The organism is Acidovorax sp. LjRoot74 (assembly GCF_964254355.1).
GTDB lineage: Bacteria > Pseudomonadota > Gammaproteobacteria > Burkholderiales > Burkholderiaceae_C > Acidovorax.
Genome location: NZ_CAXUTI020000001.1, coordinates 5,056,464 through 5,109,910 on the forward strand (window position 1 = coordinate 5,056,464; position 53,447 = coordinate 5,109,910).

Sequence of the window (53,447 nt, forward strand, 5' to 3'; positions counted from 1 at the left end):
GTGATCGGGCCCAACCCCAAGCTCTTTCCCAAGACGCTGTTCAGCGAGCTGGGCGAAGGCGAGCCGGTGCGTGTGATCGACGCCGACAACGAAGAGCACGAGGCAGAGCGCGCCGTGGCCCGCATCCAGAGCCTGCGCGCAGCCAGCAACCCGCCGCCGGACTGGAAGGGGTTTGCCATCCTGTACCGCGCCAACCACCAGGCCAAGCCTTTTGAAAAAGCGCTGCGCAAGGCCAACGTGCCCTACAAGGTGTCGGGTGGAACGAGCTTTTTTGACCGCGCCGAAATCAAGGACCTGTGCGCCTGGTTCCGCCTGTGGATCAACAACGACGATGACCCGGCGTTCCTGCGCGCCATCACCACGCCCAAGCGCGGCATCGGCCACACCACGCTGGCATCGCTGGGCGCGTTTGCCACGCAGCACAAGCAAAGCATGTTTGGCGCGCTGTTCAACGGCATGCTGCCTGCGGCCGTGCCCAAGCGCGCCATGGACGGCCTGCACGAATTTGGCCGCTACATCAATTACCTGGAGTACAGCGCCCGCCGTGTGCATGGGGCGGAGGATGCCCGCACGTTCCTGAACGACTGGCTCAAGGAAATCGGCTACGAGCAGCACCTGTACGACAACGAAGACAGCGAGAAGGTGGCCGCCGCGCGCTGGAGCAACGTGATGGAGTTCTGCGACTGGATGGCCCAGCGCGCGGGCGGACAGATTGACGACACGGCAGGCGCCGTGGTGGCCAAGGAGACCAAGAGCCTGCTGGAGGTGTCGCAGACCATCGCCCTGCTCTCTACCATCAGCGAGCGCGAGAAGGACCAGGACATGGTCACGCTCTCGACCCTGCACGCGAGCAAGGGGCTGGAGTGGCCCCATGTGGTGCTGGTGGGCGTGACCGAGGGCATGCTGCCCTTCAAGCTCGACGACGACGAAGGCCGCCAGCAAAAGGTGAGCGACGACACGCTGCAGCGCCTGCAGGAAGAGCGCCGCCTGATGTACGTGGGCATCACCCGCGCCCAGCGCACCCTGGCCGTGAGCTGGACCAAAAAACGCAAGAAGGGCCGCGAGATGGTGGCGGCCCAGCCCAGCCGCTTCATTGCCGAGATGGGCCTGGACAAGACCACCGCCCGCGAAGATCCGCGCGAAAAGCTCAAGGCCCTGCGCGCCGAATTTGCCGCAAAGAAGGCGCTGGCCGCTGGCGCACCCCCTGCCGCCTGAAGGCCACGCACTGACCTGAACGCCCACTTGCCCCGCACATGCCCCGAACACGCCCCGCCCGCCTGCCCCAGCTGGGACTGCCAATAGCTATTATTTTGATAGCTATTGGCGCTTATCCAGCGCGCGCAGACGGCCAAAAAAACTCAAAAACTAGCACCGCCTGCCCGGCAGCCGCCGACATGGACCACCAGCACCTGCAAGGCCGCTGGCTGGCCGAGCTGCGGGCCCCGGCCGCAGAGGGCGGTACCCCGCCGCCCCCCACCACCGCCGTGCTGCAGCTGGGCCCCCACCCCGAGCTGGCACACAGTGTGCGTGGCACCACGCAGCGCGGCAGCGCCACCGCCCAGGTCAGCGGCGATGTGGACGACGGCGACCTGACTCTGGAAGAATCGATCAACGGCACGAACATCAGCGCCACCTGGACAGGCCGGGTGGTGGATGGAAGTTGCGGCAAGGAAATACGCGGAACATGGAACAACGCCCACCCCACGCCCCCGGCTCCCGCAGCCATTCCGTTTGTGATGCGCCGGCAGGCGGGATGGCAGTGATGTCCGCCCCCACGCCCGCCACCGTGGCCACGCCCTTCGGCCCCCTGCACCGCGCGGCAGCCTTGGTGCTGGCCACCCTGGCCCCGGCAGGCGCCGTGTGGGCACAGGCAACGCCCGCCGCAGCCCCCGGAGCAGACAGCGCCTGGCGCCGCTGCACCGCGCTGCCGGGCGACAACCAGGCGCGCCTGGCCTGCTTTGACCAGTGGGCCGCCGAGCAGAGCTGGAAGGCCCCCGGCGCCTCGGCAGCCGATGCCGCCAGCACCGCCACCGCCGTGCCTGCGCCTGTGGACACCACGCTGCCCGCCACCCGCATCATCGAGGTGGCGCGCACCGAGGGCTGCCGCGACCCGCAGTACAGCGACCTCTCGCGCTTCTGGGAACTGGAGTCGGGCAGCGACTGCGGCACCTTCAGCTTCCGGGGCTACCGGCCCATCACGGTGTCGGTGGTGGCGTCGAGCAATGTGAACCGCCAGCCCACATCGGACGCGGCGGACCATTCGGCCCTCACCTCCACGCCCTACCGCCGCACCGAGAACCGCATCCAGCTGTCGGTGCGCACCAAGATCGCCCAGGGCCTGCTGACCCAGGGGCATCCGACGCTCAAGGATTCGGTGTGGTTCGGCTATTCGCAGCAGTCGTACTGGCAGCTGTTCAGCCCCCAGATCTCGCGCCCCTTCCGCACCACCGACCACGAACCCGAGGTGATGTATGTCTACCCCACCACGGCGCAGCTGCCGCTGGGCTGGAAGTGGCGCTACAGCGGCGTCGGACTGGTGCACCAGTCCAACGGCCAGAGCAACCCGCTGTCGCGCAGCTGGAACCGCGTCTACCTGATGACCGGCATGGAGCTGGACAACCGCTGGAGCGTGAACGCCAAGGTCTGGAAGCGCCTGTCCGAAAGCGCCGACAGCGACGACAACCCCGGCATCAGCGACTATGTCGGCCGGGGCGAGCTGGCGGTGTTCTGGAACGCCAACAAGGACAACACCCTGGGCGCCACCTTCCGCAGCGCCCTGGCCCGCAGTGACCGGGGCTCGGTGCGGCTCGAATGGATGCAGACACTGGGCAGCGGCCTGTGGGGCAGCAAGAGCAACCTGCGCCTGCACACCGCGCTGTTCAGCGGCTATGGCGACAGCATGATCGACTACAACCGCAAGCGCACGGTGTTCAGCGTGGGGTTGAGTCTGGTGGATTTTTAGCAGAGACATCCCCCTGAGGCGCTGCGCGCCTTCCCCCTTCTCTCCAATGGCTGCGCCATTCGGGAAGGGGGACGCAGCCCTCGCTGCGGGGCGGCCCTTGCTCGGCTGCCCTCGCTTGGTGCGTGCCGGTTTCGATGGCCGCGTGCATTGCCAGGCACGGCCAAGAGTGGGCACCCGAATTCGCTCACAACTCGTTACGACATCATTCTCAAGTTTCCGGGAATGGCGCCGACGCGCCGCCACAATGGCACGCGCACCAACACCGGCACGGCGATCCCGCCACACCTCCGATAAGCGCGGCTTTTTGGCCGCAATACCAGCCATTGCCTTGTGCGTGCACCCTCGAAAATGCGCCCAGAGAGGAACACACCCATGGACATGCAATACCAGCTCAAGGCAGGCAGCTACTACCTGTATGACATGCGCGAGGCGCCCAGCGCCGTCACGGGTGAACGCCGCTTCAAGCTCAAGACCGACACCGTCGCCATTGCGTTCGACAAACACACGGGCGAGGTGCACCAGCATGGCAGCCCCACGCGCATCCAGTCGTGGGCCAACAACACGCGCCGCCGCCTGCGCGCGGCCGGGGCGCAGGACGTGGCCAACGACATCGTGGTGGTGTCGGGCCCGCTGCCCGTGGACGAACTCAACAAATGCTTGTGGGTGCGCGGCTATGTGCGCCGCATGTTCTCGCGCCTGGCCACCCTGCCCCATGGCAAGCTGCAGCGCCCTGCGGCCGAGCCGTTCCGCAAGGCAGCCTGAGCCCACAATCCCTTTCTCTTCCGCCTCTCCTCAGGGCCGCGCACAGCGGCCCTGATCGTTTTGGGCCTCCGAGAAGCACCTCAGGCTTCGGCATCCTCTGCCACATCGCCCTCCACACCCTCCAGCACCTCGGCATGCTTGACGATGGTCACGGGCACCGGGCTGGCGTGGGCCACCTCCTGCGATACCGAGCCCAGCAGTGCGCTGCTGAGCGCGCCCTGGCCCTTGGCGCCGATCACCATCATGTCGCAGCCCGAGCGCTCGATCATGTCCACCAGCGTGTGCGCCACATCGCCCACCCCCACATCGGTTTCGTAGGAAATGCCAGCCGCCTCCAGCAGCGCACGCGCCGGGGCCATCAGGTGTTCGCCCGCCTCCAGGCTGGCGGCGGCGATCAGGTCGGGGTCGCGCGTGGTGACCAGCTCGTAGAGCGTGGCGGGTTCCTGCACGTTGGCCAGCACCATGGTGGCCTGGAGCCCCTGGCGCACCAGGGCCAGCGCGTGGTGTACGCCGTCCAGGGAGAGTTCCGAACCATCCACGGCGATGAGGATCTTGAGCATGGTGTTCTCCTTGAGTGAGTCAGTGCAGACCAGTGTAGCGACGGCCTGCGCAAACACCAGCCCATACCCTTGAAGCAGATCAGGCAAGCCCGTCTGGGACAATGCGCCCCATCATGCTGCAGTTCGACCTTCTCAAAACCGACCCCTCCAGCCACGCCCGCCGTGGCCAGCTCACGCTCAACCATGGCGTGGTGCAGACCCCCATCTTCATGCCCGTGGGCACCTATGGCACCGTCAAGGGCGTGATGCCGCGCAGCCTGCACGACATGGGCGCGCAGATCATCCTGGGCAACACCTTCCACCTGTGGATGCGCCCGGGCCTCGACGTGATGCAGAGCTTTGGTGGCCTGCACGGCTTTGAAAAGTGGGACAAGCCCATCCTCACCGACTCGGGCGGTTTCCAGGTCTGGAGCCTGGGCGCCATGCGCAAGATCACCGAAGAAGGCGTGACCTTTGCCAGCCCCGTGAACGGCGACAAGCTCTTCATGTCGCCCGAGGTGAGCATGCAGATCCAGACCACGCTCAACAGCGACATCGTGATGCAGCTCGACGAGTGCACGCCGTACGAGACCAAGGGCCACAAGACCACCGAGGCCGAGGCACGCAAGAGCATGGAAATGAGCCTGCGCTGGGCCAGGCGCAGCCAGGACGAGTTCCACCGCCTGAACAACCCCAACGCGCTGTTCGGCATCGTGCAGGGCGGCATGTTCAAGCACCTGCGCCAGGAGTCGCTGGAGCGCCTGGTGGAGATGGATTTCCCCGGCTACGCCGTGGGCGGCGTGAGCGTGGGCGAGCCCAAGGATGAGATGCTGGACATCATGGCCCACACGCCGCACCGCTTGCCCGCGCACAAGCCGCGCTACCTGATGGGCGTGGGCACGCCCGAGGACCTGGTGCAGGGCGTGGCCGATGGCGTGGACATGTTCGACTGCGTGATGCCCACCCGCAACGCGCGCAACGGCACCATGTTCACGCGTTTTGGCGACCTGAAGATCCGCAACGCCCGCCACAAGGCCGACCACAAGCCGATGGACACCAGCTGCACCTGCTACGCGTGTGCGGGCAGCTCGGGCGTGCCGTGGGACGACGGCGGGCGCGAAGGCTTCAGTCGTGCCTACCTGCACCACCTGGACCGCTGCGGCGAGATGCTGGGCCCCATGCTCACCACCGTGCACAACCTGCACTACTACCTGAACCTGATGCGCGAGGTGCGCGAATCGCTGGAGGCGGGCACCTTTGCCCAGTTCCGTGTGCAGTTCAAGGCCGACCGGGCGCGGGGTGTGTAAGGGCGTAACCCCGGCTGCATTAGCTATATATTTGATAGCTTAAAAGGCTTATCCATCAGTCGGAAAAGGCCAAAATCATTCCAAAAATCCTGCACTCCCTGCTGCGCTGGCCTGGCCGGATGGCGGCGGGCCTGGCCAGCGGTGTGCTGGCCCTGGTCATCCTGTTCGAGGAGTGGGGCTGGGTGCCGCTGCAGCAGCTGCTGGCGCGCATCGGCCGCTGGCCCGGGCTGCGCTGGATCGAGGGCTGGGTGCGCAGCCTGCCGCCGTGGGCGGCCGTGGCGCTGTTTTTGCTGCCCACGGTCCTGCTGCTGCCCGTCAAGCTGCTGGCCCTGTGGGCCATCGGGCGCGGGCATGTGGTGCTGGGCATGCTAGTGATCGTGCTGGCCAAGGTGGTGGGCACGGCGGTGGTGGCGCGGCTGTTCACCCTCACCCAGCCTGCGCTCATGCAGCTGCGCTGGTTTGCCTGGGCCTATGCACAGTTGACACGCGCCAAGCACGCCGTGCTGGCACGCGCCCGCGCCACCTGGGCCTGGCGTGTGGCGCGTGTGGTCCAGCGCCAGTGGCGGCAGCGCTGGCAGCGGCGCTGAGCGGGGCCAGGCCGCCCCGCTGCGCCGAAAGGTGCGCCCACACCATGCAAATTTGATAGCAACAGAGTCAACACCATCAGGCGCAAGCTGCCATAAATGCGCCATAGACGCGCCATAGACGCGCCATAGACGCGCAGTAAAACCACGGGACACGTCCCTCGGGCTGTTGGCAATTGTCAACAAATGTTTCAACATACTGTGGCACCCCACGGCCTGCCCACCGGCTGCGGAGACAATCCACCACCGCCCGCTGCCCACCTCCATGCTCCGCACCCTTGCTCTCCCCCGGCCGATGCCGCCCGCGCTGGCCTGGCTGGCCTTGGGGCTGCTGATTTTTGGCGCCTGCCTGGTGGGCATCTTTGCGCGGCCCATCGGGTTCCTGTCGGCGTTCTGGCCCGCCAATGCGCTGCTGCTGGGCCTGCTGGTGCGCTACCCCCACCTCGCCCGGCCACCGGCCTGGGCGGCGGCGGCGGTGGGCTATGTGGCGGCCGACCTGGTCACGGGCAGCGCCTGGGGCATGGCCCTGTGGCTCAACGCGGCCAACCTGCTGGGCGCCACGGCGGGCTGGCTGGTGCTGCGCCGGCTGGACGAAAGCATTCGGCGCCTGCAGCGCACGGCCTCGGCGCTGTATCTGCTGCTGGCGGCGCTGGTGGCCAGCACCGTGGGCGCGCTGGCGGGCTGCGGCGCCGCGCCGGTGTACTTCAACGCCCCCTGGACGGACCTGCTCTCGCTGTGGTTCAGCACCGACCTGATGAACTACATGCTCATCGTGCCCGTGGTGCTGGCCGCGCCGCGCGCCGACGACCCGCCGCATGCCCCGCAGGGTGGCCTGCAGGGCATGCCGCTGTTCTGGCGCGTGGCGCCCATCAGCTCGCTGCTGCTGGCCGAAGGCATCCGCACCGTGATCGGCGGGCCGGGCATGCTGGCCTTTGTGGTGCCAGGGCTGCTGTGGTGCGCGCTCAGCTACAGCGCCTTCACCGCCAGCCTGCTGTCGCTGGTGGTGTGCCTGTGGACCATGGCAGGCGTGGCCACGGGCGTGCTCAACTTCACGCCCGCCCATGCGGGCGATGTGTTCTCGCTGCGGGTGGGCGTCACGCTGCTGGCGCTGGGGCCGCTGGCGGTGGCCTGCGCCAGCGCCGCGCGCGCCGAGGCCCTGCGCCGCCTGGACCACGCCGTGCGCCACGACGACCTGACCGGCGTGCTCGCGCGCCGGGCCCTGCTCAAGCAGGGCGCGCGGCTCGTGGCCAGCCACCAGCGCGGGTCCGCCGGAGCGGCGGTGCTGATGCTGGACGTGGACTTCTTCAAACAGGTCAACGACCAGCACGGGCATGGCGCGGGCGACCAGCTGCTCATCGGCATTGCCGAGGCCCTGGCGCGCACGCTGCGCCCCCAGGACCTGCTGGGCCGCCTGGGCGGCGAAGAATTTGCGGCGGTGCTGCCCGGGGTGTCGCCCGCCGAGGCCCACGCCATGGCCGAGCGCCTGCGCAGCGCGGTGGAGCAGCAGCCCTTTGCCACTGCCCCCGGCGGCCACGGGCCCACCCAGCACGCCACCGTGAGCATTGGCCTGGTGCACAGCGCCACCATGGGCGGCAATGCCGACATGGACATGCTGCTGCTGGCGGCCGATGCCGCGCTCTACCGCGCCAAGGCCGAAGGGCGCAACCGGGTGGCGCTGGCCTGACTGCCTGCATCGCACCCCACAACCGGCGTCCGCCGCCCTACAAATACTGCGCCCAGAGCATGTTGCGCATGCGCCCTGCCGGGTCCCACACGGCCTTGGTGGTGCGAAACCGGTCGGCCTGCGGGTAGGCCGCCGCAAACTGCGCCTGCGTGGCATGGCGCTGGTACGGCAGGTAGTAGGTGCCGCCGTGCTCCAGGGCCAGGCCGATCAGCGCACGCGTCCACAGGCCCACCGCTGCGCAGGCCTCGGCGCTGGTGCCTTGCTTGTAATACAGCACCCACGAAAACACCTCCTCGCGCGCCCAGGCCATCACAGCGTCGGCGTCGGGCGGTGCGTGGCGCACCGAGATGTTGAGCACCTGCGCCCCATGCTGCTGCAGGATGCGGGCCAGGCCCCGCGTGAAAACGGCGAACCGGGGCATGGGCACAAAATATTCCTGCAGCACATAGGTGGACTGCGCGCGGCTGGCGGGCTCCAGCGAGGCCACATCCAGGCTGGCCTCGTGGTTGCGCCACGCCACCGGCTGGCCGCGCAGCAGCGCCGGGCGCACCACCTTGTGCTGCAGCTGGTCGCCCCCTGGCAGCTCGGTCAGGGCCCAGATCACGGATTTCTCCAGGCCGTAGCGCTGGCCGCGGGGCACCAGGCGCTCGGGTACCGTCACGGGCTTGTCGGTGGTGGCCCAGGTCACGGCGGTGGCGCGGTCAAAGTGCGGGGGCAGCAGGTCGGCGTTGTGCATCACGGCCCGGGCGTTGGCGCGCACCTTGGCGGCAAAGAAGCCGGGGTAGTCGTCCAGCGCCACCTGGGCCACGCTGCGCTCGATGGCGGTGTTGGCGTCCAGGTCCAGCTCCACCTCGGTGATCACCCCCAGCCCGCCGTAACCCCCCAGAGCGGCGCGGAACAGGTCTGCATGCTGCTGGCGGCTGGACTCGCGCACCTCGCCGCTGGCCAGCACGATCTGCAGCGCCCGCACCGATGCGCTGATGGGACCATGCCCCACATAGCGGCCATGCACGTTGACCGACACCGACCCGCCCACGGTGAAGTTCGCATAGCTCTGCATGGTCCGCACCGCCAGGTCGTGCGGGTCCAGATGGTCCTGCAGGTCGCGCCAGCGCATGCCGGCCTGCACGCGCACCGTGCGGGCGGGGGCGTCCAGCCACACCAGGGCGTTCATGCTGCGCATGTCGATGTGCAGGCCGCCCTCCACGCCCACCTGCCCGCCCATGCTGTAGCGCCCGCCCCCCACGGCCACGGCGCCAGGCCAGTGCTGCACCGCCTGCACCACGTCCTGCACGCGAATGGGCACCACCACCCGCGATACCCGCACGGGGTACAGGCGGGTCACGTTCTCGATCAGCGCGCCGGGCGCGCTGTGGGCAGGCAGGGAAACGGCCCCCAGCACACCTGCGGCCGCCAATGCGCCCAGCAGCTCGCGGCGGCGCAGCCCGTGGGGTGCGGTGCTCACCCTTGCCTCAGTCTTCGCGCGCCAGCTTGATGCCGGCCCCGGTGCCACAGGCGTGGCAGAACCGTGCAAAGGCGCTTTTGCGCGTAGAGCAGCTGCCGCAGTGGTCAAACAGGCCAATACCGCAGTGCGGACAGAAGTCGATCTTCTCGTTCTTCAGGTCCACGGGCCGCTCGCAGCCGGGGCACACGCTTTTGGCTAGGCGGGCCAGGGCCACGTCGTAGCTCAGCTCCTTGCGGCGCTCCTGGTCGGGCAGGGCCTCGGCCAGCTTCTGGCGCTCCAGGTAGCGGTTGAGCGCCTGGATGGCATAGCGCCCCACGACGGCCGTGATGGCAATGCCCACCACATAGCGCACGTAGCCGCCGTAGCTGGGCAGGTAGGGCACCAGCTCCACAAAGAAGGCAAACAGCGCGAAGAAGATGAAGCCCCACACAAACGGCCAGTAGGTGCTTTTGCGCTGCTTGACGAACAGCCAGCCCGCGATAGCCAGCAGCGGGAGCGTGAGGGCCAGCCGGTAGAGGAACACGCGCAGCTCGACCTTGCGGCGCTCGGCGGCGAGCTTCTCGTAGCCGTCAGCCTCCATGCGGAGCAACTGCTCCTGCCGTGCGGCAGCGGCCTGGCGGGCGTCCAGGGCAGCCTGCTGCTGGGCCTCGACCGCTTGCTGGGTCTTGCGTTCGGCGAGCTTGAGCACATCCAGCGCCTGGGTGCGCGCCAGCACCTCGGGGTCCTGGTCGGCGCGCTGGGTGGCGCTGCGCGTGGACAGCCAGTTGTTGAAGCTGTCCCGCTCGGCCTGCACCTCGCTGCGCACCTTGCTGCGCTGCAGCTGGGCCTGCTCCAGCGCGGTCTGCGCGTCCTGCTCGGCCTGGCGTGCGGCCTTGACCTCGGTACGCAGCTTGTCGGCAGCGGGTTTGTCGAGGAAGTCGTCCACCCGCAGCGGCGTCTCGACCTTGGGCAGATCGCCCACGATGGTGCCACCCAGGCCGATGAGGAAGCTGGCAAACACCAGCGCCACCAGCCACAGGCCCCGGCGAAACCATTTTTCGGACAAGCGCAGTGATTTGCTCATGGTGACTTCTCTCCTCAGATACTACTGATTTGATAGCTACAACCGCTTACCAGACAGGCGCAAAGGCCGATTTTTGTTCAATTTTTCAGCACCAGCACCACCGAAGGCGCCGCCAGCTGGGTGCGCTGCAGCCACGCCAGCACCGAGTCCACCGTGACGGTCTCGATGCGGTCCGAAAAACGCTTCTCGCCGGGGTGATCGTCAAACGCAATATTGGCTGACCCGACCCGCCCGCCCATGCGCGTGAGCGGCCCGAGCTTGAGCGCCGTGGGTTCGTAGCCCTTGAACTGCAGCCAGGCCTGCGCCTGGTCGCGCGCACGCACCGTGCTGGGCTCCATGGCCATCGCCAGGGTCTCCAGCGCCCACTGGTTGGACTGCTGGTATTTGCGGCCCCACGCGTAGCTGACCATGCTGTAGGGCAGGTGCTGCAGCGCCTTGGTGCGGCCCTTGTCCTGCAGCACGGCCAGCAGGCGCTGCTGCACCTCGGGCGTGGGCACGGCATACACGGCCTCGTAGCGCCACAGGTCGTCAAGGAAGAATTCGCCCAGGCCCTGGCGGTACAGGTGCCCCACCGCCGTGCCACATTCGTTGAGCTTGTGCGCCACACGCCAGGGGCCTTCGGCGGTCTTGTAGGCCCAGCCCATGTGCGAGTAGCGCAGACCGTACTTGGAGAGGTCTTGCCCCGCGCGGGCCAGGGCCACCACCTGCGCGCCGGATTTGGCATGCTCGGCATCCAGCGCAGCCGAGGTCTGCTCGGCCAGCTTCATGCCGCGCTCGATCACCTGGGGCGGCACGGGCTTGCGGGATTCGCAGGAGCGGCCCGCGTGGGCCGGGGTGGCGGCCACCAGCGCGGCCCCGGCAAGGAACACCATGCCCACCACGGCGGGGATGTGCTGCACGGGATCGCGACCAAGGTTCAGGGCTTTCACCATCGTGCCGCTCCTCACAGGCGCTCGTTGTGCAGCAAAGCGCGGCCGATGGCATTGGGCACAAAGGCAATCGCCTCACCCGCCGCCGCCAAGATCACGCCCGTGCCGATCACGCTGCAGGTCACCACCGTGCCCACTGCATAGGCCGAGCCCGCCACACCACGGCCGACCACCTCCACACTCACCTGGGCGCCGTCCGAAGCACGCTCCAGCAGGTACACCGTGCCCACAGCCGAGGCCTCCACTGCCCGCACCGTCAGCACCGCACCGCCCACCGACAGTGCGGCCGGCACCGTCACCACCGCGCCTGCGGCGGCCGAGGCCACCGACGCCGTGCCCACCACCGAGGCCACAGGCAGCATCGACAGCGCGGCAGACGCTTCGCTCTGCGCCCGGGCCGGAGCGGCCGCTACCAGGGCCGCGCACACCACACCGACTGCCAGCAGGGCGCGGGGCAGTCGGGAGGGGTCCCACGAAGAAAACACGGTATTCATCATCATTCACTCCTCAAAATGCGGTCCCACCACGCACCCAGGGTGCGGGAGAAACCGGGTCGAAAACCAGAAAGAAAATTTGCCGGTACGGGCAGCAATGCGCCGCCTGCGTACATCCGAAGCGATCAGTTCGCGCTGTGGTTCTGGGCTGCCGCCTGGGCAGCTTCGCGGCGGCCTTGCAGGCGGGCGTCCATCAGGTCCGCCTCGTGGCGGTCGCGCAGCATCTTGGCCAGCGTGAAGGCCGTGGTGATCAGGTACAGCCAGCTCACCCCCAGAAACGCCTTGTAGGTCACGTTGATGTCCATGCTCAGCAGGCCCCAGCCCGTCAGACCCATGGCCACCGCAAAGCCACCCCACACCACCAGCTTCCACATAGGGGTGTCGCCACCACCACGGCGCGAGGCGCTTTCGTTGTCCCGCACAAACTTGGCCAGCACAAACGCGGCCGAGAGGCAAAACACATACCCCATCACCATGAACGCCTGTTCCAGCTGCTCGCCCGGCAGCCACGCCAGGCCCACTGCGCACAGAAAAACCGCGATGCCGAACGAGACCCACACCTGCAGCTGCCAGGCCTTGGTATCACGCTGAACCACGATGGGAGAGGAAGACATTGCTGTGGTGCCCCGGGGGGCGTTGGTTGAACACGGAGCGAATGGTGCGGGAAACCAGGCCATGACAAGCCACCAGAACGCCAAAGTACCCAGCACAAGCCCAAAAAGTACCGGAATCCGATACCTTTTGGCGCCTGATGGCGTCTCTCCAAGGCAGCCGCCCGCAGCAGATGGCGGGATCAGCGCATCAACAGGGGCTCCGGCAGGACTGCGGGCAGACGCCCAGCGCCCGCCCCGGACACACATTTCACAAACCGGTCGGTGTTCTGCTCGGACTCGGTCAGGTTCAACGGCTGGCGTATGGGGGCGACCGCGAGCTCGGGGCGGAACAAGGGCTCGTCCTCCAGATGGCATTGACCGCCCTGGTCCAGCCCACGCTGCCCGAACCATTGGCAGACCTCAGCCAGAGACATCCGGTCTTGCCGCACGGCGATCCGCGCTGCGTCGTAGAGCAAATCCTGGAGCTGGGCCTGGCTGCAGTTCGGCGCGCCGCTCAGGCGGTAGCTGGTAGCCACCTGGCTGATCAAGCGCCCCAGGCGGGAGCGGTAGGCAAACACTTCCTTGTCCGCTTCCGCGTTCAGGTCCAGGGGTTTGCCTTCTCCCGCCTGAACCCGCCAGGGCACGATGGCCTGGATGTCATCCAGCGCGATGTGCCACACCTGGCAATCGAACTGGCGCCGCTCCGGCACCCTGGCGGCCGACAGATCCAGTGCGTTGGTCTGGGTGAAGTACCGCGCCTCCGTGAAGGCCCGGCCGTCCAGGTGGTAGTAATCGACAGGGAACTGGCTGATGCGGCGATAGGGCCGGATCTTGTAGTCCCACAACCCAGGCGCCAGCTCCACGTTGAACTGCCCCTGGGGGGCATCCCGGCGGATGCCCATCTGCGACAGGGTCTGGTCGCGGCGGTTGGACAGCATCGCGTCGATGGCATCCAGGAAGTTCAGGTCGATCAGCACCGAGCCGAAATTGCGCCGGTCCGATTGCCGCATCTCCGTCACCCCGGCATTGGGCACGTGCGAGTCCACCATCATGATCATGCAGCCCTGCGAGGGCTGCCCGGCGTTCAGGCGGTTGACATGGTGTTCGCGGGCCAGGCGGATCAGGGTCTCGACGCCCAGGTTGTCGCTGGGCCCGCCATCGATCAGGTGCAGGTAGCGCTTGTCTCCGGGGTCGTCTCCGCCCTCCCGGCGTTTCACCGGGTCCAGGCTGTAGCGGCGCAAGGTCACCGAGTTGAACACCCCCGGAAACGCCCCCGAGGAAGCCATGGCCCAGGCGATGGGGAACTGGCTGAGATCGGACCCCGTGGCGCGCAGAAACTGCCGGTCGCTGAAAACAAAACGCACGCCGCCGTTGGTGGTGTCCGTGGCATTGAAATACACCGCAGGCCGGCGCGGCCCTCGCGGCCCCAGGTCGGCAAAGGTCACCCGCTTGCCATCAAAGAGCTTTTCTTCGAACAACTCAGCGAGATGGTCGCTGCGGTCCAGGTCCGAAAAAGTCGTCGCCAGCAGGTTCACGGGGTTGAGCAGCTTGCCGATGAGCGGCATGGCGAAGTCAGTCGATGCCATCTGGCGCCCTTGCTCTGCCCAATCCAGCTTCTCGCCATGGATCGCAAAGTAGGCAGCGGGAATCGAGCCGCCGCTGACCGCAGAAACCGCATCCACGTTCCCCAGAATGCCCAGCTTGTCCAGCTCTTCCAGGGCCGCCATGCCAAAGTTGGCCGAGCGGCTGCCCCCGCCGCTGAGGGCCAGGCCCACAAACTGGGGCCGGTCGGCCACCCATTCAGTGGCCGCACGTGGAACCGGCACCTGCGGGCGCACAAAGGAGCGCCCCATGTCCGGCTCATTGCGGTAGCTGAGCCCGGGGCGACTGCCCACCACGGTGCAACCCGCCAGGCATGCCGCCAAAAGCACCATACCCCCGACGTTGTGCCAGCCCCGCGCGCCCCTGCGCTCAATCATGGAAGAACGTCAGCATCACGGCATTGGTGCTGAGGTTGGTCACCACCACACGCACATCCGGGGCTTCGCCCGATACCCACTCGCACAGCAGCTCCCCGCCAGCCTGGGCGGGCTCGCACAGGGGTTCGTTCTTGGGGCCCTTGACGGACAACGCGATGTCCTGCATCCGGTCACTGGCGATCCCGAAGAAGGCCTTCTGCCCGGGTTTGTAGGACAGGAGAATGGGTTTGATGTCCCGCGCGCCCATGAGAACGGGCTGCACCTGCGGGCCGATCAGCGTGCCGCGGCTGCGGCGCGCCGCCGAGGCCTCGTCAATCAGCGCCAGCAGCTCCGGTTTGCCCTGGGCCAGCTTTTTGGCCTGGGCCAGCAGGCTGGCCGCATCCGTTTGGTCCACCACGCCCCCACGGTCCCCGTCCACGCGGGCCCGCGAAGGCTGCAGGCCGGAGGCGCGCTGCAGCCGGGCGGCTGTGAGCAGGGCCTGGGGATCGTTCTGGGCCAGACCATAGCGGCCCAGCTCCTGCCCCAGCCGCCACTGCTGCAGCATCAATGGAGTGACAGGCGCTGCAGTCTGTGCGGCCACTGGTGGCACCAGGCCACCCACCGCGATCGCCACCAGGGCGCCCGCAAGCAGGCGTTGGGGACGCAAGATCATGCAAAGGTTTCTCATCGCTCGGCTTCTCCAGAGTGAGTCAATCTGTCCAATCCAATCTACCGCCGCACATGCCGCCCACGGGTTCGGGCTTTTCCGCATGGCCTGGCTGGCCCGTTGCCGATGGTAGTTTGCCTCGGCTTCGGCCGCACAGAACTGTTCATCGCAATCCCATCGCCCATCGCCCGCAGGTTGAACATGGCCCACATGATCCGGCACGAAATCCTCGCCTCCCCGGCAAAGCCAGGGAGAACTGTCCAAAACCCTGCAGGGTATCGAATTTCTGTACTTTCGATACCTGCACTCATCGCCAAGTCTGCACTTGCGCGACACCGCGCCTTGCGCTAGGCGATCACAATGCGGGCCCGATCCTCCTCACCTGGCAACAAGCAACATGTCTCAGAAACCCTTTGACCTCGTCGTCCACGGCGCCACCGGCTTTACGGGCCGCCTGGTGGTCGAATACCTGCTGCAACGCTACCCCGCCGGCAGCGGCCTGCGCTGGGCCATGGGGGGGCGCAACGCCGAAAAGCTTGCCGCCGTGCGCGACGAACTGGGCGCCCCGGCCGACACCCCGCTGGTCGTGACCGATACCCACAACCCCGCCAGCCTGCAGGCGCTGATGGACGCCACGCGCCTAGTGCTGACCACCGTGGGCCCGTACCAGCTGTATGGCAACGAACTGGTGGCCGCCTGCGCCCAGGCCGGGGTGGACTATGTGGACCTGTGCGGCGAGCCCGCCTGGATGCGCCAGATGATCGATGCCCACGAAGCTGCGGCGAAGGCCAGCGGCGCGCGCATCGTGTTCTCGTGCGGGTTCGATTCGATCCCGTTCGACCTGGGCGTGTACCTGCTGCAAACCGAAATGAAGGCCCGCTTTGGCCACCCCGCCAGCCGCGTGCGTGGCCGGGTGCGCAAGATGAAGGGCACCTTCTCGGGCGGCACGGCTGCCAGCCTCAAGGCCACTATGGCCGCAGCCGCCACCAACCCCGGCGTGCTCGACCTGCTGAAGAACCCGTTTTCGCTCACGCCCGGGTTTGAAGGGCCGCGCCAGCCCTCGGGCAACAAGCCCATGGTGGACGAGGCCCTGGGCACCGTGGGTGGTGATGGCGTGTGGGTGGCGCCGTTCGTGATGGCCGCCATCAACACACGCAACGTGCACCGCTCCAACTTCCTGCTGCAGCACGCGTACGGCACTGACTTTGTGTACGACGAAATGCTCGTCACCGGCCCCGGCGAAAAGGGCGAGGCCATCGCCAATGCGGTGGCGGGTGACAAGTCGCTGGGTTCGGACAAAGGCCCCAAGCCTGGCGAAGGCCCATCGCGCGAAGAACGCGAAAACGGGTTCTACGACGTGCTGTTCCTGGGCACCGACGCCGCGGGCAACACCTTGCGCGTGGGCGTGAAGGGCGACCGCGACCCCGGCTACGGCTCCACCTCCAAGATGATCACCGAGGCCGCCGTGTGCCTGCTGCAGGATGCCAGCGGCACCCCAGGCGGCATCTGGACCACGGCACCGGCACTGGGCGCTCCACTGATCGCGCGGTTGCAGGCCAATGCGGGGCTGAGCTTCGCGGTCGAGCCCACCTGACTTTTCAAAGCCGCCCCCGGGTTTGTCCGTTTTCGTTCCAGGCCGGTCCTGAAACGCACGGCCACCTGCCCGGAGGCCGCTCACAATGCAGGGCATGAACACTGCTCTGCGCCCCCGCGACCTGGCCCTCGCCCTGCTTGTCATCGTTGTCTGGGGGCTGAACTTTGCCGTCATCAAGGTCGGGGTGGCCGATGTGCCGCCCCTGCTGCTGGGCGCGCTGCGCTACCTGCTGGCAGCCTTTCCGGCGCTGCTGTTCGTCAAGCCGCCCAAAGTACCGCTCAGGCTGTACCTGCTGTACGGCATGACCATGGCCGTGGGCCAGTTTGCGCTGCTGTTCACCGCCATCCACATCGGCATGCCGTCGGGCCTGGCCTCGCTGGTGCTGCAGGCGCAATCGTTCTTCACGCTGCTGCTGGCCGCCTGGTGGCTGCGCGAAAAATGGCAGGGCAACCAGGTCGCGGGCCTGGCGCTGGCGGGTGTCGGGCTGGTGCTGATTGGCAGCGCACATGGAGCCTCGATGCCGCTGGCGGGCTTTGCGCTGACCGTGGCGGCTGCTGCGCTGTGGGGCTGCGGCAATATCGTCACGCGCGCCGTGGGGCGCTATGGGCCGATGAACCAGTTTGCCTTCATCGTCTGGTCCAGCGTGGTGGCACCGCTGCCGTTTGTGGCGCTGTCCTTGTTGCTGGACGGGCCCGCCACGATGTGGGCAGCCTTGTCACACCTGTCGTTCCAATCCATGGCCGCTGTGGCCTACATCGCGTGGATTTCGACCCTGCTGGGCTTCGGGCTGTGGACGTACCTCATGTCGCGCTACCCCGTGAACCGCGTGGCGCCCTTCACGCTGCTCGTGCCCGTGGTGGGGCTGACCACAGGCTGGTGGGTGTTTGGCGAGCAGTTGCTGCCCGTGCACTTTGCGGGTGCCGGGCTCTTGATGGCGGGGCTGTTGGTCAACGTGTTTGGCGGCCCGGCCTGGGCGGCGGTGATGGGACGGCTGCGCGGGGCGCAGTGAACTCACCCACGGCGGCTACACCGCCATCGGCAGCTCGGTGGTGGACAGTACGTTGCGCAGCACCATGAACGAACGCACCTGGCGCACGCCCGGCAGATAGATCAGCTGCTCGGCATGCAGGCGGTTGAAGCTCTCGCTGTCGCGCGTGCGCACCAGCATGAAGTAGTCGAACTCGCCGGTGACCACATGGCACTCCATGCAGCCCGATATCTTGGCGGCGGCCTTTTCAAACTCGGCAAATGACTCGGGAGTGGAGCGGTCCAGCACCACACCAATCATCACCAGCATGCCCGCCCCCACGGCCTGGGGGTTGAGCAGCGCCACCACCTTGTCGATCAAGCCCAGGCGCTTGAGGCGCTCCACGCGGCGCAAGCAGGCGGGAGGACTCAGATGCACCTTCTCGGCCAGCGCAACGTTGGACAGCGACGCATCACGCTGCAACTGCCGCAGGATGGTTTTGTCGGTGCGGTCCAGCTCGGCTGAGACATCAGTCTGTGGCGCATTCTTGGCACGAACTTTTGTTGCGCACATAAATAATTTGAAGAAATATTTTTTGCTTTCATTTTCCTCCAGAAAACTAAAACACCGAAATTACAGCAATGTTTGCAACCACTTGATGCGCATGTTTTTCTACGATGAAGGCACTGCAAGCCTCCCGCTTGCGCCCCCTCTTCATCGACCGGAACACGCCATGAACCTGCAGAAATTTGCCCGCCACCCGCTCACCTTCGGCCCATCGCCCATCACCGCGCTGCCGCGCCTGTCGGCCCACCTGGGTGGCAAGGTGCACCTGTATGCCAAGCGCGAGGACTGCAACTCGGGCCTGGCCTTCGGCGGCAACAAGACACGCAAGCTCGAATACCTCATCCCCGAAGCCATCGCAGGCGGCTACGACACGCTGGTGTCCATCGGCGGCATCCAGTCCAACCAGACCCGCCAGGTGGCCGCCGTGGCTGCGCACCTGGGCATGAAGTGCGTGCTGGTGCAGGAGAACTGGGTCAACTACTCCGACGCGGTGTACGACCGCGTGGGCAACATCGAGATGAGCCGCATCATGGGCGCCGACGTGCGCCTGGACGCGGCGGGCTTCGACATCGGCATCCGCCCCAGCTGGGAGCAGGCCATGGACGATGTGAAGAAGGCGGGTGGCAAGCCCTTCCCCATTCCCGCAGGCTGCTCCGAGCACCCGTACGGCGGCCTGGGCTTTGTGGGCTTTGCCGAAGAGGTGCGCCAGCAGGAGAAAGAGCTGGGCTTCCAGTTCGACTACATCGTCGTGTGCTCGGTCACGGGCAGCACGCAGGCGGGCATGGTGGTGGGCTTTGCGGCCGACGGCCGGGCGCGCAAGGTGATCGGCATCGACGCATCCGCCAAGCCCGCGCAGACGCACGCGCAGATCCTGCGCATCGCGCAGGACACCGCCAAGCTCGTGGAGCTGGGCCAGGACATCACGGCCGAGGACGTGGTGCTGGACACCCGCTACGGCGGCCCCGAGTACGGCCTGCCCAGCGAGGGCACGCTCGAAGCCATCCGCCTTTGCGCGCGCCAGGAAGGCATGCTCACCGACCCGGTGTACGAAGGCAAGTCCATGCACGGAATGATCGACATGGTGCGCAAGGGTGAGTTCCCCGAAGGCTCCCGCGTGTTGTATGCGCACCTGGGAGGGGTGCCGGCGCTCAACGCCTACAGCTTTCTTTTTCGCAACGGCTGATGCGTCCAGCGAGCAGCAACGGCTGGCACAGCTGGCCGGGCTGTCGCTGATCTGAGCGCCTGTTCGAAGGGGCCCTGGCCACAAGGCGGGAGCCCGCCCGCTTTCCCGATTCCAAGGAGCCCCCATGAAGTGTTTGCAGCTTGCCAGACGTCGTAGCGTGATCCTCATGGCGGCAGCCGTCGCGGGGCTGGGACTCGGCGCGCAGGGGCTCGCGCATGCCCAAAGCTATCCCGCCAAGCCGGTCCAGATCGTCGTGCCCTTCCCGCCCGGGGGCGCCGTGGACATCGTGGGCCGCACCATCAGCAAGAAGCTGGGTGACCAGCTCGGCCAGCCCATCGTGGTGGAAAACAAGGCGGGTGCGGGCACCGTGGTGGGCGCGGCCTATGTGGCCAATGCGCCTGCCGATGGCTACACGCTGTTGATCAGCTCCGGCTCGACCTTCACCGTGAACCCTGCGTTGAACGCCAAGCTGCCCTACGACCCCATCAAAAGCTACGAACCCGTGGGCCTGGTTGCCCGTGTGCCGCTGATTCTGCTGGCCCACCGCGATGTGCCGGTGAACAACCTCCGGCAGCTGATCGCCGCCGTGCAGCGCACGCCCGACAAGTTCTCGTACGGCTCGTTCGGCAACGGCACCACAGGGCACTTTGCGGCCGAGCTGGCCTGGTCGGCGACCGGCATCAAGCTGATGCATGTGCCCTACCGGGGCAGCGCCCCTGCCATGGCCGACCTGATGGGCGGGCAGATCCCGTTCACCATCGACACCGTGGCGGCCGCCTTGCCGCAGCTCAAGGCAGGCAAGATCAAGGCCATTGCGGTCACGGGCGCCACGCGGGCCACGCAGCTGCCCGACGTGCCTACGGTGGCAGAAAGTGGCTTCCCCGGGTTCTCGGCCGATTCGTGGCTGGCCGTGGTCGCACCACGGGGCCTGCCCCCAGAGGCCAAGGCCAAGCTGCACAAGGCTCTGGCCGACACCCTGGCAGCCCCCGAGATCCGCAACAAGCTTATTGCCGCAGGGCTGGAGCCAGCGTATGCCAGCGGGGATGCCGTGCTCGCGCAGATCGAAGACGAGTTGCCACGCATGCGCGCCATTGCACAGCGCGCGCAGATCCGGGCGGACTGAGCCCTCCCGGGCCGGTTGCTCGCGCTCGCGGCCCTCAGGCCACCAGCAGCTTCTGCACCCGCTCGCGCAGCAGCGTGGGCTGCACCTCGGTCGGTGCCACGGCCGAGCCCACATTCAGCCCCACGCGGCTATAGAAGCCCCGGCGGAACGGCCGCACCATCGCGCCGCCTTTTTCAATGCGGCTGAAGTACGAGCCCCACAGGTTGGTCAGCGCCATGGGGATCACGGGCGCCTCGATGCCCTCGGCGCGGGCGCGCTCGATGATCTTCATGATGCCGCCCTTGAACTCCTGCAGCTGCCCGTCCTTGGTGATGCCGCCCTCGGGGAAGATGGCGAGCAGATCGCCCTCACGCAGCACCTGGGCTGCGCGCTCAAAGGCGGCTTCGTAGGTCTTCGGGTCTTCCTTGTAGGGCGCAATCGGGATGGCCTTGGCCAGGCGGAACAGCCAGCCCAGCACAGGCACGCGGAAGATGCGGTGGTCCATCACAAAGTAAATGGGGCGTGGGCTCGCGGCCATGAGCAGCACGGCATCCACAAAACTCACATGGTTGCAGGCCAGGATGGCCGCGCCCGCCGAAGGCAGATTCTCGTCGCCCTGCACCTTGAAGCGGTACACAAACCGCGACGACACCCAGGCCACAAAACGCAGCAGGTACTCAGGCACCAGCATGAAGATGTAGAACGCCACCACCGCATTGGCAATGCCGGTGAACAAAAAGATCTGCGGCACCGTGAAGCCCGCGCCCAGCAAGGCACCGGCAATGAGCGAGCTGCCGATCATGAACAGCGCGTTGAGGATGTTGTTGGCCGCGATGATGCGGGCGCGGTGCGTGGGCTGGCTGCGCATCTGGATCAGCGCGTACATGGGCACGCTGTACAGGCCCGCAAACAGGCTGAGCAGGGCCAGGTCCAGCATCACGCGCCAGTGGGCGCCCTGGGCCATGAAGGCGCCCAGGCCCATGATCTCGGACGCAGGCAGGCTGCGCGAGGCAAAGTACAGGTCGATGGAGAACACGCTCATGCCAATGGCGCCCAGCGGCACCAGCCCGATCTCGACATGGCGGCGCGACAGCACCTCGCACAGCAGCGAACCGATGCCGATGCCGATCGAGAACACCACCAGCAGCAGCGACGCCACCTGCTCGTTGCCATGCAGCACGTTCTTGGCGAGGCTGGGGAACTGGCTCAGAAACACCGCGCCAAAGAACCACATCCAGCTGATGCCCAGCAGCGAGCGGAACACCACGATGTTGCCGTGCGCCAGCTTGAGGTTGCGCCAGGTTTCGGTGAAGGGGTTCCAGTTGATGGTCAGGCCCGGGTCGGTGGCGGGCACCGAGGGGATGAAATGCGCCACCGCGCGCCCGACGAGTGCCGCCACCACGCAGGCCACCGCCACCGTGGTGTGGCCGATGCCGGGAATAGCCACCAGCAGCCCCCCCGCCACATTGCCCAGCAGGATGGCGACAAAGGTCCCCATCTCGACCATGCCGTTGCCGCCGGTGAGTTCGCGCTCGCTGAGCACCTGGGGCATGTAGGCAAACTTGACCGGGCCGAACAGCGTGGAGTGCACCCCCATGAGGAAGGTGCACAGCAGCAGGATGGGGATGTTGCCGCCGATGAAGCCCACGGCCGCCACCAGCATGATGGCGATCTCCATGTTCTTCACGAAGCGGATCATCTTCGTCTTGTCGTACTTGTCGGTGAGCTGGCCCGAGGTGGCCGAGAACAGCAGGAACGGCAGGATGAACAGCGCACCAATCACCAGCCCCGCCATCGCAGGCGGCAGCCAGTCCACACTGAGCTGGTAGGTCACCATCACGGTGAACGCAAACTTGAACAGGTTGTCGTTGGCCGCACCGGAGAACTGCGTCCAGAAGAACGGCGCAAACCGCCGCTGGCGCAGCAGGGCAAACTGGTTCGGGTCCTCGTGCGTGGGCGCTGGCGCCAGGCTGGTGGACGGGGTTTCGGGATGCATGCGTTTCTCCTCGTTTCCGATGGGTTGGCTTGTTGGAATTTTCCGCGCCCGCACTTCACACACGTGAACTGCGGGCGACACCCACGGCGTGGGCGCCATTCTGCACAAACAACGTGACCTGCGGCCCGCCCGGCGCCGTGGGGGAGTGCAGCGCCGCCAAGGCCGTCAGAACGGGCCAGGCTGCGCCTGCGGCAAACAGGTGCTTGAGGCTGTGGCCCGACACCGCCTGGTAGGTGGCGTCAAACACCGCGTGGTCCGCCGCCTCGAACAGCTTGGCCACGGCATACAAGCCAATGACCGCGCCCAGATGCACGGCCAGCGCGCCATCGCGCCGGGGCAGGCACGCCAGGGCCAGCACCACCAGCATGCCGCCCAGCTGCACCACGGCCCAGGGCATCAGATTGCCGGTGTGGGCCCACCAGCCCACGGCCAGCGTCCCGGCAACCAGCACCGTGCCAGCGGCGGCCCCACCGGCGCGTCCACTCACGCGGCTGGCCGCCGCCAGCCCCAGCAGGCCTGCAAACGGCAGCACCATGCCCAGCCGGTCCCACAGCAGGCCCGCGTCGCCGGGCTGTGCGTGGTACAGCATCGATCCTGCGGCCGTGCACAGCAGCCCCGCAAAAAACAGCCCGGCCAGCCACCGCGAGGCCACATCCAGGCCCACCGCCCGGCGCAACGCCACCAGCCCCCACACGCCCGCCAGGGCAAAGGGCAGATTGCTCAGCACATCGAGCGCACAGGGAATCCCCAGCCACGCACGCTGGTCGGCAAATGCATGCTGGTGCTCGCTGGCAGGCAGCACCGGGCCCCAGACGGCCAGGGCGAACAAGGCGGCGGCGCCCAGCAGCAGGCCTGTCTCGGCCCGGCGGAGAGGAGAAGCAGAAGAAAACAAGGACACGGCGGAAATCCTGCGGGGTTGGAATGCCGCGCAGTGTGGGCAGGCAATCGCATCCGGGCCCCATAAAAGTCGCACAAAGGGCTACCCAAGACACTTTGGGTATTGATAATTGATACCCAACGCCTGCCCCTGCCCACCACCACGCCCGCAGCCATGAGCACCACCGCCGACCTCGTTACCGCCCTGAAAAAAGAACTCAAGACCGCCCAGATGACCTACGCCGACCTGGCCCAGGCGCTGGGCATGGCCGAGTCCAGCGTCAAGCGCATGCTGGCCAAGGGCGACATGCCGCTGTCGCGCATCGACGCCATCTGCCGCGCGCTGGCGCTGGACTTTGCCGACCTGGCGCGGCGTGTGGCCGATGCGCAGCCGCTGCTCAAGGAGCTGAGTCAGGAGCAGGAAAAGGCCGTGGTGGGCGACAAGAAGCTGCTGCTGATGGCGATCTGCGTGCTCAGCCAGTGGACGCTGGAGCAGGTCGTGGCCACCTACCGGCTCACCGAGGCCGAGGGCATCAAGTACCTCGCGCAGCTCGACCGCATCGGCATCATCGAGCTGCGGCCGCTTAACCGCTACCGCCTCAAGCTGGCCAAGACCTTCCGCTGGCGCCCGCACGGCCCGGTGATGAACTACTTTCGCGAGCACGCGCTGCTCGACTACTTTGCGGGTGGCTTTGACGGCATGGGCGAAGGCGTGCTGCTGGTGCACGGCAACATCAGCCGCAGCCTGGCCCCCGCCTTCATGGAGCGCATGCAGCGCGTGGCCCAGGACTTCGCCCAGCAGCACTTGGCCGACCAGAAGCTGCCCGAACGCGAGCGCGAGGGCTACACGCTGCTTTTGGCCATGCGCAGCTGGGAGTTCGAGGCGTTCTCCAGCATGCGCAGATAGCCAAATGCTCACTTATTGATAGCATAAACCGCTTTACCAATGCGCGGAGAAGGCAAAAAAGTCTTGAACATTGGCCTCTCCAACTTGCAGCTCTCCTCCAAAAAGTAAAAGAAACTTGACATCGTCAGATCTCTCGGGCGAAAATTTTGTCAAGCAAACTTTACTTTCAGGACGGTGCGCATGAACGAACTTCCTTCTCCCGTAGAGCAGATCAGCTACCTGGCCAAGGTGCTGGCGGGGCTGCTGGTGATCATTCTGCTGGGCTTGGCCAGCCTGGAGCTGGCGCATCTGCCGGGCGCCTCCGGGCGTTGGGCGGCGGGGTTGCTGGCGGGGGCATGTGCGCTGCTGGCATGGCTCGGGTGGCGCAGATACCGGCGGCTTGATGAGCTGCAGCGGCAGATGCATGGCCGGGCCTGCCAATGGGCGGTGGGGCTGGTGCTGGCCAGTTTGCTCGTGGTGTCGGCGCTGCAGGCCCTGGGCCTGGCGCCGTCGGTGCATCCGCTGGCAGTCGCTGCGGGGCTGGTCGCCGCGTGGGGCCTGGGGCTGTGCATCACCCACCACCGGGTGAGCTGAGCATGGCGCGCGTTGCCGTGACCGGCGCAGCCGGGTATCTCGCATCGTGGGTAGTGAAGCTGCTGCTCGAACAAGGCCATACCGTGCACGGCACGGTGCGCAGCCTGCAGGACGGCCGCAAGCTGGCGCACCTGCAGCGGCTGTCGGCGGAGCATCCCGGCCGGCTCGTGCTCTTCGAGGCCGATCTGTTGAAGGCCCAGGGGTTCGACGCGGCCTTGGAAGGCTGTAGCGCCGTGGTGCACACCGCGTCGCCCTACCGGCTGGGCACCTCGGCCGACCCAGAGCGCGAGCTGATCGCCCCCGCCGTGGAGGGCACGCGCCATGTGCTGGAGGCCGTCAACCGCACGGCCAGCGTGCAGCGCGTGGTCGTCACCAGCAGCATCGTGGCGATGTACGGGGACAGCGTCGAGCTGCAGGCCCGGCCCGGACAAGCGCTGGCCGAAACAGACGTGAACCGCACGTCCACCGCGCAGAGCAATGCCTACGCGCTGTCCAAGACCCGCGCCGAGGCGCTGGCGTGGGACATGCAAGGACGGCAGCAGCGCTGGTCAATGGTGAGCGTGCACCCGGGCGCCATCTTCGGGCCATCGCTGTCGCAGCGCGACGATGCCACCAGCGTGCAGCTGCTGCGCCAGTTTTTGGACGGCTCCTTCCGCCAGGGCGTGCCAGAGCTGTGGCTGGGCACGGTGGACGTGCGCGACGTCGCCCAGGCCCACGTCAGTGCCGCGCTGCTGCCGGGCGCTTCGGGCCGCTACATCGTCGTGGGCGAGAGCCTGCGCCTGCTGGAAATCGCACAGCGCCTGCGCCAGAGCCACCCCGCCCGCAGCGCCAGGCTGCCCACCAAGGAAGTGCCCAAGTGGCTGATGTGGCTCATCGCGCCCGCAGCTGGCATGGCACGCCGGTATGTGCGCCACAACGTCGGGCACCCGATGCAGTTCGACACCACGCGCAGCCGCACCGAACTCGGGGTGGCGTACAGGCCCGCCCTCGACACGCTCGGCGAGCATGTGGAGCAGCTCGTGGCCGACGGCCTGGCACCCGCGTAAGGCCGCACCATGCGCAACCACCTCAAAGCCCTGCGGCAGGACCGCGGCATGACCCAGCAGGCGCTGGCCGATGCACTGGGCGTGAGCCGCCAGACGGTGCACTCCATCGAAGCGGGCAAGTACGACCCCAGTCTGCCCCTGGCCTTCAAGATCGCCCAGGTGCTGCAGCGGTCCATCGAACAGATCTTCGTGCCCGAGGACTGAGCCCAGCCCCCCTCGCATGCCGCGTGCGGCGCAGTGGGCGCACGCCGGGCCTGCACGCACCAGTTGACGCAACAAAAGAAATTTACTATTCTTTAAATAACAAATTTTGTTAATTTAAAGATAGTTAAATGAAAACCACCCGCCAGCAACAAGACGCCACGCGCCGCCAGATCGTGGCCAGCGCGGTGGACCTCATGACCCGCCAAGGCTTCGATGGCACGACGATGAAGGACATCGCGCGCGCTGCAGGCATTGGCGATGCGACGATCTACAAATACTTCCCCACCAAAGACCGCATCGTGGTCGGCTACCTGGACGACACCGTCCAACAGGCGCTGGCCGACACGCTGAAGACCCCGGGGTTTGGCGGCTACAGCCTGCAGGAAAAGCTGCAGCGCCTGACCGACGCGGTGCTGGAGCGCCTGCTGGCCGACCGCGAATTTGTGGCCCAGGTGCGCAGCCTGGCGCGGCGCTCGCCGCTGTCGATGCTGGCCGAACCCCTGGCGGCGCGCCAGGGCCTGCGCGACGCGGTGGCCGGTTTTCTGGAAGCCGCCGAGGCCAGCGGCGAGATCGAGCCCTGCGACTTCAAGGGCCTGGCGGGCAGCCTCTACACCGACTACCTCGCGGGCGTGGTGAGCTATTGGCTGGCCGACACCTCCGACGAATTCGCCGACACCACGCAGCTGGTGGACCTGTCGCTCGGTGTGCTGGTGCAGGCGCTGCGCGTGGGCCTGGTCAACCGCGTGGCGCAGCTGGGCGGCTTTGTGCTGCGCAGCCAGATGGCGCGCATGGCCCAGCACGGCAGCGGCCTGCTGGGCATGCTGCAACTGGCGCGGCAGACGCTGGGCAGTGCCCCGCCACACGCATCCCCCGCCCAGCGCAGCCCTGAGCCCCCGGCGGCGCCACCACGCCGCGCCAAACGCGCACCCAGCGCCCCGGCCGCAACGAAGCCCGCCACGCCCCGCAAGAAGAAGAGCGCCCCATGACCCCGCCCACTGCCACCGCCGCCCCCACCACCGTGCGCGCCACCCAGGTGCCGCCCGGCACGGCCATCCACGCCACCCTGCCCGGGGCCGATTTTTTTGACGCCTACGAAGTGGCCGACCGGCACCCCGCGCGCTCGGCCCTGCAGTCGTGGCTGGACGTGGCGGCCCGCACCCCGGCATGGACGCGCGCCCTCATGTTCGTGCGCAACAAGGCCGTGCGCCTGGTGGGCCTGAAAGACCTGGGCCAGCTGCACGACGGCCACCCGCCCGCCAGTGGCCGCCCGCTGCGCGACGCCCGCAGCTACCGCGTGGGCGACCGTGTCGGCATCTTCCGCATCCGCCACCTGAGCGACACCGAGGTGGTGATGGGCCAGGACGACAAGCACCTGGACGTGCAGGTGTCCATCTGCAAACAGCCCGCCGCCCCCGGCGCCGCGCCCCGGGTGGTGCTGAGCACGGTGGTGCACATCCACAACACGCTGGGCCATGCGTACATGGCGGTGATCACGCCCATCCACCGCGTGATTGAACGCGGCACGGCACAGCGCCTGGCAGAACATGGCCAAGGCTGAGGCCCCGCGCACCGGCAAGCTGGCCCGCAGCGCCATCACCGGGCTGGCAGCGGCGCGCATCGGCATGGCCGAACTGGGGCATCGCACGCGCAAGCGCTCCGCCCAGGCACAGGCCGAGCACGAGGCCGCGCTGGGCCGCATCCTGTTTGGCGCACTGGGGCAGCTGCGGGGCTCGGCGCTCAAGGTGTCGCAGCTGCTCAGCATGCACCCGCAGCTGCTGCCTGAGGGCGTGCGGCGCGAGCTGGCGCGCGCCCACCACCAGGCCCCGCCGCTCAACCGCGCGCTGGTGGGCCGCGTGTTCCGCCAGGCCTTCGGGCAGGAGCCCGAGGCGCTGTTCGACCATTTCGAGCCCACCGCGTTTGCCGCCGCCAGCCTGGGCCAGGTGCACCGCGCGCAGCTCGCAGGCCACGGCACGGTGGCCGTCAAGGTGCAGTACCCCGGCATCGCCGCCACCATTGCCAACGACATGCAGCTCATGCGCACCGCGCTGCGCGCCCTGGCCCACACCGACCTGCCCCTGCCCACCGACGCGGTGATGGACAGCGTAATGACCGAGATCGAGGCCACCCTGCTGCGCGAGGTGGACTACCTGCAAGAGGCCGAACAGCTGCAATGGTTTGCCCAGCACGCCGCGCAGCCGGGGGTGGTGATGGCCCGGCCCATCCTGTCGCACACCCGCGCCCAGGTGCTCACGCAGCAGTTTGTGCCCGGCCAGCCGCTGCAGGCCTGGCTGGCCACCCAGCCCACGCAGGCGCAGCGCGACCAGGCCGGGCAGCACCTGTGGGACTGGTTCATGCACTGCATCTTTGTGCTGGGCCGGGTGCATGCCGACCCGCACCCGGGCAACTTTCTGTTTGCGCCCGATGGCACGGTGGGCGTGCTGGACTTTGGCTGCACGCGCAGCCTGTCCACCGGGTTTCGCGCGCAGGTCACGCAGGCCTGGTCGGCACTGCTACGGCCAGCGGACGACCCAGAGCTCCATGCGCTGGTGCTGCAGGCCTACCAGGCCCTGGGCCTGGCCGGGGCCGATGTGAGCCTGCCCACCTACCGCACCGACCTGGCCCCGGCCCTGGCCGTGATGCAGGCCTGGCAGATTGAGCCATTCACACAAGCCGTGTTCGACTTTGGCACCAAGACCCCACCGCCGCTGACGCCCCCCGCAGACCAGCGCATGCTGGGCCGCCACCTGCAGCAGGTGCCCAGTGAGATGCCCGCGTTCGAGCGCATGTGGATGGGCCTGATGCACCTGCTCACGCAGCTGGGCGCACGGGTGCACACCCGGGGAGCACATTGGCTCACACCCACCGGCGCCAACCCTTGACCGCCCCCTTCACGAACAAGATAGACACCGGGAGGAGAAAAAACATGAATACATCGCTGGTCCTTGCCGCCCTGGGCCTGGCCCTGGTGGGCGCCGCCCATTCCGTGCTCGGAGAAATCCTGGTGTTCCGCTCGCTGCGCCTGCGTGGCGTGGTGCCCACGGGCGGCCAGCCCGTGCTGCGCGAGGGGCATGTTCGCATCCTCTGGGGCAGCTGGCACCTGGTGACAGTGCTGGGCTGGGCTTTCAGCGCGCTGCTGTGGCGCCTGGGCACGGTGCCTGTGGACGCGGGCCTGGGCGCCTGGGTGGCCGATGTGGCGGCGGGCGCCACGCTGGCCTGCGGGCTGCTGGTGTTCTTTGCCACCGAGGGGCGCCACCCCGCCTGGGTGGCGCTGATGCTGCTGGCCGTGGTGATCTGGTGGCGATGAGCCCCACCGCGAGCGTGAAAAAAATCACACTCCTCCTATGCGCCTCCGCCCCAGGAAACACAACTTCACAACACTTCGCAATTCGACTACACCGGCTTGACGCAGAGCCCGCAGCATGAAGGCTCCGGTTCCGACAGGAATCATTTTGAGGAGTTCACCATGGCCCGCAATGCACTCGCCGCTGTATCCATCGCCCTGCTGACGCTGGGTGCCGCCACGGCGGCGCACGCGCAGCACACCAGCGCCACCGTTGTCATCGGCACGGACGCGCCCCGCTACCACGGCCCTGCGCCAGTGGTGGTGCAGTACCAGGCGCCCCCGCCCCCCCGCTACGAAGCCGCGCCCCACCCACGCCGGGGCATGGTCTGGGTGCCTGGCCACTGGGAGTGGCGCGGCCACCGCCATGTCTGGCTACAAGGCCACTGGGTGAAGGCCCGCCCGGGCTATCACTACCGCGAGCCGCGCTGGGTGGAACATGGCGGCCGCTGGAATATGCAGCCCGGCGGCTGGGACCGCGACGGTGACGGTGTTCCCAACCGCCACGACCGTGACCGCGATGGCGATGGCGTGTCCAACCGCCACGACCGCAGCCCCGACAACCCGTATCGCCGCTGACGGGCAGGCACCGGGCCGAGGGCTGTGCTGACCGGCAGGCAGGTCAGTCAAACACCAGCTCTGCCCGGCCCAGGCCCGGGAAGTCCGCCACCACCCGGGTGCCCGGCGCCACCAGCACAGTGCCGGTGCACGAGCCCGTCGTCACCCACTGGCCCGCGCGCAGCCCGCCCAGGCTGTGCGCGCCTTCGTTGGCCAGCCAGGCCAGCAGCAGCAGCGGGTCGCCCGCCGGGTTGCCCCAGCGGGTGTGCTGCACGGCCACCGACTCGTTCACCCACAGATCCACACCCTGCGCCAGCGGCTGCACCGCCGCCACATCGGCCGTGCCTGTGCCCACCACCAGGGCGCCATGGCAGGCCTGGTCGGCCAGGCGGCTCCATTCGCCCTGTCGGGCCCAGGCGGCAAAACGCGTGTCGCACACTTCGATGGCGGCCCGCACCGACACCAGGGCCGCGCGCACCTCAGCTGCGCTGTAGGGCGTTGCGCGCGGGAGCAGGTCGGTGCCCAGTTCGTAGACCAGTTCCGCCTCCACCCCCAGCACCGCAAAACCGGCGGCGGGCAGGTGGACTGCGGCCTCCCCGGCGTGCGGGGTCTGCGCCACCCACACCGAATCGCGGGTGAGCGCCGCGCGCGCGGGCAGCGCATCGGGCGATGCCGCGCCCACCTTCCAGCCCGCGACTTCGCCGCGCTCGCGCACCACTGCGTCCTGCACGGCATAAGCCTGGGCGGCGTTCTGCGGGCGCAGTGCCGTGGGCAGGTCGAACGGGCGGGGCGTGCGCCCCTGGCGGGCCATGGTGAGCACGGCGGCACTGGTCTGTGGATCAAAGGCGGTATCGGGCATGGGGCGGCTCCAGGGTCAGGGATGTTGGCAAATTATGGCTACCGGCCACCGGGCCCTAAGAACGTGTTTACGATCTTTGCAGGGCCGCGCAAGTACCTTGCCGGGATGGGATGCAAGGCGCGGTGCGCAGTGGATAGCCCGGCTATCCACCAGCGCCGCAACGCCGCAGACGGCCCGGCAAGGCACTTGCCCGAAGGGTTGGGGCGAAATCGGGCGATTGGAAGCCTCGACTGCTTGCATGGGCACGAGCCCATGCGGCGCATCCGAAGCATCCACTCATCCCGATTGCGCCCCAACGCGGCCCCGAAAAGATCGTAAACACGTTCTAAGGCGCCAGCATCAGCAACGATTGCGGTCCATTAGCGCGCAGAAGCCGTTTTCTGCGCGCCGGGCGCTCCTAGAATGGCCCCCGCAGGAGAGCACGGCGGCAACGCCCGCTGTGCACCGAAGGCGCAAACTCCCATACACGCTCAGGTCCCGTACTGCACCATTTTTCAAAGCCGTCTGGAGAGCCGCCACCACCTGTCCGCAGCGTGGTGGCGCACCGAAGGAGCAAACCGCAGCCCGGGTGGGATGGCGGTGAATCTCTCAGGTACCAAGGACAGGGGGAGCGGCAGCCTGGCGGATATGCGCCAGCTGCTTGCTATTGATTTAGTAGCTGCTACCGCACACCCATCAGGCGCAGACCCCTTAAAAGGCTTCAAAAATGCGCGTGATCGTTCTCGGCGCCGGCTTGCTCGGCGTGACTTCGGCTTATTTCCTTTCGCAACTGGGTCACGAGGTGACCGTCATCGACCGCCAGGGCACGCCCGGCGCCGAGACCAGCTTTGCCAACGGCGGCCAGATCTCGGTGAGCCACGCCGAGCCCTGGGCCAATCCCAGTGCGCCGCTCAAGGTGCTGCAGTGGCTGGGCAAAGAGGACGCGCCATTGCTGTTTCGCCTGCGCGCCGACATGCGGCAGTGGCTGTGGGGCCTGTCCTTCCTGCGCAACTGCACGCCAGCGCGCACGCGCCATAACATCGAGCAGATCGTGCGCCTGGGCACCTACAGCCGCGACACGCTGCAGCAGCTGCGCGCGGCCACCGGCCTCCAGTACGACCAGCGCACGCAGGGCATCCTGCACTTCTATACCGATCAAAAAGAATTTGACGGCGCCCTGGCCCCTGCCGAGCAGATGCGCGCGCTGGGCTGCGAGCGCCAGGTCATCAGCGCCGACGAGGCCGTGCGCATCGAGCCTGCCCTGGCCCATATCCGCCCGCAGCTGGCCGGCGCCACGTTCACGGCCGAAGATGAATCCGGCGACGCCAACCAGTTCACGCGCGAGTTGGCCAAGCTGTGCGAGGCGGCGGGCGTGCGGTTCCGCATGGGCCACCACATCACCGCCTTGCGCGAGGCAGGTGGCCGCATCGACCATGTGGAAGTGACCAACGCCGAAGGCCGCTTCGAGCGTGTGCGCGGCGATGCGTTTGTGCTGGCCATGGGCTCGTTCAGCCCGCTGCTGGCGCAGCCGCTGGGCATCCAGCTGCCCATCTACCCGGCCAAGGGCTACTCGGTGACCATGCCGGTGAAGGACGCGTCCAAGGCGCACCAGGTGAGCCTGACGGACGATGAGTTCAAGCTCGTGTTCTCTCGCTACACCAGCGAACGCGGCGGCGACCGCCTGCGCATTGCGGGCACGGCGGAGCTGAACGGCTATGACCGCCACCTGAACCAGGTGCGCTGCGAGGCCATCGTGCGGCGTGTGGAGCAGCTCTTCCCCGGCGCAGGCGACACCACCCAGGCGCAGTTCTGGAGCGGCCTGCGCCCTGCCACGCCCAGCAATGTGCCACTGATCGGCAAGACGAAGGTGGGCAACCTGTTCCTCAACACCGGCCACGGCACGCTGGGCTGGACGCACGCCTGCGGCTCGGGCAAGGCGCTGGCCGACATCGTGAGCGGCCGGGTGCCCGAGGTGGACTTTGCGTTCCAGGGCTTGCAGGGGCGCGCAGCCGGGGCGGCGCTGGTGCCGTCGCGCACGGCGGCCTGAAGCTGCATGCGGTTGCAGCGAGGCAGCGCTGCTGCAACCGCTGCGAAAGGCTGCGCCTACTTGGCCGCGCCCGTGGCATGCGCCACGAACTGAGCCACAGCCTGCATGTCCTTCTCGCTCATGCGCTCGGCATAGGACGGCATCACGCCGATGCCCGCCTTGAGCGCGCGCAGCACGCGGCCTGCGTCGGGTTTCAGCTCGTCCAGCACCGGGCCCACCTGGCCCTCGGCACCGGCGGCCTGCAGTGTGTGACACACGGCGCAGGCAGGCTGGATCTTGGTGAACAGCTCCTTGCCGCGTGCCAGTTCGGCGGGGTCGGCAGCCCCAGCCGCCGCACAGGCGCCAGCGGCCCACGCCGCCACGGCAAGGCGGCGTGCTCGGTTCAATCTACCCATGTCAGGCGACGGTCACGGTGACAGCGTGGTCGCGCCAGCTGGCGTTGTTGTAGCCGCCCAGGTTTTCCTCGCGCTGCTCGGCCTGCACATTGCCCGCCGTGTCGGTGGCGCGGCTGGCCAGCACATGGCTGCCCGCCTCCAGGCGCACGGGCAGCGCAAACTGTCGCCAGGCAAACGGGCCCAGGTCGGGGCCGATGAGCTTGGCCGCCTGCCAGGTCTTGCCACCATCAACCGACACCTCCACGCCCTTGATGCCGCGTGTGCCACCAAATGCCACGCCATGCACCTGCACCTGGCCGGGCTTGAGTGCGCCCTTGTCGGGCAGCGGGCCGTTGATCCAGGACTTCACCCCCATCTCCCAGACCGAAGGCTGGTCGGGGCTGGCCTTGCTGCCGGGCGGCGACATGCGGTAGCCGTGCGACATGATGCGTGCCTGCGACTGCGCGCTGCCAAAGGCCACGCGCTTGACGTACTTGATGTTGTTCACGCCCTGGTAACCGGGCACCACCAGCCGCAGCGGGCCGCCATGGGCCAGCGACAGCGGCTCGCCGTTCATCTCCCAGGCCAGCAGCGCATCGTCCATCGCCTTCACGGGCACCGAGCGCTCTACCAGCACGGTGAGCGGGTCCACGCCCTCGGGCAGTTTCTCGCCGCCCGTGCCGGTCAGGTAGGCCGCGCCGTCGGCCAGCCCGCCCAGAGCCGCCACCACATTGCGCAGCGGCACGCCACTCCAGACCACACAGCCCGCAGCACCCACCGACCAGGGTGTGCCGCTGGGCTTGCTGGGGAAAAAGCCCCGGCCGTTGCCCGAGCACTGCAGCACGGTGGCCACGGTTTCCACGCCCAGGGTCTTGAGTTCGGCCAGTGTCAGGCTGCGCGGGTTCTTGACCCCTTCGATCGCCACGGTCCAGCCATCGCGGTTGTCGAGGATGGCGGCATCGGGTGCGGGCAGGTTGTTGCGCACATACAGCTGGTTGGAGGGCGTGATGACGCTGGTGCCGAATGCAGAGCGCCGCGTCTCCAGCGTGCTGGTGCTGTGCACGATGAGGGCGTCTGGTGTCTTCCAGCCTGCATAGGCGGGCAGCGGCTTGACAGCGGCAGCGGTCGCCTGCTGGGCCCGGGCGGTGCCCGTCCATCCGGCCAGGCCCAGCGCGCCCAGGGCGGCAGCGCTTCCGGCCAGCAAATGGCGGCGCGGCAAGGTCGTGGAATGTGTCATGCGAAGGTCTCCGAATGGGGGGTGGAATGGGCAGGCGGAATGGCCCGGCCCGGCGGCAGCCTCCTCAGGCCGACACGGAGGCAGCCCGCATTCTGTGCGGCAGCCCCGGCCCACCGCACGCAACATTGCGTTAACAGAAGTAACAAATACAAAACATCAGAAACATCCGCACGCATGTCAGGCGGCGTGGGCATATTCGCCGCTTCGGCAGAGAGAGAAAGAGAAAGGGCGATGCTATGAACACCTACAAAAACCCCCAGGCCCCCCGCACCCGTCACCACATCCGCCTGGCCGCACTGCTGTGCTGGGGCCTGGGCTGCAGCGCGGCGCTGGCCCAGCTCACGGCCATCGTGGCGGTGGAGCCCACCGCACGCAAGGCCGCGCATTCCATCCTGCGCACGGCGGCCGAGTCGGGCCTGGCCAAGGCCTCGGGCCAGCCCGTGGCCCTGGCCACCAGCGACGACCTGGCCGACGTGATGCGCGCTACCCGCAGCGCGGGCTACGACATCTTCATCGGCCCGGCCCAGGTGGCGGCCTCGGCCCTGCAGCGGGGCTACGAGCTGGTGGGAGCCACCCACAAGTCCGACAAATACCTGCTGGTGGGGCTGGTGCAGATCGACGCCGTGCCCGCCATGAAGGGCCGCAGGCTCTACCTGCCGCAGCAGGACTCCATCTACACCTACATGGCGCGCGGCATGCTCAACGAGGCCGGGCTCTCGTTCCAGGACCTGCGTGCCGTGCAGTATGAAAAGTTTCCCCAGGCGGGCCTCACGGCCCTGACCCTGGGCTCCACCGACGCCACCGTGGTGCGCGAGGACGACTGGGCCGAATGGGCCGCCGCGCACCCCGGCACCGCACGCGTGCTGGCCACCTCGCAGCCGGTGCCCGGGGGGTTCTCGGTGGTCGTAAAGAAGGACCTGCCCGCCGACGCGCGCAACCGGCTGGCCCAGTGGTTTGGCGCCACGCCCGCCTCCACCGGCCTGCCACCCGTCACCTTGCGCCCCGAAGCCAACGAATACCGCCGGGTGGCCGAGCTGGGCCTGTTCACCCCCACCAGCCTGCCCGGGGTGAGCCGCATCACCGCACGCGAGGCCCAGACCCTGCTGGCGCAAGGTGCCACCCTGGTGGACACACGCACCGAGAAGGAATTCAAGACCAAACGCATCCGGGGCGCCGTGTTTGCGGCCTACGTGGAAAAAAGCCTCAAGGATGTGGCGTTCAACGCTGCGCAGGATGACTTCCAGGCGCTGGACAAGCTGCCCAAGCTGGACAAGGCCCAGCCCGTGATCTTTGCCTGCAACGGCGCCGAATGCTGGAAGTCCTACAAGGCCGCCAAGGTGGCCGCTGCCAAGGGCTTCAAATCGGTGTACTGGCTGCGCGGCGGCCTGCCCGAGTGGGATGCCATGGGCCTGCCCACCGAAGGCGGCTGAGTGGGCCCCCGACCCTGCGGAAAAATGGGGCGCTCGCCCCTTCCGTACAATCGCTTGCAACTCAACACCCAAGGGCGCGCAAGGCGCCCTTTGTATGGAAATAGCAATACTGTTCGCCCTCATCTGTCTCAACGGCCTGTTTGCCATGTCAGAAATTGCTCTGGTCACGGCCCGCAAAGCCCGATTGCAAAAGCTGATTGATGAGGGCGACAGCGGTGCCGCCGCTGCCGTGAAGCTGGGCGAAGACCCCACGCGTTTTCTCTCCACCATCCAGATCGGCATCACGTCGATCGGCGTGCTCAACGGTATCGTGGGCGAGGCCGCACTGGCCGCCCCGCTGGCCGCCTGGCTGGAGCGCCTGGGCGTGCCGCTTCCTTACGGGGGCTATGCGGCCACCGGCCTGGTGGTGGTGCTGATCACGTACTTCTCCATCGTGGTGGGCGAGCTGGTGCCCAAGCGCATCGGCCAGTCGTACCCCGAGACCTTTGCGCGCCTGGTGGCGCGACCCATCAACCTGCTGGCGCTGGCGACGAAGCCGTTTGTACTGCTGCTGTCCACCTCCACCCGCACGCTGCTGCGCCTGTTGGGCGTCAAGGAAACCAGCGGCAGCCCGGTGACGGAGGAAGAAATCCACGCCATGCTGGTCGAAGGCACCACCGCCGGTGTGATCGAGTCGCACGAGCACACCATGGTGCGCAATGTGTTCCGCCTGGACGACCGCCAGATCGGCTCGCTGATGGTGCCGCGCGGCGACGTGGTGTGCCTGGACATCGACGCTCCGTTCGAAGAGACGCTGCAGCGCATCGAAGAATCCGACCACGCGCGCTTCCCGGTGGTGCGTGGCGGCATGGACAACATCCTGGGCGTGATCAACGCCCGCCAGTGGATGGCCAAGGCCCTGCGCGACCGCAGCCAGGGACTGACCCAGCAGGCGCTGCAAACGGCGCTGTATGTGCCCGAAACCATCACCGGCATGGAGTTGCTGGACAACTTTCGCCTGTCGGATGTGCACATGGCGTTCGTGATCGATGAATACGGCGAGGTGCAGGGCATCGTCACGCTGCAGGACCTGATCGAGGCAATCACCGGCGAGTTCCAGCCGCGCGACCCCGAGACCTCGTGGGCGCTGCAGCGCGAAGACGGCAGCTGGCTGCTGGACGGCCACATCCCCGTGCCCGAGCTGAAAGACCGCCTGGGCCTCGACGCCGTGCCCGAGGAAGAACGCGGCCGCTACCACACGCTCAGCGGCATGATCATGCTGCTGACAGGCCGCCTGCCCAAGGTGACTGACACCGTGCAGTGGGAGGACTGGCGGCTGGAAGTGGTGGACATGGATGGCAAGACCATCGACAAGATCCTGGCCACGCGGCTCACACCCGAAGAAAAGGCCGAGACCGACGACAACGGCGCAGGCTGACCGCCGTTGGCGATGGCGGGGGTTGCTGCACGCCAGTCAGCCCCCACCCTTTTCTCACATCAGGACGGTGAGGGTTCGCTGTCCACAAACACGGTCAACACGCCGGTGTAACCGTACAGATGGTGGTGGGCGATCTCGCCGCTCGCAAAGAACCCCGCCAGTGGCACGTCACCCAGCGCGTGGCGCACGATCTGCAGCTCGGCACTGGGCCCGCCAAAATGCGGACCGCCCCGGCCCGAACAGCTCACATAGATCGCGCCGCAAATGCGCCGCCCTGTCTGGGGCGCGCCCTGGGCAGCGGGCAGTCCGGGTGCGGGGGCCGGTCCGCCCTGCGCCCCCAGTGACGATTCCAGCGGTGCGGGCTCCAGTTCCTCGGGCGACAGTTCTTCGCGGATCTCGGCGCAGATGCGCATCAGGTCTGCGCGTGCCGCCGCCACATTGCGCTGGCAGAACGCCAGGTGCATGCCCGCTTCCACCTGGTCGGCCAGGGCCACGCCCCGGCGGCTGCCATCCAGCCCCACGATGTGGCGCACCCGCGTGTCGGTGCCAAAGTGGCCCGTGCGGCGCTGGCCCTGGGGCTGCTCGCCCGCATTCACCAGCCCAGCCAGCGTGGCGCGCACCTTGCGCAGCGCGGGCTGCGGATCGCTCCCATCGAGTGACACCTGCAGCGTGTCGAGCAGCACATCGAGCGCGGGCTCGCCATCAAGCGTGAGCACTACGTTGTCCTGCGCTGCGGTGATGGTGTGCAGAGCGCCCACGGGCTGGCAACCCTGCGTGACGCGCGACACCAGCGCCACCTCGGCATCAAACGCCACGCCCGAGAGACCGCCACCAAACACCCCACTGGCACTGCCCTGCCCGGCCATGTTGCCGTCGCCGCCCACCGCAAACTGCACGCTGGCCGTGCGACTGGCGCTGAGCCCACCAAACAGGTAGCCGGACTCGGTGCGCGCGGCCATCTCGGCCAGCAGCCCGGCCAGCTCGGGCGTGTGGCCATCGGCATGCACCAGCGCGGTGTGGGCCACAAAACCGCTGCCCGGGTGGTGGGCGTGCGTGGGCAGCGGCGCCACGCCCGAGAACACGCGGTACTGGTCGGCAGGCACATCCAGCAGCATGACCGACAGCGCGGGCTCGTCAAAGTATTCGGCGTTGTTGGCCGATACGCCCACGCCCACGGTGCCACTCCAGTCGGTCACCTCGGACAGCTCGGCGCTCAGGTAGTCGAGCAGGGCCTGGGCCTCGTTGCCATAGTGGTCGGTGATATAGAGCAGGCCCAGCGTGGGCGTTGTCGCGTATTCAGGCAGCGCCATCTGGGCGCGCAGCTGCGCCAGCACCAGCGCGGCCGCCATGCGCCACTGCGGGTGGGTGGCGTGGCCGGTGGGGAAGAGTTTCATGGGATGGTCTCCGTGCCGGGGGCATGCGCAGGTGGCGCGCCGCCCGCAAGCGCTGCCTCAGCCCGCTCGCTTGCGGGCGGCCGGGGTGCGGGTGCCGCTGGCCTTCTTGGCGGCAGCCTTGGCGGCGGTTTTTGGGGTGGTGCGCGCTGCTGGCTTCTTGGCCGCAGCAGGCTTTTTGGCGGCCCCCGATATTGCCGCGCGCTTGGCGCCGCCCTGCATGGTCTGCATGCCCTTGGCGGCAAACTGGCTTGCCATACCTGTCGCCGTCTTCAGGGCTTCTTTGGCCAGGCCCGTGGCCATGTTCTTGGTGGTGTCCATGGCGGTCTGCTTGGCCGCGTCCTTCATGGCGTTGGCAGCGATCTGCTGGAACTGGCTGGTGAGCGCACCCCACCACTGCATGGGGTCCACCACGGCGGGCTCGGCGGCGGCCGCAGTTTTGCCCTTGGCTTTGGGCTTGGCTTTGGCGGCAGGTGCGGGCTCGGCGTCGGCCTCTTCCGGGGTTTCTTCTTCAGCAGCGGTACGGCCCGTGACGCGGGCTGCAGCACTGGTCACTGCCTCGGCAGCACCGGTGACGGTGTCGGCCGCTTTCTGCACACCGCTCATCACGGTGTCGGCTGTCTTGAGCTTGAAGGCGTTGGCCACGTCGCCCATGCTGAAGTTCATGCCCTTGAGCGTGGCCAGGGTCATCTTCTGCACTTCCAGCGCCTGGATGGTGGCGGCCAGCGCGCGCGAGTTCTGCTCCAGCCAGAACTGCACGGCCTTCAGCTCTTCGATGCGCTTTTCCAGCTCTTCCACGCTGATGGTGGGGGCCACCCAGTTGGAGAGGTTGGGCAACTGCGGAATGCTGCTGGACGCCCCCTTGGCCAGGCTTTGCAGAAAGTCAAAACCGGGGACGAATTTGCCGAAACCGAAGTTGTTGGATGTGTCGCTCATGGCCGCTCCGCAAGAGGTGGATCTGGGTGGGTCTGTGATGGGGTCACAGCTTACTCCAATGCGTCGCGGCCGGAAGGGGCAGATTCCCGCCCCTGCCCCCCTCAGTGCTTGTGGCCGTGCCCGTGGCCTGCAGCGGCTGGTGTCGCAGCGCCGCCAGGCGGCGTGGTGGCCACGGGCACGCTGAGGTTGAGCTTGCTCTCGGTGCCCTTGGCGTCCTGGAACACCAGGGTCAGGGGCACGGCAGTGTCCTTGGCCAGTGGGGCCTTCAGGTCCAGCAGCATGATGTGGTAGCCGCCGGGCTTGAGGTCCACCGCCTTGCCAGCGGGCAGCTCCAGCGCGGGGATGGCGCGCATCTTCATCACGTCGCCGTCCATCTTCATCTCGTGCACCTCGGTCACGCCCGCAGCGGGTGACTCGGCACGCACCAGGCGCGCGCCGTCCTGCGCCGTGAGGCGCATGAACGCGCCCGTGCCCTTTTGGCCCTGCACGCTGGCACGGGCCCAGGCGCCCTCGACCTTGACGGCGGCGGTCTGCGCCCAGGCGGGGACGCTGGCGAATGCAGCGGCGAACGTGGCCACCAGGGCGGCGGTGGGGAGCAGTTTTTTCATGGTGAAAGTTCCTTGTTCAGCAGAGGAAAGGGATGTGTGCAGGCAAAAGGCCACGTTGGATCAGTGATTGTGGGCACCGGCGCCCGCGCCGGGCAGGATTTCCAGCGCGGCGGCTGGGGACTTCAGGTCCGACAGCTTTTGTCCGGCCTTGGGCACCTCCACCCAGTCGTTGCGGCCTTCGGCGCAGGCCTGGCGCACGGGCCAGTACACGGTACCCGCCTGTTCAGGGGCGGTGGCGACCAGCACGAATTCGTCGTAGTGGGCGCTCTGCAGCATGTCGTCTGCGGTCTTGGCCGTCCAGGTCACGCGCACCACGTCTTCGGTGATGCTGCGGCCGTGGCTGGTGTAGGGCAGTGCGAGTTTTTCGCGCTGCACATCCAGCGCCCAGCCCGGCTTGGGCATGGGACGCGCGCCGCGCATGCCTGCCGGGATGCCCACCACAATCTGCCGCGTGGGCGATGCACCACAGCCATGGCCGACCTTGAAGGTGGCCTTGTAGCTGGCGCCTGCCGGGGCGACCTGGTACTCCAGCACCACATGCGCAGATGCAGAGACAAAAAGGCCTCCTGCGCCTGACAGAAAAGCGATCGCAGCTATCTTTTTCATAGTATTGAGAGACATGGGATGTGTTCCTTTCAGAGGCTGACCTTGAGCTCAGCGAGGTAGCTGCGCTGTGGGTAGGGGTGGAAGTTCCAGAACTTGTAGTTGTTGAGGTTGTCGATGCCCACGGCGGCGCTGACCGCTTTGGTGATCTGGTAGCGCACGCGCACATCGGTGGTGAAGTAGCGGCTCGCGCCCTGGTAGGCAAAGCCATTCGGGTCGGAGTTGTCGAGCGTGCTGTACTGCTTTCCGCTGTAGCGCGCGCCCAGGGTGTACGACCATTTGTCGTCGGGCCGGTAGGTGGCCACGGCGGTGGCGCGCCACTCGGGGATACGCGGCTGCCATTGGCCAACGCTGGCCGGGAACTTGTCGTTGCGCGTGATCTTGGAGTCCGTCCAGGTCAGGCTGCTGCCCAGCTCCAGCCCGCGCACGAAGACGTTGGCAGCCTGGTACGACAGCTCCAGCCCCTTGGTGCGGATGGCGTCCACGTTCTGCACGTTGGTCACGTTGGGGGTGGCGAGCACATTGGTCTGCGAGTACAGCGCGTCCTTGGTGCGCTCAAAAAACGCGGTCAGGCGCAGCAGGCCGTTGCCCATGTCGCGCTCGGCCGTCAGCTCGGTGGTCCAGCTCTTTTCGGGCCTCAGGTTCGGATCGTTGTTGATGAGCGTGCCGCTGCCGCTGATGCCGCCCTGGTACAGCTCGGCCACCGTGGGCATGCGCACGGCGCGGCCGGTGGAGGCCTTGAGCACCCACAGGTCGCTGGCCTGATAGGCCACCGCAGCCTTGGGTGAGAAATAGGTTTCGTTGCGCTCGGGGTGGCTCACGGTGGTGGTGGCATTGCCGGTCTGGCCGTTGCTGGCGCTCCAGCGTTCGGCGCGGGCGCCCAGCACGGCCTTCCACTTCGGCGCGATCTTCCAGGTGTCTTGCGCCCACAGACCCAGCAGCTGGGTGTCGCCGTTGAAGGCCTGGTTGCGGGCGCCTGTTGCGCCGTTGATCCAGTTGTTGGTGGCGTTATCCACGGTGCGCAGCTGGTAGCTGTCGCGCTGCAGGCCAAAGTCCACAATGTGCGCGCCCTGCACGCCATCGGGCCGCCAGATGCCCTTGGCAGCCAGCGTGTTCCAGCCCGTGCCCTTGCTGTTGACGATGCGCCCGGCCCCGCCGTTCAGCGCCGCAGGCAACGCCACGGTGGCGGCGCACAGGGTGTCGGTCTGGTAGTCGTACAGGCTGGCGGCCACCTCCCAATCAAACACGCCTTGCGTGCGGCTCTTGACCGACAGGCCGTGCATGAAGTGCGTGAGGTCTTCGTTGGAAACGTTGAAGTCGGTGGGCGTGAGCGCAAACGAGCGGCCATTGATGTTGACCGTACCGCCGTACACCGCATTGCCATTGGCGTCGCGCAGGTAGCTCACGGGGCGCCCTTCGGATTCGTTGTGCCACCAGCCGAAGGTGTAGGCCGCGCGCACGGTGGGCGAGAGGTCGTAGGCGATCTTGGCCTTGATGTGGTCTTGCTGCGTGTGGTACTGCGTGGCCGTGCCCAACAGGTACCAGGGCTGGTTGCTGCGGTTGTTGCCCAGCACCGCGCCCGTCACGGGTGTGCCCGCACTGCCCAGGGTGCCTGCGGACACCAGGCGCGTGGGGAACGTGAGCGGCTGGCCTTCGCTGTCGGTCTTGTTGAAGTTGATGAACCAGGACCAGTCACCGTTCTTGTTGCCCACGGAGGCGCTGACTTGCTTGCCCCCGTAGGTGCCGTTGGTGTTGTACAGGTCGAATGGCTGGTGCTGGTAGCTGACCTGCCCGTGCGCCTCAAACTTTGTCGGCATGCGGGTGACGTAGTCCACCACCGCGCCCACAGAGTTGCCTGGGTACGCGGCAGAGAACGGGCCGTAGAGCACGTCCACACGCTCGATCTCCTCGGGCGTAACCAGCATCCAGCGCGGCGCGTTGGTGGGGCCATTGCCCAGGTAGTTGCTCAGCAAAATCCCATCGGCAAACACCATGGACCGCGCCGGGTTGCCCGTGCCCGAGGCGCGGGTGGACAACACGGCGTGGTTGTAGTCGCCGATGTAGCGCTTGCGCACCAGCAGGCTGGGCAGGTACTTGAGGGCGTCTTCGCTGTCGGTGGCGTTGATCGAATGCTCGATCTGCTCACGCGTCACGCCCTCGATGGTGGTGGGGATCTGCGTGGGCAGCGACGTGGGCTGGCCGCCGCTGATGGTGACCACGCCCAGCTCCCTGACGGGGGCGTTGCTGCTGGCCGTGCTGCCAGCGCTGTCAGCGGTCTGGGCAAATGCGGGCGCAGCGCCGGTGAATGTGAGGGCGATGGGAAAGGCACTGGCCACGGCCAGCGCCATGCGGCTTTTGCGCATGGGTTCAACTCCTGAATATCAAACCAAAATGGCCGTCTGCGCGCGATGGACAAGCGCAGACAGCTATCAAATAGATAGCAAAATCAGGAGAAGGCTGGGGGCCCGCGCGGCGGCAGTGGCGCGGCGGTGCGCGCGGCAATGTGCGCAGCGGGGATGGGGCGCAGTGCATGCGCCAGGGGATGGGCCGCAGGCAACTGGGCCTGCGAAGCGGGCGGCGGTGCGCCCACCTGCGCGCACAGGGGGCAGTCGAGCGTGTGGCTCTGCATCTCCTGCGCACCATCGTCGGTCTTGACCAGCAGCTTGATCGCGCCCGAGCCGGAGCAGATCAGCTCCATCGCCTGCGGGTTGACCAGCGGCGACGCCACGGCCACGCCCATGGACACCACAAACCACGCCAGCACCAGGCGGGCGAGCCAGCGAAGGCTGCGGAGGGTTTGCAGGGAGGGCGTCATGGGCGCCTGATTGTAGGTGCCTCCCACTGCAGCGCCTTGACCAGGGTCATCTGCGCGACGGGTCCGGCCCTGGCACCGCCCTAGGATGCGCACAGGCATCCACAACAACACAGGAGACACCCCCATGCTCACGCTCTGCGGTTTTTCGGCCAGTAACTACTACAACAAGGTCAAGCTCGCCCTGCTCGAAAAGGGCCTCCCTTTCAGCGAAGAGCTGGCCTGGGTCGGCGAAACCGACCGCAGCGCCTCGCCCCTGGGCAAGGTGCCCTACCTGCGCACGCCCCACGGCCCGCTGTGCGAATCGGCGGTGATCGCAGACTACATCGAAGCCGCCCACCCCGAGCACCCGCTGATCCCCGCCGATCCCTACCAAGCCGCCAAGGTGCGCGAGCTGATCACCTTTCTGGAGCTGCACCTGGAGCTGGTGGCGCGCAATCTGTACCCCCAGGCGTTCTTCGGCGGCACGGTGAGCGACACCGCCAAGGAGAAGGTGGGCGCGCAACTCACCAAGAACATTGCCGCCTTCGGCCAATTGGCAAAGTTCGGCCCCTATGTGGGCGGCGACAGCTTCACCCTGGCCGACTGCGCGGCCATCGTGCACCTGCCGCTGGTCAGCTCGGCCACCAAGATCATCTATGGCCGCGACTACCTGGCGGACCTGCCCGTGCGCGAGTACCTCACCCGCATGGGCGAGCGGCCCCATGTGCAGCGGGTGAACGCCGACCGCAAGACCAACACCGCTGAAATGCTGGCGAGGCCCAAGAAGTAAGCCCCCGAAGTACGCGCTTCCTGGAGGGCTGCGCGGCGCCGCAGCCGCCGCTGTCAGAACCGGGGCGCGCGCTTCTCGCGCAAGGCCGCGACGCCCTCACGCGCATCGGGCCCGCCGAAGCCCATGAACTCCAGGGCCAGGGAGGTCTCGAACATCGGCCCTGCCTGGCGCAGCCACTGGTTGAGCGCGTGTTTGGTCCAGCGGATGGCGGTCTGCGAGCCGGCGGCCAGGCGGTCGGCCACCTCGTAGGCGCGTGGCAGCAGGTCTGCCTCGTCCACGGCCAGTGAGACGAGGCCGATGCGCTCGGCCTCCTCACCGATCACGGGGTCGCACAAGAGCAGGTAGTACTTGGCCTTGGCCATGCTGCACAGCAGGGGCCAGACGATGGCGGCGTGGTCGCCTGCCGCCACACCCAGGCGGGTGTGGCCGTCCACAATCTTCGCGCCCTTGGCCGCAATCGAGATGTCGGCCAGCAGGCCCGCCACCAGCCCCGCGCCCACGGCCGGGCCGTGGATCGCCGAAACGATGGGCTTGTCGCAGTGCACGATGTTGTAGACGAGGTCGCGCGCCTCTTTCCAGATCCGGCAGCGCACCTCGAAATCCTCGGTCATGTCCTGCACCATGGCCAGGTCGCCGCCGCCCGAAAAGCCCGCGCCTTCGCCGCGCAGCACGGCGCAGCGCACACTGTCGTCGGCACTCACGTCGCGCCAGATCTCGCACAGCTCGCGGTGCCCCAGATGGCCCGCCGTGGGCAGCTTGCCGTTCAGCGCACGCATCTGGATGTCGAGCACCGCGCCCTGCTCGCCACGGCGGACGATGCGCAGGGTTTCGTAGCGTTGGTAGTCGGGCGGGGGTACGGGTGTGGACATGGCAGGTGCGCACAAAGCGCCTGGGGTGGAGGGATCTGACATTGTGGCGGCCCGCAGCCCGGCCACCCCACCGTCCCACTACCCGTTGACCCCGGTCAACACACAACACCGCCCCCAGGCGCACCATGGGGCATACATTCCCATCGGGACCGCACCAGGAGCTTTGCATGGACACGACCCAAGCCGCCCCCTACCGCCAGCTGCTGCTGGCACAACAGGCCTCACTGTTGGCGCAGCTGGCCGAACAGCGCGGCGGCACCATCGGCCGGGCCGAGGCCGCCGCCGCACACTTTGGCCAGTCCGAAGACCCGCGCGCCCAGCGGGCCACAGAGCGTGAACTGGAGTTCGCACTGGACGAACACGAAACCGTTCACCTGGCTGCCGTGGAAGCAGCCCTGGCCCGCGTCGAGGCGGGCACCTATGGCGAGTGCACCGACTGCGGCGCCCACATCACCGCTGCCCGCCTGCACGCCACGCCCGAGGCAGCGCGTTGCGTGCATTGCCAGGAGAAAGCCGAGCAGCACCGCCGCGCGGCCTGAGCCGCCACGCCACACCACGCCTTGAACAGAACCCTGGCTGCTATCCTTCGCCGGATGCGCAGCCTCTTTCACCTCGCCTTCCACGTCACCGATCTCGACGCCGCCCGCCGCTTCTATGGCGGCGTGCTGGGTTGCCAGGAGGGCCGGAGCACCGACACCTGGGTGGATTTCGATTTTTTCGGCCACCAGATCTCGCTGCACCTGGGCACCCCGTTTACCAGTGCCCGTACCGGCCATGTCGACGACCACCTGGTGCCCATGCCCCACTTCGGCGCCATCCTGGAGCTGGCCGACTGGCATGCGCTGGCGGCACGCCTGAAGGCGGCGGATACCGCCTTTGTGCTGGAGCCGCAGGTCCGCTTTGAAGGCCAGCCGGGTGAGCAGTGGACGATGTTCTTCCACGACCCCAGCGGCAACCCGATCGAGATCAAAGGGTTCCGCTCGCTGGACGCGGTGTACGCCACGTGAGCTACACCTTCGCGTCCGCCACCATCCTGCTTCTGCTGATCACGGATCCGCTGGGCAACATCCCCATCTTTGCCAATGCGCTGCGTGGCGTGGCACCCGAGCGCCGGGCGCGGGTGATCCTGCGCGAGGTGCTGATCGCATTTGCGCTGCTGCTGGTGTTCCTGTTCTTCGGTGCGGAGTTTCTGCGGGTGATGAACCTGAGCGATCTGTCACTGCAGATCGCCGGTGCGGTGGTGCTGTTCCTCATCGCGCTGCGCATGATCTTCCCGGCAGCCGTTGGCCCGCAGGCCGAGCTGCCCGGCGAACCGCTGATCGTGCCGCTGGCCATTCCGGCGCTGGCAGGCCCCTCGGCCCTGGCCACGGTGATGCTGCTGGTCGCCCAGGCGCCCGAGCGCAAGCTCGAATGGGTGGGCGCCCTGTGCGTCACCATGGCGGTGTGCGCCATCGTGCTGCTGATGGCCGAGCGCATCCAGCGCCTAGTGGGCGAACGCGTGGTGATGGCGTTTGAGCGCCTGATGGGGCTGATCCTGGTCGCCATTTCGGTGGAAATGCTGCTGCGCGGCATCAAGCAGTTCGCACACCAGCTGTAGCCCGCAGCCTGCGGGGCGCACCGCCCCGGGGCCGATTCAGCGGCGCTGCAGCAAGGGCATGGAGCCCAGCGCAAACACCGAGTTGGGCACCCCCACCCGGGCCATCAGGGGCCGGGGCTTGGGAATGAGCTTGGGCTTGGCTGCCGCAGCGGGGGCTGGGTCTTCAAACGCCACACCTTTTTCGAGCTGCTGGGCCACCAGGTCCTGCAGGGTCACCGATTGCAGGTACTCCATCACACGCAAGTTGAAGGTGGACCACAGGTCACCGGTCATGGACTTGACCTGCGCGGCCTGGCCAGCGCCCAGGTTCTGCAGATCGTCTGCCTTCAGGTTTTCGACTGCCAGGATGATCTCTGCCACCGACACCTGGTCCGCCCGGCGCGCCAGCGTGTAGCCGCCACCGGGCCCGCGCGTGCTGTCTACCAGTCCGGCACGGCGCAGGGCGCTGAACAGCTGCTCCAGGTAGGAAAGGGACGTGCCCTGGCGCGCACTGATGGTGGACAGGGCCACCGGCCGCATCTTCTGGCGCAAGGCCAGATCGGTCATTGCCGACACTGCAAGTTGTCCTCTGGTCGTGATCCGCATCGTTGCTACTCCTTAGAGTCTGTTTTCAAGAACGCTGACAGTTCCTTCGCCGGTGCTGGGAGCCACGGAAAGGACCAAGCCTTCAATGTAGAGATTTTGACACTTCGCGTATATTCGTTTTATTGAGTTTTATTACTCGCTTTTTTCGAAGTGTTTCGCCCACTCTGTCATGAACTTCAAGCACTTGCGGTATTTCTGGACTGCAGCCAAGGCCGGCGGTGTGATGCGTGCCGGGGAACAGTTGCATACGACCCCCCAGACACTGTCCGGGCAAATCAAACAGCTGGAGGAATGGCTGGGCCACGATCTGTTCAGGAAACGAGGCCGTGGCCTGGAACTGACAGCAGAAGGCCGAGTCGCTCTGGGCTATGCCGAGCAGATTTTTGCGCTGGGAGATGAACTGGAAAAGTCCATCCGCCTGTCGCGCGGCCAGGAAAAGCCGCTGGAATTCCGGGTAGGGGTCGCCGACTCGATTGCCAAGTCGGTCGCCTACCACCTGCTGGAACCCTCTTTAGGCATGCCGCAACGGGTGCACATGACTTGCCACGAGGGCAAGTTCCCCGAGTTGATCGCCCAGCTAAGCCTGCACAAGCTCGACTTGGTGCTGGCCGACGAGCCGGTGTCCAAGAAGATCGGGGTAAAGGCCTTCAACCACCCTCTCGGAACCAGCGGCATGAGCTTTTTGTGTGCCCCCAGCCTCCGCGCCCAGCTGGAAGGCCCGTTTCCCCAGTGCCTGCACGGGGCACCCATGCTGATCCAGGGGCCTATGTCGTCCGTGCGACAACAGCTGGACCATTGGCTTAACAAGCACCATCTGCAGCCCCGCCTGGTCGGAGAGTTTGACGACAGCGCACTCATGAACGCATTCGGCCGCCAAGGCAGGGGCGTTTTTACCTCTCCCACGGTGCTGGATGACGAGACCACCGCCCAGTTCGGGGTGGAAGTCATCGGCCGATCCACAGACTTGCTGGAGGAGTTTTTCGCAATTTCTGTCGAGCGGCGAATCACACACCCCTGCGTCGTTGCCATCACCAAAGCGGCCAAGGCGGATCTTTTTGCGCACTGAAAAAAGCCCAGCGCGGCCCGAGCCACATATCCGCTCTACGGACCTAGGGGGATTTATGCCTGGAGGGTGGCTGGGTAGGCAGACAGACAGACTAGACCACGTCGGAGCATCGGATCCGTCAGGTTCACGAGCAACGGCTAACCGCTAAGGCCCAAACCTCACGGAACCGGCGCCTCAGCACGAAACAGGCCGTCTGATCCAGCGCTTAAGCCGACGGCACAAACAAAAACGCCCACTGTTTAGTGGGCGTTTTGTTAAGCGATTACCGCTGTATTTGGTTGCGCGAGAAGGATTTGAACCTCCGACCTTTGGGTTATGAGCCCAACGAGCTACCAGACTGCTCCATCGCGCGGCAAGAAATAAATTATACCCTATTATTCAGCTGCTGCCGAATTATTTTCGGTTTCTGCAGCGCGATCGACCAATTCGACCAGAGCCATAGGCGCATTGTCGCCCACGCGGAAACCCATCTTCAGGATGCGGGTGTAGCCACCGGGGCGCACCTTGAAACGGGGGCCCAGGTCGTTGAAGAGCTTGGTCACGCTGTCACGGTCGCGCAGACGATTGAATGCCAAGCGACGGTTGGCAACAGAGTCTTCCTTGGCCAGGGTGATCATGGGTTCGATCACGCGGCGCAGTTCTTTGGCCTTGGGGACCGTGGTCTTGATGGCTTCGTGCTCGATGAGCGAATTCATCATGTTCTGCAGCATCGCAAGGCGGTGCGAGCTGGTGCGGTTGAGTTTGCGGAGGCCGTGTCCGTGGCGCATGGTGCTTTCCTTCTACTGTCTATTTAATTAAATCGGCCAGCCGTGTCAGGTACTGTCCGAGGCACTGTTCCTTGCTACAGGAACGAAAAGTCCCCCTCGCGGGGGACCTCAAACCGAGTTGCCCTATTTTTCGGGTAACTCAGGATTATAGCGTCAGCTTAGCGCTTGTCCAGGCCTGCTGGTGGCCAGTTCTCGAGCTTCATGCCGAGCGTGAGACCACGCGATGCGAGCACTTCCTTTATTTCGTTGAGCGACTTGCGACCCAGGTTAGGCGTCTTGAGCAGCTCGTTCTCGGTGCGCTGGATCAGATCACCGATGTAGTAGATGTTTTCGGCCTTCAGGCAGTTGGCAGAACGCACCGTCAGTTCCAGCTCGTCCACAGGGCGCAGCAGGATCGGATCGAACGTTGCGCTGCCCCGTGGGCCCGCAGGGGCATCGAACGCAGCCAGTTCGCCACCTTCCAGTTGGGCGAACACGGCCAGCTGCTCCACCAGGATCTTGGCCGATGCACGCACGGCGTCTTCAGCAGTGATAGCGCCGTTGGTCTCGATCTCGACAACCAGCTTGTCCAGGTCCGTACGTTGCTCCACACGGGCGCTTTCCACGGTGTAGCTCACGCGCTTCACGGGGGAGAACGATGCGTCCAGCACGATGCGGCCGATCGACTTGGTCGATTCGTCGGCGTAGCGGCGCAGGTTGCCCGGCACATAGCCACGGCCCTTCTCGACCTTGATCTGCATGTCCAGCTTGCCGCCAGCAGACAGGTTGGCGATCACGTGATCAGGGTTCACGATTTCGACATCGTGAGGGGTCTGGATATCACGGGCCGTCACCACACCTTCGCCGTCCTTGCGCAGGCTCAGCGTGACTTCGTCACGGTTGTGCAGCTTGAACACCACACCCTTGAGGTTCAGAAGGATGTTGACTACATCTTCCTGGACACCGTCGATCGACGAGTACTCATGCAGAACGCCCGCAATGGTGACTTCCGTCGCTGCGTAACCCACCATGGACGAGAGCAGGACGCGCCGGATGGCATTGCCCAGCGTGTGACCGTAGCCACGCTCGAACGGCTCCAGTGCGACCTTGGCACGGTTGTGGCCAAGCTGCTCGACATTGATCGCCTTGGGTTTCAGCAAATTGGTTTGCATTCAGACTTCCTCTCAATACCCCCAGCTCGTTACACCGGTAAGGCTGGTGAAGCGCCTAAACCGCGATGCCTCGCGGTTCAGGGACGGTTTTCTCGAAATACTATGTACCGAGCGATTAGCGCGAGTACAACTCAACGATCAGGGATTCGTTGATGTCGGCACCGAACTCATCACGGTCTGGCGTCTTCTTGAAGATGCCTTCAGCCTTGTCAGCATTCACTTCCACCCAGGCAGGCATACCCACTTGAGCAGCCAGTTGCAGGGCTTCCACAACGCGGGCTTGCTTCTTGGACTTTTCACGCACAGCCACCACGTCGCCGGCCTTGACCAGATACGAAGCGATGTTCACGGACTTGCCGTTCACGGTGATCGCCTTGTGGGACACCAGCTGACGCGCTTCAGCGCGGGTCGAACCGAAACCCATGCGGTACACGACGTTGTCCAGACGCGATTCCAGAAGGAACAGCAGGTTGGCACCGGTGTTGCCCTTCTTGCCGTCGGCGGCTTCGAAGTAGCGGCGGAATTGCTTTTCCAGCACGCCATACATGCGCTTGACTTTCTGCTTTTCACGCAGTTGCAGGCCGTAGTCGGACGTGCGTGCACCGGAGGTACGGCCGTGTTGGCCTGGCTTGGAGTCGAACTTGGACTTGTCGGCGATCGAGCGGCGGGCGCTCTTCAGGAACAGGTCCGTGCCTTCACGGCGGGAGAGTTTGGCCTTGGGGCCGAGGTAACGTGCCACTTGAGCTTCCTTTGTGTCATCTACCGCAAACCATTGCGGGAGCCGCCTGAGGCGCTTGCGCGTTCACAGGCGGCGGTGGGCTTAGAGAGAAATTAGATACGACGACGCTTTTGAGGGCGGCAGCCGTTGTGCGGAACTGGCGTCACATCGGAGATCGACGTGATGCGGATGCCCAGGGCACCCAGCGCACGCACCGAGGACTCGCGACCAGGACCTGGGCCCTTGATCTCGACGTCCAGATTCTTGATGCCTTGGTCGATGGCGGCGCGGCCAGCCACTTCCGAAGCCACCTGGGCTGCGAAAGGCGTGGACTTGCGGGAGCCCTTGAAACCTTGGCCACCGGACGAAGCCCACGACAGAGCATTGCCCTGGCGATCGGTGATCGTGATGATGGTGTTGTTGAACGAGGCGTGCACGTGGGCAATGCCGTCCGAAACGTTCTTCCGGACCTTCTTGCGAACGCGCTGAGCTGCGTTATTGGCAGGAGACTTAGCCATGATGATCTTTCAATCTTTATTTCTTCAGTGCAGCAGCACCCTTGCGCGGACCCTTGCGAGTGCGTGCATTGGTACGGGTGCGCTGACCACGCATTGGCAGACCGCGGCGATGGCGGAAGCCACGATAGCAGCCGATGTCCATCAAACGCTTGATGTTCATCGTGGTTTCGCGGCGCAGGTCACCTTCGATGGTGAACTGCTCGATTTGCTCGCGAATTTTTTCCAGATCGCCGTCCGTCAGATCCTTGATCTTCTTGGAGTAAGCGATACCAGTTGCTTCGCAGATCTTGCGAGCGCGGGTGCGACCAATGCCAAAAATGGCGGTCAAACCGATTTCCGCGTGCTTGTGCGGCGGAATGTTAATGCCAGCGATACGTGCCATATGCGTCCTCTAATACTTTCCAATCAACCTTGGCGCTGCTTGTGACGCAGATCCGTGCAGATCACACGCACCACACCCTTGCGGCGGATGATCTTGCAGTTGCGGCAGATTTTTTTGACCGAAGCCGAAACTCTCATTGCATTCTCCTAAAACTTTTCCATCCGTCCCGGCTGCTTCGCACGGAACACAATTTGTGCCCGCGAAAAATCGTGGGGCGCCAACCTAATCGACATTCAGTCGTTTGCAAGCGGCACCGCCATGCGGCTACCGCTTTCCATCATCCTCAACCGCCAGGATTGCCCTTGAAATTGGCTTTCTTGAGCAGCGATTCGTACTGCTGCGACATCATGTAGTTCTGGACCTGGGCCATGAAGTCCATGGTCACGACCACGATGATCAGCAGCGATGTCCCACCGAAGTAAAACGGAACGTTGTACTTCAAGATCAGAAACTCTGGCAGCAGGCACACGAAGGTGATGTACACGGCACCGGCCAAAGTCAGGCGGACAAGGATTTTATCGATGTAGCGCGCGGTCTGCTCACCTGGGCGAATACCCGGAATGAACGCGCCACTCTTCTTCAGGTTGTCTGCAGTTTCACGGCTGTTGAAAACCAGCGCCGTGTAGAAGAAACAGAAGAAGATGATCGCTGCAGCGTAGAACATCACATAGATGGGCTGACCAGGAGTCAGCGCACCCGAAATGTCCTTCAACCAACGCATCGACTCACCAGCACTGAACCAGTTCACCACCGTTGCAGGCAACAGGATGATCGACGAGGCAAAGATCGGAGGAATCACACCTGCCATGTTCAGCTTGAGGGGCAAGTGCGACGATTGGCCACCGTACACCTTGTTCCCCACCTGACGACGGGCATAGTTCACCAAAATCTTGCGCTGACCACGTTCAACGAACACCACGAAGTAGGTCACCAGACCGACCACGAGGACGATGAAGATGGCAGCCAGTATGCTCATCGCACCTGTACGCACCAGTTCCAGCAGCCCACCAATCGAACTCGGCAAACCCGCAGCGATGCCAGCGAAGATGAGGATGGAAATACCATTCCCCAGACCCCGCTCAGTGATTTGCTCACCCAGCCACATCAGGAACATCGTGCCGGCGGTCAAACTCACCACAGCCGTCAGACGGAAACCAAAGCCAGGGCTCAACACCAAACCGGCCGAGCTTTCCAGCGCCACAGCAATGCCCAGCGACTGGAACAGGGCCAAGCCCAAGGTTCCATAACGGGTGTACTGTGTGATCTTCCGACGACCGGCCTCACCTTCTTTTTTCAGCTGCTCGAACGCGGGCAACACATAGGTCATCAGCTGCATGATGATCGATGCCGAGATGTACGGCATGATCCCCAGAGCGAAAACCGTGAAGCGCGACAGGGCACCACCCGAG

At 66.4% G+C, this 53,447-nt stretch carries 57 protein-coding genes, 1 tRNA gene and 1 riboswitch (2 of these 59 cut by a window edge); of the genes, 28 read left to right on the forward strand and 30 right to left on the reverse strand.

Features of this window, described 5'->3' with window-relative positions; genetic code table 11:
- The 4 genes from ACSQ3O_RS23990 to ACSQ3O_RS24005 all read left to right on the forward strand — a co-directional run.
- A protein-coding gene (locus ACSQ3O_RS23990; protein ID WP_137747591.1) for an ATP-dependent helicase crosses the window boundary here: on the forward strand, positions 1-1,215 show its 3' portion. Its footprint begins 861 nt before the window's first position; 1,215 of the gene's 2,076 nt are visible here — the last part of the coding sequence; its start codon lies beyond the left edge, outside the window; the stop codon is at positions 1,213-1,215.
- A 179-nt stretch (positions 1,216-1,394) separates the two neighbouring features.
- Positions 1,395-1,763, forward strand: coding sequence for a hypothetical protein (locus ACSQ3O_RS23995; RefSeq protein WP_436140706.1), 369 nt, complete (start codon positions 1,395-1,397; stop codon positions 1,761-1,763).
- The gene (locus ACSQ3O_RS24000; protein ID WP_298453369.1) at positions 1,763-2,962 is read left to right on the forward strand and encodes a phospholipase A; all 1,200 of its coding nucleotides are present in this window, start codon (positions 1,763-1,765) and stop codon (positions 2,960-2,962) included. Before ACSQ3O_RS23995 ends, ACSQ3O_RS24000 begins: the two co-directional genes overlap by 1 nt.
- A gap of 372 nt (positions 2,963-3,334) precedes the next feature.
- On the forward strand, positions 3,335-3,724 hold the full coding sequence (locus tag ACSQ3O_RS24005) for a hypothetical protein (protein WP_008903515.1): 390 nt from the start codon (positions 3,335-3,337) through the stop codon (positions 3,722-3,724).
- An 80-nt stretch (positions 3,725-3,804) separates the two neighbouring features.
- Here the strand turns inward: ACSQ3O_RS24005 and ACSQ3O_RS24010 are convergent, their stop codons facing one another.
- The gene (locus ACSQ3O_RS24010) at positions 3,805-4,284 is read right to left on the reverse strand and encodes a universal stress protein (RefSeq protein ID WP_436140707.1); all 480 of its coding nucleotides are present in this window, start codon (positions 4,282-4,284) and stop codon (positions 3,805-3,807) included.
- A gap of 113 nt (positions 4,285-4,397) precedes the next feature.
- On the opposite strand from ACSQ3O_RS24010, the gene tgt reads away from it, so the two are divergent.
- From tgt to ACSQ3O_RS24025, 3 genes are all read left to right on the forward strand, one after another.
- Entirely contained in the window at positions 4,398-5,570 is a 1,173-nt protein-coding gene (tgt, locus tag ACSQ3O_RS24015; RefSeq protein WP_436140708.1) for a tRNA guanosine(34) transglycosylase Tgt, read from the forward strand.
- Between the two features lie 119 nt (positions 5,571-5,689).
- A complete protein-coding gene (locus ACSQ3O_RS24020; protein ID WP_436140709.1) occupies positions 5,690-6,157 on the forward strand; it encodes a hypothetical protein in 468 nt (155 codons plus the stop codon).
- A 262-nt stretch (positions 6,158-6,419) separates the two neighbouring features.
- Positions 6,420-7,838 carry a diguanylate cyclase gene (locus ACSQ3O_RS24025; RefSeq protein WP_436140710.1) on the forward strand — a complete coding sequence of 473 codons (1,419 nt, stop codon included), beginning with the start codon at positions 6,420-6,422 and terminating at the stop codon, positions 7,836-7,838.
- A 37-nt stretch (positions 7,839-7,875) separates the two neighbouring features.
- Here the strand turns inward: ACSQ3O_RS24025 and ACSQ3O_RS24030 are convergent, their stop codons facing one another.
- The 7 genes from ACSQ3O_RS24030 to ACSQ3O_RS24060 all read right to left on the reverse strand — a co-directional run bounded on the left by ACSQ3O_RS24030 (position 7,876) and on the right by ACSQ3O_RS24060 (position 15,013).
- The gene (locus tag ACSQ3O_RS24030) at positions 7,876-9,303 is read right to left on the reverse strand and encodes an FAD-binding oxidoreductase (protein WP_436140711.1); all 1,428 of its coding nucleotides are present in this window, start codon (positions 9,301-9,303) and stop codon (positions 7,876-7,878) included.
- A 7-nt stretch (positions 9,304-9,310) separates the two neighbouring features.
- On the reverse strand, positions 9,311-10,366 hold the full coding sequence (locus ACSQ3O_RS24035; protein WP_436140712.1) for a serine endopeptidase: 1,056 nt from the start codon (positions 10,364-10,366) through the stop codon (positions 9,311-9,313).
- 77 nt (positions 10,367-10,443) lie between these two features.
- A complete protein-coding gene (locus ACSQ3O_RS24040) occupies positions 10,444-11,298 on the reverse strand; it encodes a DUF2145 domain-containing protein (protein ID WP_436140713.1) in 855 nt (284 codons plus the stop codon).
- An 11-nt stretch (positions 11,299-11,309) separates the two neighbouring features.
- The gene (locus tag ACSQ3O_RS24045; RefSeq protein ID WP_436140714.1) at positions 11,310-11,795 is read right to left on the reverse strand and encodes a hypothetical protein; all 486 of its coding nucleotides are present in this window, start codon (positions 11,793-11,795) and stop codon (positions 11,310-11,312) included.
- A 119-nt stretch (positions 11,796-11,914) separates the two neighbouring features.
- Positions 11,915-12,403 (reverse strand): YiaA/YiaB family inner membrane protein, encoded by a 489-nt coding sequence (locus tag ACSQ3O_RS24050; RefSeq protein ID WP_137747582.1) that lies wholly within the window; start codon positions 12,401-12,403, stop codon positions 11,915-11,917.
- 179 nt (positions 12,404-12,582) lie between these two features.
- Complete coding sequence (locus ACSQ3O_RS24055; RefSeq protein ID WP_436140715.1) at positions 12,583-14,235, reverse strand: patatin-like phospholipase family protein; 1,653 nt, start codon at positions 14,233-14,235, stop codon at positions 12,583-12,585.
- Positions 14,236-14,353: 118 nt separating this feature from the next.
- Positions 14,354-15,013, reverse strand: a complete 660-nt coding sequence (locus ACSQ3O_RS24060; protein WP_436140716.1) for a hypothetical protein — start codon at positions 15,011-15,013, stop codon at positions 14,354-14,356.
- A 391-nt stretch (positions 15,014-15,404) separates the two neighbouring features.
- Between ACSQ3O_RS24060 and ACSQ3O_RS24065 the strand changes: the two genes are divergently transcribed.
- Together ACSQ3O_RS24065 and ACSQ3O_RS24070 are read left to right on the forward strand one after the other, a co-directional pair.
- Positions 15,405-16,601, forward strand: a complete 1,197-nt coding sequence (locus ACSQ3O_RS24065; RefSeq protein WP_436140717.1) for a saccharopine dehydrogenase family protein — start codon at positions 15,405-15,407, stop codon at positions 16,599-16,601.
- Between the two features lie 106 nt (positions 16,602-16,707).
- The gene (locus ACSQ3O_RS24070) at positions 16,708-17,610 is read left to right on the forward strand and encodes an EamA family transporter (RefSeq protein ID WP_436141170.1); all 903 of its coding nucleotides are present in this window, start codon (positions 16,708-16,710) and stop codon (positions 17,608-17,610) included.
- Positions 17,611-17,625: 15 nt separating this feature from the next.
- Here the strand turns inward: ACSQ3O_RS24070 and ACSQ3O_RS24075 are convergent, their stop codons facing one another.
- Complete coding sequence (locus ACSQ3O_RS24075; protein WP_436140718.1) at positions 17,626-18,141, reverse strand: Lrp/AsnC family transcriptional regulator; 516 nt, start codon at positions 18,139-18,141, stop codon at positions 17,626-17,628.
- Positions 18,142-18,301: 160 nt separating this feature from the next.
- On the opposite strand from ACSQ3O_RS24075, the gene ACSQ3O_RS24080 reads away from it, so the two are divergent.
- Together ACSQ3O_RS24080 and ACSQ3O_RS24085 are read left to right on the forward strand one after the other, a co-directional pair.
- A complete protein-coding gene (locus ACSQ3O_RS24080) occupies positions 18,302-19,318 on the forward strand; it encodes a 1-aminocyclopropane-1-carboxylate deaminase (protein ID WP_436140719.1) in 1,017 nt (338 codons plus the stop codon).
- A 124-nt stretch (positions 19,319-19,442) separates the two neighbouring features.
- Complete coding sequence (locus tag ACSQ3O_RS24085; RefSeq protein ID WP_436140720.1) at positions 19,443-20,441, forward strand: Bug family tripartite tricarboxylate transporter substrate binding protein; 999 nt, start codon at positions 19,443-19,445, stop codon at positions 20,439-20,441.
- Positions 20,442-20,475: 34 nt separating this feature from the next.
- Here the strand turns inward: ACSQ3O_RS24085 and ACSQ3O_RS24090 are convergent, their stop codons facing one another.
- Positions 20,476-22,416: an MFS transporter gene (locus ACSQ3O_RS24090; RefSeq protein ID WP_436140721.1), complete on the reverse strand. Its 1,941-nt coding sequence runs from the start codon at positions 22,414-22,416 to the stop codon at positions 20,476-20,478.
- Between the two features lie 55 nt (positions 22,417-22,471).
- Entirely contained in the window at positions 22,472-23,314 is an 843-nt protein-coding gene (locus ACSQ3O_RS24095; protein WP_436140722.1) for a hypothetical protein, read from the reverse strand.
- Positions 23,315-23,467: 153 nt separating this feature from the next.
- Between ACSQ3O_RS24095 and ACSQ3O_RS24100 the strand changes: the two genes are divergently transcribed.
- The 9 genes from ACSQ3O_RS24100 to ACSQ3O_RS24140 all read left to right on the forward strand — a co-directional run bounded on the left by ACSQ3O_RS24100 (position 23,468) and on the right by ACSQ3O_RS24140 (position 29,941).
- Positions 23,468-24,199, forward strand: coding sequence for a helix-turn-helix domain-containing protein (locus tag ACSQ3O_RS24100; RefSeq protein ID WP_108617193.1), 732 nt, complete (start codon positions 23,468-23,470; stop codon positions 24,197-24,199).
- 180 nt (positions 24,200-24,379) lie between these two features.
- Complete coding sequence (locus ACSQ3O_RS24105) at positions 24,380-24,772, forward strand: hypothetical protein (protein WP_436140723.1); 393 nt, start codon at positions 24,380-24,382, stop codon at positions 24,770-24,772.
- A 2-nt stretch (positions 24,773-24,774) separates the two neighbouring features.
- Positions 24,775-25,818 carry an NAD-dependent epimerase/dehydratase family protein gene (locus ACSQ3O_RS24110; protein WP_436140724.1) on the forward strand — a complete coding sequence of 348 codons (1,044 nt, stop codon included), beginning with the start codon at positions 24,775-24,777 and terminating at the stop codon, positions 25,816-25,818.
- A gap of 9 nt (positions 25,819-25,827) precedes the next feature.
- Positions 25,828-26,022 (forward strand): helix-turn-helix transcriptional regulator, encoded by a 195-nt coding sequence (locus ACSQ3O_RS24115; protein WP_137747570.1) that lies wholly within the window; start codon positions 25,828-25,830, stop codon positions 26,020-26,022.
- A 128-nt stretch (positions 26,023-26,150) separates the two neighbouring features.
- Positions 26,151-27,008 (forward strand): TetR/AcrR family transcriptional regulator, encoded by an 858-nt coding sequence (locus ACSQ3O_RS24120; RefSeq protein WP_137747569.1) that lies wholly within the window; start codon positions 26,151-26,153, stop codon positions 27,006-27,008.
- On the forward strand, positions 27,005-27,580 hold the full coding sequence (locus tag ACSQ3O_RS24125; protein ID WP_436140725.1) for a DUF2867 domain-containing protein: 576 nt from the start codon (positions 27,005-27,007) through the stop codon (positions 27,578-27,580). Before ACSQ3O_RS24120 ends, ACSQ3O_RS24125 begins: the two co-directional genes overlap by 4 nt.
- Positions 27,567-28,901, forward strand: coding sequence for an ABC1 kinase family protein (locus tag ACSQ3O_RS24130; protein ID WP_436140726.1), 1,335 nt, complete (start codon positions 27,567-27,569; stop codon positions 28,899-28,901). Before ACSQ3O_RS24125 ends, ACSQ3O_RS24130 begins: the two co-directional genes overlap by 14 nt.
- Before the next feature lie 44 nt (positions 28,902-28,945).
- Positions 28,946-29,326, forward strand: coding sequence for a hypothetical protein (locus tag ACSQ3O_RS24135; protein WP_436140727.1), 381 nt, complete (start codon positions 28,946-28,948; stop codon positions 29,324-29,326).
- Positions 29,327-29,485: 159 nt separating this feature from the next.
- A complete protein-coding gene (locus ACSQ3O_RS24140) occupies positions 29,486-29,941 on the forward strand; it encodes a YXWGXW repeat-containing protein (RefSeq protein ID WP_137747565.1) in 456 nt (151 codons plus the stop codon).
- A gap of 43 nt (positions 29,942-29,984) precedes the next feature.
- Here ACSQ3O_RS24140 and ACSQ3O_RS24145 read toward each other — a convergent pair whose 3' ends face one another.
- Complete coding sequence (locus tag ACSQ3O_RS24145) at positions 29,985-30,779, reverse strand: 2-keto-4-pentenoate hydratase (protein ID WP_436140728.1); 795 nt, start codon at positions 30,777-30,779, stop codon at positions 29,985-29,987.
- 494 nt (positions 30,780-31,273) lie between these two features.
- Positions 31,274-31,394: riboswitch (glycine riboswitch) on the forward strand.
- A gap of 91 nt (positions 31,395-31,485) precedes the next feature.
- Between ACSQ3O_RS24145 and ACSQ3O_RS24150 the strand changes: the two genes are divergently transcribed.
- Complete coding sequence (locus ACSQ3O_RS24150; RefSeq protein ID WP_291469071.1) at positions 31,486-32,805, forward strand: D-amino acid dehydrogenase; 1,320 nt, start codon at positions 31,486-31,488, stop codon at positions 32,803-32,805.
- Between the two features lie 56 nt (positions 32,806-32,861).
- Here ACSQ3O_RS24150 and ACSQ3O_RS24155 read toward each other — a convergent pair whose 3' ends face one another.
- Together ACSQ3O_RS24155 and ACSQ3O_RS24160 are read right to left on the reverse strand one after the other, a co-directional pair.
- Positions 32,862-33,200: a c-type cytochrome gene (locus ACSQ3O_RS24155; protein ID WP_137747562.1), complete on the reverse strand. Its 339-nt coding sequence runs from the start codon at positions 33,198-33,200 to the stop codon at positions 32,862-32,864.
- Between the two features lies 1 nt (position 33,201).
- Complete coding sequence (locus tag ACSQ3O_RS24160) at positions 33,202-34,416, reverse strand: sulfite oxidase (protein ID WP_436140729.1); 1,215 nt, start codon at positions 34,414-34,416, stop codon at positions 33,202-33,204.
- A 236-nt stretch (positions 34,417-34,652) separates the two neighbouring features.
- Between ACSQ3O_RS24160 and ACSQ3O_RS24165 the strand changes: the two genes are divergently transcribed.
- Together ACSQ3O_RS24165 and ACSQ3O_RS24170 are read left to right on the forward strand one after the other, a co-directional pair.
- Positions 34,653-35,846, forward strand: coding sequence for a rhodanese-like domain-containing protein (locus ACSQ3O_RS24165; RefSeq protein ID WP_436140730.1), 1,194 nt, complete (start codon positions 34,653-34,655; stop codon positions 35,844-35,846).
- 94 nt (positions 35,847-35,940) lie between these two features.
- Entirely contained in the window at positions 35,941-37,263 is a 1,323-nt protein-coding gene (locus tag ACSQ3O_RS24170) for a hemolysin family protein (protein ID WP_137747559.1), read from the forward strand.
- A gap of 59 nt (positions 37,264-37,322) precedes the next feature.
- Here ACSQ3O_RS24170 and ACSQ3O_RS24175 read toward each other — a convergent pair whose 3' ends face one another.
- From ACSQ3O_RS24175 to ACSQ3O_RS24200, 6 genes are all read right to left on the reverse strand, one after another.
- Positions 37,323-38,657, reverse strand: coding sequence for an FIST signal transduction protein (locus tag ACSQ3O_RS24175; RefSeq protein ID WP_436140731.1), 1,335 nt, complete (start codon positions 38,655-38,657; stop codon positions 37,323-37,325).
- Between the two features lie 57 nt (positions 38,658-38,714).
- A complete protein-coding gene (locus tag ACSQ3O_RS24180) occupies positions 38,715-39,590 on the reverse strand; it encodes a PhaM family polyhydroxyalkanoate granule multifunctional regulatory protein (protein WP_436140732.1) in 876 nt (291 codons plus the stop codon).
- 101 nt (positions 39,591-39,691) lie between these two features.
- On the reverse strand, positions 39,692-40,198 hold the full coding sequence (locus ACSQ3O_RS24185; RefSeq protein WP_436140733.1) for a copper chaperone PCu(A)C: 507 nt from the start codon (positions 40,196-40,198) through the stop codon (positions 39,692-39,694).
- Positions 40,199-40,258: 60 nt separating this feature from the next.
- A complete protein-coding gene (locus ACSQ3O_RS24190) occupies positions 40,259-40,819 on the reverse strand; it encodes a YcnI family copper-binding membrane protein (protein ID WP_436140734.1) in 561 nt (186 codons plus the stop codon).
- A gap of 14 nt (positions 40,820-40,833) precedes the next feature.
- Positions 40,834-43,164, reverse strand: a complete 2,331-nt coding sequence (locus ACSQ3O_RS24195) for a TonB-dependent receptor (protein WP_436140735.1) — start codon at positions 43,162-43,164, stop codon at positions 40,834-40,836.
- An 83-nt stretch (positions 43,165-43,247) separates the two neighbouring features.
- Entirely contained in the window at positions 43,248-43,616 is a 369-nt protein-coding gene (locus ACSQ3O_RS24200; RefSeq protein WP_436140736.1) for a DUF2946 family protein, read from the reverse strand.
- 124 nt (positions 43,617-43,740) lie between these two features.
- Between ACSQ3O_RS24200 and ACSQ3O_RS24205 the strand changes: the two genes are divergently transcribed.
- Complete coding sequence (locus ACSQ3O_RS24205; RefSeq protein WP_436140737.1) at positions 43,741-44,385, forward strand: glutathione S-transferase; 645 nt, start codon at positions 43,741-43,743, stop codon at positions 44,383-44,385.
- Between the two features lie 53 nt (positions 44,386-44,438).
- On the opposite strand, the gene ACSQ3O_RS24210 is transcribed toward ACSQ3O_RS24205, so the two are convergent.
- A complete protein-coding gene (locus ACSQ3O_RS24210) occupies positions 44,439-45,254 on the reverse strand; it encodes an enoyl-CoA hydratase/isomerase family protein (protein WP_298456022.1) in 816 nt (271 codons plus the stop codon).
- A gap of 167 nt (positions 45,255-45,421) precedes the next feature.
- Between ACSQ3O_RS24210 and ACSQ3O_RS24215 the strand changes: the two genes are divergently transcribed.
- From ACSQ3O_RS24215 to ACSQ3O_RS24225, 3 genes are read left to right on the forward strand one after another with little or no spacing between them, the layout of a single operon-like run.
- Positions 45,422-45,793 carry a TraR/DksA family transcriptional regulator gene (locus tag ACSQ3O_RS24215; RefSeq protein WP_298456025.1) on the forward strand — a complete coding sequence of 124 codons (372 nt, stop codon included), beginning with the start codon at positions 45,422-45,424 and terminating at the stop codon, positions 45,791-45,793.
- A gap of 54 nt (positions 45,794-45,847) precedes the next feature.
- Positions 45,848-46,261 (forward strand): VOC family protein, encoded by a 414-nt coding sequence (locus tag ACSQ3O_RS24220; protein WP_436140738.1) that lies wholly within the window; start codon positions 45,848-45,850, stop codon positions 46,259-46,261.
- On the forward strand, positions 46,258-46,851 hold the full coding sequence (locus tag ACSQ3O_RS24225; RefSeq protein ID WP_436140739.1) for a MarC family protein: 594 nt from the start codon (positions 46,258-46,260) through the stop codon (positions 46,849-46,851). The genes ACSQ3O_RS24220 and ACSQ3O_RS24225 overlap by 4 nt, the downstream gene beginning before the upstream one ends.
- A gap of 36 nt (positions 46,852-46,887) precedes the next feature.
- Here ACSQ3O_RS24225 and ACSQ3O_RS24230 read toward each other — a convergent pair whose 3' ends face one another.
- Positions 46,888-47,436, reverse strand: a complete 549-nt coding sequence (locus ACSQ3O_RS24230) for an Rrf2 family transcriptional regulator (RefSeq protein ID WP_137747548.1) — start codon at positions 47,434-47,436, stop codon at positions 46,888-46,890.
- Positions 47,437-47,605: 169 nt separating this feature from the next.
- On the opposite strand from ACSQ3O_RS24230, the gene nhaR reads away from it, so the two are divergent.
- Positions 47,606-48,502, forward strand: a complete 897-nt coding sequence (gene nhaR / locus ACSQ3O_RS24235) for a transcriptional activator NhaR (RefSeq protein ID WP_436140740.1) — start codon at positions 47,606-47,608, stop codon at positions 48,500-48,502.
- Between the two features lie 275 nt (positions 48,503-48,777).
- On the opposite strand, the gene ACSQ3O_RS24240 is transcribed toward nhaR, so the two are convergent.
- The 8 genes from ACSQ3O_RS24240 to secY all read right to left on the reverse strand — a co-directional run.
- Positions 48,778-48,854 (reverse strand) — tRNA-Met (locus tag ACSQ3O_RS24240).
- Positions 48,855-48,876: 22 nt separating this feature from the next.
- Positions 48,877-49,269, reverse strand: a complete 393-nt coding sequence (gene rplQ, locus ACSQ3O_RS24245) for a 50S ribosomal protein L17 (RefSeq protein WP_063462385.1) — start codon at positions 49,267-49,269, stop codon at positions 48,877-48,879.
- Positions 49,270-49,427: 158 nt separating this feature from the next.
- Positions 49,428-50,420, reverse strand: a complete 993-nt coding sequence (locus ACSQ3O_RS24250; RefSeq protein WP_137747546.1) for a DNA-directed RNA polymerase subunit alpha — start codon at positions 50,418-50,420, stop codon at positions 49,428-49,430.
- Positions 50,421-50,535: 115 nt separating this feature from the next.
- The gene (rpsD, locus tag ACSQ3O_RS24255; RefSeq protein ID WP_026435318.1) at positions 50,536-51,159 is read right to left on the reverse strand and encodes a 30S ribosomal protein S4; all 624 of its coding nucleotides are present in this window, start codon (positions 51,157-51,159) and stop codon (positions 50,536-50,538) included.
- Positions 51,160-51,251: 92 nt separating this feature from the next.
- Positions 51,252-51,656 (reverse strand): 30S ribosomal protein S11, encoded by a 405-nt coding sequence (rpsK, locus tag ACSQ3O_RS24260; protein WP_005793662.1) that lies wholly within the window; start codon positions 51,654-51,656, stop codon positions 51,252-51,254.
- Between the two features lie 16 nt (positions 51,657-51,672).
- Positions 51,673-52,038 carry a 30S ribosomal protein S13 gene (gene rpsM, locus ACSQ3O_RS24265; RefSeq protein WP_008906516.1) on the reverse strand — a complete coding sequence of 122 codons (366 nt, stop codon included), beginning with the start codon at positions 52,036-52,038 and terminating at the stop codon, positions 51,673-51,675.
- Positions 52,039-52,061: 23 nt separating this feature from the next.
- The gene (rpmJ, locus tag ACSQ3O_RS24270; protein ID WP_005793651.1) at positions 52,062-52,175 is read right to left on the reverse strand and encodes a 50S ribosomal protein L36; all 114 of its coding nucleotides are present in this window, start codon (positions 52,173-52,175) and stop codon (positions 52,062-52,064) included.
- 146 nt (positions 52,176-52,321) lie between these two features.
- A protein-coding gene (gene secY / locus ACSQ3O_RS24275) for a preprotein translocase subunit SecY (protein ID WP_063462384.1) crosses the window boundary here: on the reverse strand, positions 52,322-53,447 show its 3' portion. It continues 194 nt past the right edge of the window; the window shows 1,126 of its 1,320 coding nt (coding positions 195-1,320); its start codon lies beyond the right edge, outside the window; it ends in the stop codon at positions 52,322-52,324.

Excerpts from the sequence above, each read along its gene's own strand:
- ACSQ3O_RS24170 (WP_137747559.1), top strand. The coding sequence starts at position 35,941 with ATGGAAATAGCAATACTGTTCGCCCTCATCTGTCTCAACGGCCTGTTT.
- rpsK (WP_005793662.1), bottom strand. The coding sequence starts at position 51,656 with ATGGCTAAGTCTCCTGCCAATAACGCAGCTCAGCGCGTTCGCAAGAAG.
- ACSQ3O_RS24175 (WP_436140731.1), bottom strand. The coding sequence starts at position 38,657 with ATGAAACTCTTCCCCACCGGCCACGCCACCCACCCGCAGTGGCGCATG.
- ACSQ3O_RS24105 (WP_436140723.1), top strand. The coding sequence starts at position 24,380 with ATGAACGAACTTCCTTCTCCCGTAGAGCAGATCAGCTACCTGGCCAAG.
- ACSQ3O_RS24025 (WP_436140710.1), top strand. The coding sequence starts at position 6,420 with ATGCTCCGCACCCTTGCTCTCCCCCGGCCGATGCCGCCCGCGCTGGCC.
- ACSQ3O_RS24165 (WP_436140730.1), top strand. The coding sequence starts at position 34,653 with ATGAACACCTACAAAAACCCCCAGGCCCCCCGCACCCGTCACCACATC.
- ACSQ3O_RS24190 (WP_436140734.1), bottom strand. The coding sequence starts at position 40,819 with ATGTCTCTCAATACTATGAAAAAGATAGCTGCGATCGCTTTTCTGTCA.
- ACSQ3O_RS24055 (WP_436140715.1), bottom strand. The coding sequence starts at position 14,235 with ATGGGGCGCTCCTTTGTGCGCCCGCAGGTGCCGGTTCCACGTGCGGCC.
- ACSQ3O_RS24090 (WP_436140721.1), bottom strand. The coding sequence starts at position 22,416 with ATGCATCCCGAAACCCCGTCCACCAGCCTGGCGCCAGCGCCCACGCAC.
- rplQ (WP_063462385.1), bottom strand. The coding sequence starts at position 49,269 with ATGCGCCACGGACACGGCCTCCGCAAACTCAACCGCACCAGCTCGCAC.
- ACSQ3O_RS24060 (WP_436140716.1), bottom strand. The coding sequence starts at position 15,013 with ATGATCTTGCGTCCCCAACGCCTGCTTGCGGGCGCCCTGGTGGCGATC.
- ACSQ3O_RS24045 (WP_436140714.1), bottom strand. The coding sequence starts at position 11,795 with ATGATGATGAATACCGTGTTTTCTTCGTGGGACCCCTCCCGACTGCCC.
- rpmJ (WP_005793651.1), bottom strand. The coding sequence starts at position 52,175 with ATGAGAGTTTCGGCTTCGGTCAAAAAAATCTGCCGCAACTGCAAGATC.
- ACSQ3O_RS24155 (WP_137747562.1), bottom strand. The coding sequence starts at position 33,200 with ATGGGTAGATTGAACCGAGCACGCCGCCTTGCCGTGGCGGCGTGGGCC.
- ACSQ3O_RS24220 (WP_436140738.1), top strand. The coding sequence starts at position 45,848 with ATGCGCAGCCTCTTTCACCTCGCCTTCCACGTCACCGATCTCGACGCC.
- ACSQ3O_RS24000 (WP_298453369.1), top strand. The coding sequence starts at position 1,763 with ATGTCCGCCCCCACGCCCGCCACCGTGGCCACGCCCTTCGGCCCCCTG.
- ACSQ3O_RS24085 (WP_436140720.1), top strand. The coding sequence starts at position 19,443 with ATGAAGTGTTTGCAGCTTGCCAGACGTCGTAGCGTGATCCTCATGGCG.
- ACSQ3O_RS24050 (WP_137747582.1), bottom strand. The coding sequence starts at position 12,403 with ATGTCTTCCTCTCCCATCGTGGTTCAGCGTGATACCAAGGCCTGGCAG.
- rpsM (WP_008906516.1), bottom strand. The coding sequence starts at position 52,038 with ATGGCACGTATCGCTGGCATTAACATTCCGCCGCACAAGCACGCGGAA.
- ACSQ3O_RS24125 (WP_436140725.1), top strand. The coding sequence starts at position 27,005 with ATGACCCCGCCCACTGCCACCGCCGCCCCCACCACCGTGCGCGCCACC.
- ACSQ3O_RS24195 (WP_436140735.1), bottom strand. The coding sequence starts at position 43,164 with ATGCGCAAAAGCCGCATGGCGCTGGCCGTGGCCAGTGCCTTTCCCATC.
- ACSQ3O_RS24035 (WP_436140712.1), bottom strand. The coding sequence starts at position 10,366 with ATGAGCAAATCACTGCGCTTGTCCGAAAAATGGTTTCGCCGGGGCCTG.
- ACSQ3O_RS24135 (WP_436140727.1), top strand. The coding sequence starts at position 28,946 with ATGAATACATCGCTGGTCCTTGCCGCCCTGGGCCTGGCCCTGGTGGGC.
- ACSQ3O_RS24065 (WP_436140717.1), top strand. The coding sequence starts at position 15,405 with ATGTCTCAGAAACCCTTTGACCTCGTCGTCCACGGCGCCACCGGCTTT.
- ACSQ3O_RS24250 (WP_137747546.1), bottom strand. The coding sequence starts at position 50,420 with ATGCAAACCAATTTGCTGAAACCCAAGGCGATCAATGTCGAGCAGCTT.
- ACSQ3O_RS24100 (WP_108617193.1), top strand. The coding sequence starts at position 23,468 with ATGAGCACCACCGCCGACCTCGTTACCGCCCTGAAAAAAGAACTCAAG.
- ACSQ3O_RS24180 (WP_436140732.1), bottom strand. The coding sequence starts at position 39,590 with ATGAGCGACACATCCAACAACTTCGGTTTCGGCAAATTCGTCCCCGGT.
- ACSQ3O_RS24020 (WP_436140709.1), top strand. The coding sequence starts at position 5,690 with ATGGCGGCGGGCCTGGCCAGCGGTGTGCTGGCCCTGGTCATCCTGTTC.
- ACSQ3O_RS24115 (WP_137747570.1), top strand. The coding sequence starts at position 25,828 with ATGCGCAACCACCTCAAAGCCCTGCGGCAGGACCGCGGCATGACCCAG.
- ACSQ3O_RS24215 (WP_298456025.1), top strand. The coding sequence starts at position 45,422 with ATGGACACGACCCAAGCCGCCCCCTACCGCCAGCTGCTGCTGGCACAA.
- ACSQ3O_RS24145 (WP_436140728.1), bottom strand. The coding sequence starts at position 30,779 with ATGCCCGATACCGCCTTTGATCCACAGACCAGTGCCGCCGTGCTCACC.
- ACSQ3O_RS24185 (WP_436140733.1), bottom strand. The coding sequence starts at position 40,198 with ATGAAAAAACTGCTCCCCACCGCCGCCCTGGTGGCCACGTTCGCCGCT.
- ACSQ3O_RS24140 (WP_137747565.1), top strand. The coding sequence starts at position 29,486 with ATGGCCCGCAATGCACTCGCCGCTGTATCCATCGCCCTGCTGACGCTG.
- ACSQ3O_RS24120 (WP_137747569.1), top strand. The coding sequence starts at position 26,151 with ATGAAAACCACCCGCCAGCAACAAGACGCCACGCGCCGCCAGATCGTG.
- nhaR (WP_436140740.1), top strand. The coding sequence starts at position 47,606 with ATGAACTTCAAGCACTTGCGGTATTTCTGGACTGCAGCCAAGGCCGGC.
- ACSQ3O_RS24210 (WP_298456022.1), bottom strand. The coding sequence starts at position 45,254 with ATGTCCACACCCGTACCCCCGCCCGACTACCAACGCTACGAAACCCTG.
- ACSQ3O_RS24130 (WP_436140726.1), top strand. The coding sequence starts at position 27,567 with ATGGCCAAGGCTGAGGCCCCGCGCACCGGCAAGCTGGCCCGCAGCGCC.
- ACSQ3O_RS24200 (WP_436140736.1), bottom strand. The coding sequence starts at position 43,616 with ATGACGCCCTCCCTGCAAACCCTCCGCAGCCTTCGCTGGCTCGCCCGC.
- ACSQ3O_RS24150 (WP_291469071.1), top strand. The coding sequence starts at position 31,486 with ATGCGCGTGATCGTTCTCGGCGCCGGCTTGCTCGGCGTGACTTCGGCT.
- ACSQ3O_RS24110 (WP_436140724.1), top strand. The coding sequence starts at position 24,775 with ATGGCGCGCGTTGCCGTGACCGGCGCAGCCGGGTATCTCGCATCGTGG.
- ACSQ3O_RS24010 (WP_436140707.1), bottom strand. The coding sequence starts at position 4,284 with ATGCTCAAGATCCTCATCGCCGTGGATGGTTCGGAACTCTCCCTGGAC.
- ACSQ3O_RS24075 (WP_436140718.1), bottom strand. The coding sequence starts at position 18,141 with ATGTGCGCAACAAAAGTTCGTGCCAAGAATGCGCCACAGACTGATGTC.
- tgt (WP_436140708.1), top strand. The coding sequence starts at position 4,398 with ATGCTGCAGTTCGACCTTCTCAAAACCGACCCCTCCAGCCACGCCCGC.
- ACSQ3O_RS24080 (WP_436140719.1), top strand. The coding sequence starts at position 18,302 with ATGAACCTGCAGAAATTTGCCCGCCACCCGCTCACCTTCGGCCCATCG.
- ACSQ3O_RS24160 (WP_436140729.1), bottom strand. The coding sequence starts at position 34,416 with ATGACACATTCCACGACCTTGCCGCGCCGCCATTTGCTGGCCGGAAGC.
- ACSQ3O_RS24040 (WP_436140713.1), bottom strand. The coding sequence starts at position 11,298 with ATGGTGAAAGCCCTGAACCTTGGTCGCGATCCCGTGCAGCACATCCCC.
- ACSQ3O_RS24005 (WP_008903515.1), top strand. The coding sequence starts at position 3,335 with ATGGACATGCAATACCAGCTCAAGGCAGGCAGCTACTACCTGTATGAC.
- ACSQ3O_RS24205 (WP_436140737.1), top strand. The coding sequence starts at position 43,741 with ATGCTCACGCTCTGCGGTTTTTCGGCCAGTAACTACTACAACAAGGTC.
- ACSQ3O_RS23995 (WP_436140706.1), top strand. The coding sequence starts at position 1,395 with ATGGACCACCAGCACCTGCAAGGCCGCTGGCTGGCCGAGCTGCGGGCC.
- ACSQ3O_RS24230 (WP_137747548.1), bottom strand. The coding sequence starts at position 47,436 with ATGCGGATCACGACCAGAGGACAACTTGCAGTGTCGGCAATGACCGAT.